Origin of the sequence: Deinococcus aquatilis DSM 23025, assembly GCF_000378445.1 — a bacterium.
GTDB classification, from domain to species: Bacteria; Deinococcota; Deinococci; order Deinococcales; family Deinococcaceae; genus Deinococcus; species Deinococcus aquatilis.
This window is the reverse complement of sequence record NZ_KB899715.1, coordinates 20,001-76,117: the sequence shown is the minus strand read 5'-3', so window position 1 is coordinate 76,117 and position 56,117 is coordinate 20,001. Positions and strand designations below refer to the sequence as shown.

53 protein-coding genes, 1 tRNA gene, 1 pseudogene and 1 riboswitch (2 of these 56 cut by a window edge) are annotated in these 56,117 nt (G+C 63.0%); of the genes and pseudogenes, 30 read left to right on the top strand and 25 right to left on the bottom strand.

The genetic code is table 11. The features are described 5' to 3' along the window. Positions 1–289, top strand: the final stretch of a protein-coding gene (gene folE / locus F561_RS0112995) for a GTP cyclohydrolase I FolE (protein ID WP_040380689.1). It extends 293 nt beyond the left edge of the window; 289 of the gene's 582 nt are visible here — the last part of the coding sequence; its start codon lies off the left edge, out of view; the stop codon is at positions 287–289. Positions 290–468: 179 nt separating this feature from the next. After that, the gene (locus F561_RS27235; RefSeq protein WP_019010401.1) at positions 469–3,450 is read left to right on the top strand and encodes an HD domain-containing phosphohydrolase; all 2,982 of its coding nucleotides are present in this window, start codon (positions 469–471) and stop codon (positions 3,448–3,450) included. A gap of 81 nt (positions 3,451–3,531) precedes the next feature. On the opposite strand, the gene F561_RS0112985 is transcribed toward F561_RS27235, so the two are convergent. Both F561_RS0112985 and F561_RS0112980 read right to left on the bottom strand, forming a co-directional pair. Continuing rightward, positions 3,532–4,710: a M20 family metallopeptidase gene (locus tag F561_RS0112985; protein WP_019010400.1), complete on the bottom strand. Its 1,179-nt coding sequence runs from the start codon at positions 4,708–4,710 to the stop codon at positions 3,532–3,534. Positions 4,711–4,802: 92 nt separating this feature from the next. Beyond that, positions 4,803–5,420, bottom strand: a complete 618-nt coding sequence (locus tag F561_RS0112980) for a general stress protein (RefSeq protein ID WP_245556514.1) — start codon at positions 5,418–5,420, stop codon at positions 4,803–4,805. A gap of 139 nt (positions 5,421–5,559) precedes the next feature. Here F561_RS0112980 and F561_RS0112975 point away from each other — a divergent pair, with 139 nt between their 5' ends. The 5 genes from F561_RS0112975 to F561_RS0112955 all read left to right on the top strand — a co-directional run bounded on the left by F561_RS0112975 (position 5,560) and on the right by F561_RS0112955 (position 11,178). Next, positions 5,560–6,534 (top strand): polyprenyl synthetase family protein, encoded by a 975-nt coding sequence (locus tag F561_RS0112975; RefSeq protein WP_019010398.1) that lies wholly within the window; start codon positions 5,560–5,562, stop codon positions 6,532–6,534. A 415-nt stretch (positions 6,535–6,949) separates the two neighbouring features. After that, positions 6,950–8,194: a Glu/Leu/Phe/Val family dehydrogenase gene (locus F561_RS0112970; protein WP_026298872.1), complete on the top strand. Its 1,245-nt coding sequence runs from the start codon at positions 6,950–6,952 to the stop codon at positions 8,192–8,194. A gap of 129 nt (positions 8,195–8,323) precedes the next feature. Beyond that, positions 8,324–9,655: a Glu/Leu/Phe/Val family dehydrogenase gene (locus F561_RS0112965; protein WP_019010396.1), complete on the top strand. Its 1,332-nt coding sequence runs from the start codon at positions 8,324–8,326 to the stop codon at positions 9,653–9,655. A gap of 127 nt (positions 9,656–9,782) precedes the next feature. Further along, the gene (locus tag F561_RS0112960) at positions 9,783–10,472 is read left to right on the top strand and encodes a hypothetical protein (RefSeq protein WP_019010395.1); all 690 of its coding nucleotides are present in this window, start codon (positions 9,783–9,785) and stop codon (positions 10,470–10,472) included. Positions 10,473–10,632: 160 nt separating this feature from the next. Beyond that, a complete protein-coding gene (locus F561_RS0112955; RefSeq protein ID WP_019010394.1) occupies positions 10,633–11,178 on the top strand; it encodes a CAP domain-containing protein in 546 nt (181 codons plus the stop codon). A 143-nt stretch (positions 11,179–11,321) separates the two neighbouring features. Here F561_RS0112955 and F561_RS0112950 read toward each other — a convergent pair whose 3' ends face one another. After that, entirely contained in the window at positions 11,322–12,884 is a 1,563-nt protein-coding gene (locus F561_RS0112950; protein WP_019010393.1) for an acyl-CoA carboxylase subunit beta, read from the bottom strand. Positions 12,885–13,011: 127 nt separating this feature from the next. On the opposite strand from F561_RS0112950, the gene F561_RS0112945 reads away from it, so the two are divergent. Both F561_RS0112945 and F561_RS0112940 read left to right on the top strand, forming a co-directional pair. Further along, positions 13,012–13,596: a helix-turn-helix domain-containing protein gene (locus F561_RS0112945; RefSeq protein WP_051096912.1), complete on the top strand. Its 585-nt coding sequence runs from the start codon at positions 13,012–13,014 to the stop codon at positions 13,594–13,596. A gap of 1 nt (position 13,597) precedes the next feature. Further along, entirely contained in the window at positions 13,598–14,140 is a 543-nt protein-coding gene (locus F561_RS0112940; protein ID WP_019010391.1) for a GNAT family N-acetyltransferase, read from the top strand. A gap of 42 nt (positions 14,141–14,182) precedes the next feature. Here F561_RS0112940 and xpt read toward each other — a convergent pair whose 3' ends face one another. Next, positions 14,183–14,764, bottom strand: coding sequence for a xanthine phosphoribosyltransferase (gene xpt / locus F561_RS0112935; RefSeq protein ID WP_019010390.1), 582 nt, complete (start codon positions 14,762–14,764; stop codon positions 14,183–14,185). A 94-nt stretch (positions 14,765–14,858) separates the two neighbouring features. Further along, on the bottom strand, positions 14,859–15,791 hold the full coding sequence (locus F561_RS0112930) for a hypothetical protein (RefSeq protein WP_019010389.1): 933 nt from the start codon (positions 15,789–15,791) through the stop codon (positions 14,859–14,861). 59 nt (positions 15,792–15,850) lie between these two features. Here F561_RS0112930 and F561_RS0112920 point away from each other — a divergent pair, with 59 nt between their 5' ends. Next, positions 15,851–16,408, top strand: coding sequence for a VCBS domain-containing protein (locus tag F561_RS0112920; RefSeq protein WP_211214814.1), 558 nt, complete (start codon positions 15,851–15,853; stop codon positions 16,406–16,408). Positions 16,409–16,472: 64 nt separating this feature from the next. Here F561_RS0112920 and rplS read toward each other — a convergent pair whose 3' ends face one another. From rplS to F561_RS0112895, 5 genes are all read right to left on the bottom strand, one after another. After that, a complete protein-coding gene (gene rplS, locus F561_RS0112915) occupies positions 16,473–16,943 on the bottom strand; it encodes a 50S ribosomal protein L19 (RefSeq protein WP_026298869.1) in 471 nt (156 codons plus the stop codon). A 253-nt stretch (positions 16,944–17,196) separates the two neighbouring features. Further along, positions 17,197–17,604: a hypothetical protein gene (locus F561_RS0112910; RefSeq protein WP_245556513.1), complete on the bottom strand. Its 408-nt coding sequence runs from the start codon at positions 17,602–17,604 to the stop codon at positions 17,197–17,199. Positions 17,605–17,675: 71 nt separating this feature from the next. Beyond that, positions 17,676–18,230 carry a hypothetical protein gene (locus tag F561_RS0112905; RefSeq protein WP_019010384.1) on the bottom strand — a complete coding sequence of 185 codons (555 nt, stop codon included), beginning with the start codon at positions 18,228–18,230 and terminating at the stop codon, positions 17,676–17,678. An 80-nt stretch (positions 18,231–18,310) separates the two neighbouring features. Further along, positions 18,311–18,538: a hypothetical protein gene (locus F561_RS0112900; RefSeq protein WP_019010383.1), complete on the bottom strand. Its 228-nt coding sequence runs from the start codon at positions 18,536–18,538 to the stop codon at positions 18,311–18,313. Positions 18,539–18,549: 11 nt separating this feature from the next. Beyond that, entirely contained in the window at positions 18,550–18,969 is a 420-nt protein-coding gene (locus F561_RS0112895) for a winged helix-turn-helix transcriptional regulator (RefSeq protein ID WP_019010382.1), read from the bottom strand. Positions 18,970–19,056: 87 nt separating this feature from the next. Between F561_RS0112895 and F561_RS0112890 the strand changes: the two genes are divergently transcribed. Further along, positions 19,057–19,677, top strand: coding sequence for a nitroreductase family protein (locus F561_RS0112890; RefSeq protein WP_019010381.1), 621 nt, complete (start codon positions 19,057–19,059; stop codon positions 19,675–19,677). Between the two features lie 284 nt (positions 19,678–19,961). Continuing rightward, positions 19,962–20,945 (top strand): quinone oxidoreductase family protein, encoded by a 984-nt coding sequence (locus tag F561_RS0112885; protein ID WP_026298868.1) that lies wholly within the window; start codon positions 19,962–19,964, stop codon positions 20,943–20,945. A 120-nt stretch (positions 20,946–21,065) separates the two neighbouring features. Here the strand turns inward: F561_RS0112885 and mntB are convergent, their stop codons facing one another. From mntB to mntC, 3 genes are all read right to left on the bottom strand, one after another. After that, positions 21,066–21,875, bottom strand: a complete 810-nt coding sequence (gene mntB / locus F561_RS0112880; RefSeq protein WP_019010379.1) for a manganese ABC transporter permease MntB — start codon at positions 21,873–21,875, stop codon at positions 21,066–21,068. A 148-nt stretch (positions 21,876–22,023) separates the two neighbouring features. Then, entirely contained in the window at positions 22,024–22,746 is a 723-nt protein-coding gene (mntA, locus tag F561_RS0112875; RefSeq protein WP_019010378.1) for a manganese ABC transporter ATP-binding protein MntA, read from the bottom strand. 43 nt (positions 22,747–22,789) lie between these two features. Continuing rightward, complete coding sequence (gene mntC / locus F561_RS0112870; RefSeq protein ID WP_019010377.1) at positions 22,790–23,689, bottom strand: manganese ABC transporter substrate-binding protein MntC; 900 nt, start codon at positions 23,687–23,689, stop codon at positions 22,790–22,792. Between the two features lie 135 nt (positions 23,690–23,824). On the opposite strand from mntC, the gene treS reads away from it, so the two are divergent. Continuing rightward, complete coding sequence (treS, locus tag F561_RS0112865; protein ID WP_019010376.1) at positions 23,825–25,495, top strand: maltose alpha-D-glucosyltransferase; 1,671 nt, start codon at positions 23,825–23,827, stop codon at positions 25,493–25,495. 113 nt (positions 25,496–25,608) lie between these two features. Here the strand turns inward: treS and glpX are convergent, their stop codons facing one another. Next, positions 25,609–26,631, bottom strand: a complete 1,023-nt coding sequence (gene glpX / locus F561_RS0112860; RefSeq protein ID WP_019010375.1) for a class II fructose-bisphosphatase — start codon at positions 26,629–26,631, stop codon at positions 25,609–25,611. 102 nt (positions 26,632–26,733) lie between these two features. On the opposite strand from glpX, the gene F561_RS0112855 reads away from it, so the two are divergent. Continuing rightward, positions 26,734–27,387, top strand: coding sequence for a rhomboid family intramembrane serine protease (locus tag F561_RS0112855; protein ID WP_019010374.1), 654 nt, complete (start codon positions 26,734–26,736; stop codon positions 27,385–27,387). 204 nt (positions 27,388–27,591) lie between these two features. Here the strand turns inward: F561_RS0112855 and F561_RS25450 are convergent, their stop codons facing one another. After that, a complete protein-coding gene (locus F561_RS25450) occupies positions 27,592–29,064 on the bottom strand; it encodes a hypothetical protein (RefSeq protein ID WP_019010373.1) in 1,473 nt (490 codons plus the stop codon). A gap of 323 nt (positions 29,065–29,387) precedes the next feature. On the opposite strand from F561_RS25450, the gene F561_RS0112840 reads away from it, so the two are divergent. Further along, positions 29,388–29,774 carry a hypothetical protein gene (locus F561_RS0112840; protein WP_019010371.1) on the top strand — a complete coding sequence of 129 codons (387 nt, stop codon included), beginning with the start codon at positions 29,388–29,390 and terminating at the stop codon, positions 29,772–29,774. Then, the gene (locus F561_RS0112835) at positions 29,771–30,616 is read left to right on the top strand and encodes a VOC family protein (RefSeq protein ID WP_019010370.1); all 846 of its coding nucleotides are present in this window, start codon (positions 29,771–29,773) and stop codon (positions 30,614–30,616) included. The genes F561_RS0112840 and F561_RS0112835 overlap by 4 nt, the downstream gene beginning before the upstream one ends. Positions 30,617–30,697: 81 nt before the next feature. Here F561_RS0112835 and F561_RS0112830 read toward each other — a convergent pair whose 3' ends face one another. Further along, a complete protein-coding gene (locus F561_RS0112830; protein WP_019010369.1) occupies positions 30,698–31,648 on the bottom strand; it encodes an ABC transporter substrate-binding protein in 951 nt (316 codons plus the stop codon). A 126-nt stretch (positions 31,649–31,774) separates the two neighbouring features. Between F561_RS0112830 and F561_RS0112820 the strand changes: the two genes are divergently transcribed. Both F561_RS0112820 and F561_RS0112815 read left to right on the top strand, forming a co-directional pair. Continuing rightward, a complete protein-coding gene (locus tag F561_RS0112820) occupies positions 31,775–32,770 on the top strand; it encodes a hypothetical protein (RefSeq protein ID WP_019010367.1) in 996 nt (331 codons plus the stop codon). Continuing rightward, positions 32,767–33,096: a Rieske 2Fe-2S domain-containing protein gene (locus F561_RS0112815; protein ID WP_019010366.1), complete on the top strand. Its 330-nt coding sequence runs from the start codon at positions 32,767–32,769 to the stop codon at positions 33,094–33,096. Before F561_RS0112820 ends, F561_RS0112815 begins: the two co-directional genes overlap by 4 nt. A gap of 183 nt (positions 33,097–33,279) precedes the next feature. Here the strand turns inward: F561_RS0112815 and F561_RS30000 are convergent, their stop codons facing one another. Continuing rightward, the gene (locus tag F561_RS30000) at positions 33,280–34,572 is read right to left on the bottom strand and encodes an ankyrin repeat domain-containing protein (protein ID WP_245556512.1); all 1,293 of its coding nucleotides are present in this window, start codon (positions 34,570–34,572) and stop codon (positions 33,280–33,282) included. A 94-nt stretch (positions 34,573–34,666) separates the two neighbouring features. Between F561_RS30000 and F561_RS0112800 the strand changes: the two genes are divergently transcribed. From F561_RS0112800 to F561_RS29995, 3 genes and pseudogenes are all read left to right on the top strand, one after another. After that, on the top strand, positions 34,667–35,104 hold the full coding sequence (locus F561_RS0112800) for an acyl-CoA thioesterase (RefSeq protein WP_019010364.1): 438 nt from the start codon (positions 34,667–34,669) through the stop codon (positions 35,102–35,104). A 71-nt stretch (positions 35,105–35,175) separates the two neighbouring features. Continuing rightward, positions 35,176–36,003 carry a DUF72 domain-containing protein gene (locus F561_RS0112795; protein ID WP_019010363.1) on the top strand — a complete coding sequence of 276 codons (828 nt, stop codon included), beginning with the start codon at positions 35,176–35,178 and terminating at the stop codon, positions 36,001–36,003. A gap of 32 nt (positions 36,004–36,035) precedes the next feature. Next, positions 36,036–36,935, top strand: a pseudogene (locus tag F561_RS29995) (ATP-grasp domain-containing protein). Here F561_RS29995 and F561_RS0112785 read toward each other — a convergent pair. Together F561_RS0112785 and F561_RS0112780 are read right to left on the bottom strand one after the other, a co-directional pair. Beyond that, positions 36,932–37,750: a DUF817 domain-containing protein gene (locus tag F561_RS0112785; RefSeq protein WP_019010361.1), complete on the bottom strand. Its 819-nt coding sequence runs from the start codon at positions 37,748–37,750 to the stop codon at positions 36,932–36,934. The pseudogene F561_RS29995 and the gene F561_RS0112785 overlap by 4 nt on opposite strands. 58 nt (positions 37,751–37,808) lie before the next feature. Next, positions 37,809–38,426 (bottom strand): hypothetical protein, encoded by a 618-nt coding sequence (locus F561_RS0112780; RefSeq protein ID WP_019010360.1) that lies wholly within the window; start codon positions 38,424–38,426, stop codon positions 37,809–37,811. Positions 38,427–38,662: 236 nt separating this feature from the next. Between F561_RS0112780 and F561_RS0112775 the strand changes: the two genes are divergently transcribed. Beyond that, complete coding sequence (locus F561_RS0112775; protein WP_019010359.1) at positions 38,663–41,152, top strand: transglycosylase domain-containing protein; 2,490 nt, start codon at positions 38,663–38,665, stop codon at positions 41,150–41,152. Between the two features lie 39 nt (positions 41,153–41,191). Here F561_RS0112775 and F561_RS0112770 read toward each other — a convergent pair whose 3' ends face one another. The 4 genes from F561_RS0112770 to F561_RS0112755 form a co-directional block, all read right to left on the bottom strand. Continuing rightward, complete coding sequence (locus tag F561_RS0112770; RefSeq protein WP_019010358.1) at positions 41,192–41,530, bottom strand: YraN family protein; 339 nt, start codon at positions 41,528–41,530, stop codon at positions 41,192–41,194. A gap of 12 nt (positions 41,531–41,542) precedes the next feature. Further along, positions 41,543–42,211 carry an HAD family hydrolase gene (locus F561_RS0112765; protein WP_019010357.1) on the bottom strand — a complete coding sequence of 223 codons (669 nt, stop codon included), beginning with the start codon at positions 42,209–42,211 and terminating at the stop codon, positions 41,543–41,545. After that, the gene (locus F561_RS0112760) at positions 42,208–42,714 is read right to left on the bottom strand and encodes a putative dsRNA-binding protein (RefSeq protein WP_019010356.1); all 507 of its coding nucleotides are present in this window, start codon (positions 42,712–42,714) and stop codon (positions 42,208–42,210) included. Before F561_RS0112760 ends, F561_RS0112765 begins: the two co-directional genes overlap by 4 nt. 68 nt (positions 42,715–42,782) lie before the next feature. Next, entirely contained in the window at positions 42,783–43,532 is a 750-nt protein-coding gene (locus tag F561_RS0112755; protein WP_245556511.1) for a phosphodiester glycosidase family protein, read from the bottom strand. Between the two features lie 78 nt (positions 43,533–43,610). Here F561_RS0112755 and F561_RS25435 point away from each other — a divergent pair, with 78 nt between their 5' ends. The 8 genes from F561_RS25435 (at position 43,611) to F561_RS0112715 (ending at position 53,891) form a co-directional block, all read left to right on the top strand. Then, complete coding sequence (locus F561_RS25435) at positions 43,611–44,210, top strand: GNAT family N-acetyltransferase (RefSeq protein WP_019010354.1); 600 nt, start codon at positions 43,611–43,613, stop codon at positions 44,208–44,210. Positions 44,211–44,247: 37 nt separating this feature from the next. Further along, positions 44,248–44,323: transfer RNA gene (locus tag F561_RS0112745), tRNA-Asp, on the top strand. Positions 44,324–44,604: 281 nt separating this feature from the next. Further along, entirely contained in the window at positions 44,605–46,533 is a 1,929-nt protein-coding gene (speA, locus tag F561_RS0112740; protein ID WP_019010353.1) for a biosynthetic arginine decarboxylase, read from the top strand. Positions 46,534–46,920: 387 nt separating this feature from the next. After that, positions 46,921–48,654: an alpha/beta hydrolase family protein gene (locus F561_RS0112735; protein WP_019010352.1), complete on the top strand. Its 1,734-nt coding sequence runs from the start codon at positions 46,921–46,923 to the stop codon at positions 48,652–48,654. Beyond that, a complete protein-coding gene (locus F561_RS28870; RefSeq protein ID WP_026298867.1) occupies positions 48,651–49,118 on the top strand; it encodes a hypothetical protein in 468 nt (155 codons plus the stop codon). Before F561_RS0112735 ends, F561_RS28870 begins: the two co-directional genes overlap by 4 nt. Before the next feature lie 482 nt (positions 49,119–49,600). Further along, on the top strand, positions 49,601–50,866 hold the full coding sequence (locus F561_RS0112725) for a class I SAM-dependent RNA methyltransferase (RefSeq protein ID WP_019010350.1): 1,266 nt from the start codon (positions 49,601–49,603) through the stop codon (positions 50,864–50,866). Positions 50,867–50,931: 65 nt separating this feature from the next. Beyond that, a riboswitch (ZMP/ZTP riboswitch) is annotated at positions 50,932–51,018 on the top strand. A gap of 102 nt (positions 51,019–51,120) precedes the next feature. After that, the gene (purH, locus tag F561_RS0112720; RefSeq protein ID WP_019010349.1) at positions 51,121–52,680 is read left to right on the top strand and encodes a bifunctional phosphoribosylaminoimidazolecarboxamide formyltransferase/IMP cyclohydrolase; all 1,560 of its coding nucleotides are present in this window, start codon (positions 51,121–51,123) and stop codon (positions 52,678–52,680) included. A 335-nt stretch (positions 52,681–53,015) separates the two neighbouring features. Beyond that, complete coding sequence (locus F561_RS0112715) at positions 53,016–53,891, top strand: bifunctional 5,10-methylenetetrahydrofolate dehydrogenase/5,10-methenyltetrahydrofolate cyclohydrolase (RefSeq protein WP_019010348.1); 876 nt, start codon at positions 53,016–53,018, stop codon at positions 53,889–53,891. A gap of 7 nt (positions 53,892–53,898) precedes the next feature. On the opposite strand, the gene F561_RS0112710 is transcribed toward F561_RS0112715, so the two are convergent. Together F561_RS0112710 and F561_RS0112705 are read right to left on the bottom strand one after the other, a co-directional pair. Then, entirely contained in the window at positions 53,899–54,933 is a 1,035-nt protein-coding gene (locus tag F561_RS0112710; protein WP_019010347.1) for an alpha/beta fold hydrolase, read from the bottom strand. A gap of 130 nt (positions 54,934–55,063) precedes the next feature. Next, positions 55,064–56,117 carry the 3' portion of an O-acetylhomoserine aminocarboxypropyltransferase/cysteine synthase family protein gene (locus tag F561_RS0112705; RefSeq protein ID WP_019010346.1) on the bottom strand. Its footprint extends 284 nt past the window's final position, so only the last 1,054 of its 1,338 coding nucleotides appear in the window; the start codon falls outside the window, past its right edge — the gene reads right to left on this strand; the stop codon is at positions 55,064–55,066.

The following is a 56,117-nucleotide window of genomic DNA, read 5'->3' as shown; positions in this document are numbered from 1 at the left end:
CAAAATTCTGGGCCTCAGCAAATTTGCCCGGATCGTGGACCTGTACGCCCGCCGCCTTCAAGTGCAGGAACGCATCACCACCCAGATTGCCGACGCCGTGCTGGAACTTCTGGCTCCCAAGGGTGTGGCTGTACTGATGGAAGGCGTTCACCTGTGCATGGCGATGCGCGGCGTGCAAAAGCAGAATTCCAGCACCACCACCTCGGCCATGCGCGGCCTCTTCAAAGATGATGCCCGGACCCGCGCAGAGTTTATGAGCGCCGTGCAGGGCACGCTCCGCAGCCGCTGAACGGGAAGAACTGCCCCAGTCCCTCTCCTGCCTGAGCCTGATCCCGGTCTTGAGGGAATAGCTGCCCCCCATCAGCACGGCGAAAAACTCACAGCATCTCCCCCCCTCGGCGGAGTATTCAGAGTGCAGAGTGGGAACAGATATCGCTGGAACCAGAACAGGACAGTGGGCTGGCGATCATGGGCTTTGCTGAAGTCCTGTTTAATTTTTGCCTGCTGGTCACCTGCATTTTCGGCCTGAGCCTGACCTACCGGGAATGGCCGGTGCGCCGCAGGATTCGTGAGCATGCCCTGCGGGTGGGTCTGGCCTCCGCTTTCTCGCTCTTGCTGATGGTGTTTTCTCTTCAGGACAACGGCTTCCGGTTCGATCTGCGCCTGGTGCCGCTGGCCCTGATCGCAGTGCGCTACGGTATGGGCGTGGGGGCACTGGCCGCCCTGCCGCTGATCCTGTGGCGCTGGCTGGAAGGCTGGCAGGGTGGAGTCGCCGCCACCATCAATATTGCATCCATGCTGCTGATAGTGGGCCTGCTGCGTTCCAGACTACAGATTCTGGTCCTGACCCCTCAGAACATCTGGCTGCTGCCCTTGCCCTTCATGGCTGTCAATCTGGTCATACTGGCCTTTCCGGAAGGCCGGGCCATGTTCTGGCAGGTGTACCCTCTGGGGCTGCTGCTCAACACCACGGGGCTGGGCATGGCCGCCGTCATTTTGCTGTCCCGCTTCGAACTGCTGCGGGTCACGCATGCCTTCCGCACGCAGGCCCTCACCGACCCACTCACGGGGCTGGGGAACCGCCGACAGTTCGACACCGACCTTGCGGCATTGGATGTAGGGGCGCAACTCGTGCTGCTGGACCTGGATCATTTCAAGGTCGTGAATGATCGGTACGGGCATCATGTGGGCGATCAGGCGTTGCAGGGCGTAGCGCAGGTGCTGGGGCACGATGAGCGGCAACAGGTCCGGGCCTACCGTGTAGGCGGCGAGGAGTTTGCCCTGCTGACCGATCTGGGCAGCGAAAGCCGCGCCTGTGCACTGGCAGAAAGCGTGCTGACCAACGTGGCTGGGCAGGGGATGGCACTGGCCGGAGTCTCAGCTTCCAGCGACCTACCGCTCGCCACGTTGACCCTTTCGGCGGGCCTCGCCACACGCCGCCCCCATGAACTGCCCCATGACCTGTTTCGGCGGGCCGATGAAGCCCTGTACCTGGCCAAAACCCAGGGCCGTAACCGCCTGGTGTGCAGCACCGACCTCAGCCATCCGCCAGCCACGGCTGCTTCCAGGCAGGTCAGCAGCGCTGCGGTACAGGCCAACGTGCCCCTTGTGGGCAAACTTCCCCTGGTGCCTGTGCACGCCGGAACAGATTGGGAAGCCTCCGAACTCAGGTCCATCAAAGCTGCGTCAGCCGGAGCAGGTCTGGCCAGGCAGGCCGTTGCAGAGGCGATCAGCAGTTCGGCAGAGACAATGACCTGGGTAGAGGCCGACCCGCAGGAAGTCGCCCCGCTCAAGGCTCTGCCCCGGTTTACGCTCTGGCAGTCTCTCAGGACCACGGTAGATCTGCTCTCTCAGCACCGCAGCATCACCGACGCAGACTGGGCCGAGTTGCTGCGGCTGGCCATCGCCTGTGTGGGCGGCGCAGAGGCAGGGTCGCTGAATGTGCGTGAAGGGCGGGAGTTCCGTCTGTGTGCTGTAGAAGGGTACGATTCGGCGCTGGTGGGGCTGCGTCTGAGCGAACAATCTGAACTGAGCTGGTACGGCATGGGCCGGGAAAACTGGCAAAAGGGCACGGCCCGGGTACTGAATGCACAGGAATTACCCCAGGCCTGGGCACAATCCGACCCGCTGTATACCGAGGGGCAGGACGTGGCCTTTCAGACCGCAGGACGCCGCAGCGCCTTGAAAGCCAGCCTGTGCCTCCCTGTCGTTCTGGGCGGCGAAGTGGTGGCCCATCTGAATGTAGAGTCGTTCACCTCTGAGCATGCCTTCACGGCAGCCAGCATCGAGGTGGCCGGTACCTTTACCCAGCAGTTGGCTGCCCTGCTTCAGTTTCAGCAACGCTGGCGCGAACTCGACCTGCTGGCCGGATTGCATCTCCAGCTTCAGACCGATGGCGGACTGGCCGCCACGACTTCTGGGCCACTGGACTTTTCCTCATTGCAGGACGAGACCCGCCTGGAATCTCATCTCACCGAAACAGCGCTGGACCTGCTGCATGCCCATCAGGCAACCCTGCTGCGCTACGATCCAGCGCTGGATCAACTGAATTCCCGCACCATCGAGGGACACTACCGCGACCTTGGCCCGGTACGGCTGCCGCGTGGGCAGGGCCTTTCGTGGGCAGCGCTGGAAACTGGCAAGATCATGCGGAGCGCAGACATACGGGCCGATCAGAGAATCTACAGGCGCGAACAGTTGGGCCAGGATTCCATGATGACCGTACCGCTGTTTGGGCAAAAGCATGATCCGCTGGGCGTGCTGGTCGTGACCCGTGATGCTCACCGACCCTTTCAGCCTGCCGACGAGAATCTGGGCCTGATGCTCGCCAGCGTCGGTTCCCGCATGCTGGAACGCTACGCCCACGTGAACGACCTGCGCGAGGCCCTGGAAGCCGCACTGAACACGCTGGGCGTGGCCCTGGAAGTGCGAGATTTTGAAACGCAGGGCCATACCCAGCGCGTCCGGCACCACGCGCATGTGATGGGGCAGGCACTGAACCTTCCTGAAAACCGGCTGGTGGCCCTGCGGCACGGCGCGGCCCTGCATGACATCGGCAAACTGGGGATCTCGGACGCGGTCCTGCTCAAGCCCGGACGCCTGACCCCCGATGAGCGCCTGATCATGGAAACCCACGCGCCACTCGGAGCGGTGTTGGCAGCCCGCATTCCCTACCTGCATCCCGAAGCGCACGCCGTGATCCGGCATCACCACGAGCGCTGGGACGGCGCAGGCTACCCAGATCGGTTGGGCGGCGAACAGATTCCGCTGCTGGCCCGCCTGTTCAGTCTGTGTGACGTGTACGACGCGTTGGTGAGTACCCGTCCCTACAAACAGGCGATGCCCCCCGCACAGGCGCTGGAGATTATCCGGGCAGGGCGCGGCACCCAGTTCGACCCAGAGCTGACCGATTTGTTCGTGAAACTGTGGGAGGCCGGGGAGATCCAGTAGGCCGAAAAACGGGCAGCATCAAAGATAAGAACTGGAACAGGCAGGATTCAAACCTGTTCCAGTCGGTCTGTTCCGGTGAGCCTATTCCAGTTGACCCAGATTCAGGGCGGCGGCGTGGAGCATTTTTACGCCCGTTTCCAGACTGGCTTCGTCGATGGTGAAGCGGGGGTGGTGGTGCGGCCAGTGGCTGTCAGCGGCGTCGCTGGCACTGCCGACATTGAAGTAGGCTCCGGGCGCTTTTTGCAGGTAGGCGCTGAAATCTTCGCCGCCCATCGTGGGTTTGGCATCCTGATACAACTCGGGGCCAACCGTTTCCAGGGCGATTTCGCGCAGGCGGGCCGCCACCCAATCGGTATTGATCAGGGGCCGGTAGCCCAACTCGTAATTCAGCTCGTAGGTTGCGCCGTGTGCGTCACACACGCCCTTGATCACGCGCTCGATCAGTTGGGGGGCGCGTGCCCGCAGCTCGGCATCAAAGGTACGCACTGTGCCTTGCAGCAGGGCCGTATCTGGAATGACGTTGTGGGTGCTGCCGCTCTGGAACAGCGTAATAGACACGACCAGCGCGTCGAGGGCCGCCACATTCCGGCTGACCACATGTTGCAGATTGGTGACGACCTGTGCGCCCACCGCAATCGGGTCCACGGTCTGTTCGGGGTGTGCGCCGTGCCCGCCCTTGCCACGAATGGTCAGGGTCAGCATGTCGGGCGCGGCCATAAACGCCCCCGGTTTCACCGCCACCACTCCGGCGGGCAGCGAGGAATTCAGGTGCAGGCCAGTGACCACATCCACACCCTCCATCAGAGGCGTGTCCATCACCAGTTCTTCGGCTCCGCCCGGCCCGACTTCCTCGGCGTGCTGAAAAATCATGCGGATTTCTCCGGCCACCTCTTCGGGGCGCTCGCTCAGCAGTTTGGCAACGCCCAGCAAAATGGCCGTGTGCCCGTCATGGCCGCAGGCGTGCATCACTCCGGCATTCTGCGAGGCAAATTCAAAGGTGTTTTCCTCATGAATGGGCAGCGCGTCTATATCGGCCCGCAGGAGCACCGTGCGGCCTGCCTGTTGACCCTTGAGCACGGCCAGCACACTGGTCTGTGTGGGGCGCGACACGACCAGCCCAGGCATCTGCCGCAGCTCGGATTCGATGTACGCCGCCGTCTGATGCTCGGCAAAGCCCACTTCTGGATTCATGTGCAGGTGCCGCCGCCACGCCACGAGTTGCTCGGTCAGGGTGCTGGCCCGGTCAATGGATTGTGTCATGCCTGTAGGGTAGACCATTTGAGGGCCGTAGAACAGCAAAAACCCCAACTTTCGTTGGGGCGCGTGGGCTTGGGCCGGACCTGCGGTCAGGGTCAGTGTCCGTCCTGTCCGTCTCGCTCGCTGCTCAGGCGGCCTCCGCCTTTCACATCGTCGAGTTGGGTGGCCCCATTTTTCCGCATGATGCTCAGCGCTTCATCGGCCCGCTTGCTGTCAGGGTGGCGGGCAATGACCAGGGTGTGCCCGCTCTTGATGGCGTCGTAAAAGCGTTCGGCCTGCACTGGGGGAACACCCATCCGGCGCAGCAACTTCACGTAGTCGCCATGATCGGATCCGGCCAGCGCACCGAAGACCCCGCCGAGGCCCGCCCCGCCCAGCGCACCGAAGAGCATGCCGTAGATGCCGCCCAGTTGGTAGATGCGCGTTTCGGGAATGATCAGCAGGAGCAGCCAGATGGGAAGCGTGAGGGCCACACCCGCCACCAGACCGCCCAGTGTGCCGCGAATGACCGAGGCGCTGCCGCCGGGCGCACCCGCTTCAGGGCCGACGCCGGTGGCCTGCGCGATGTCGTCTTCCATGACCACGTCGGTCAGGGCAAAGCCGAGGTGGTCACGGTCAAAGCCACGCGCCTTGAGGGCTTCGAGGGCGCTCTTGGCCTGTGTAGGCTCGCGGAAGACTGCAATGACACTTTCCATACCCTGCCGTTTTAGCATGAGAAGAGTGTCAGATGTGAGGGACAAACTTCCGGGGGCATTGAGCCGCCCTTTGGCAAGCCGGACAGACTGGGGGGGATGGGGGCAGGGGGGTACTTTCGGCCCTTCCCTGCTGCGGCGCACTGCCTATACTGACAAGATGACTGGCGTGGTAGAAGTGGCTGTGCCGAACGTGGCCTTCGAGGGACGGCTGCGTGAAGTGTTGCGCTCCCGCGTGGAATTTATCGAACTGATCGGAGACGATCTGGTGGCAGCGGGCGGCAAACGGACCCGCCCCCTGATTGCCTTCTTGGCCGCTCAGGTGTTGGGCGCACATCCGGGGCGCGGCAACTGGAATGAAGTGGTGGATGTGGGCGTGTGCATAGAACTGCTGCATTCGGCCAGCCTGCTGCACGACGACCTGATCGACGACGCCGATACCCGGCGCGGCAAGCCTTCCGCCTTCCGGCGATTCGGCAACGTGGTCAGCGTGATGAGCGGCGATTTTATGCTGGCGCGGCTGCTGATGCTGCTGTCCAGCCTGCCCGGTGGCGCGGCCCTGATCCGTGCTTTCGGTCATACGGCCAGCGTGATCTGTGAGGGCGAGGTGCTGCAATTTCAGGTCGCCGCCTACGGCGAATACGCAATGGAGCATTATCTGGAAGTCATTCACGGCAAGACGGCAGCTCTGGTGGAGCTGGCCGCCAGTGCGCCCGCACTGCTGCTCTCGGCTCCCGCTGCCCAGCATGAAGCCCTTGCCACTTTTGGCCGCGAATACGGCATGGCCTTTCAGATGCAAGACGACCTGCTGGATCTGGCCGGAGAAGAAAGCAGCATCGGTAAACCGGTCGGCGGCGATCTGCGCGAGGGCAAAGCCACCCTGCCCGTGCTGTACCTGCTGGACGGCCCCCACGCCGACGAAGTGCGCGAGATTCTGGAACGCCGCGCTGCTGGTGAGGGTGACGTGGCCCGCGTGCAGGCACTGGCCGCTGCCGAAGGCGCACTGGAACGTACCCGCGACGAAATCCGTCGCCGGGCCGGGCTGGCGGTGCGGGCGCTGGAAACGTTGCCCGCCAACGAAGCCCGCAGCGCACTGGCAGCGTTGGCCCAGAAAGAGATCGAACGCAGTCATTAAACGCAGCTACCGAGGGCGTGGGCCAAACTCTCAGAAGTTGGCGACAGAACGCTTCCAGAGCGGGAACAGTGAGCGAAGCGGCTGACTCTGTCCTCATACCCTCAAATCCAAGACGATCTCCAGACCGTCCCAATTGACCGGACAGCCTTTTTGGTTCAGACTGACCCGCCTTCCTTCTCGTTTGGAAGGCGGCGGCAAGGGCTGACCTCGCACTCAGACGCTCTGGAAACGCTTCAACATTTTGGCGTGGCTGTGGAGCTTTTTGGGTGATGCTGGGCTGGATGAGGTCGCAGGGCCGGGCATTATGGTGACGCTCCGGTCTTCACGCTTATGCATTTGTCTATGCGTGTATGCTCTGGTTGCCTCAAAATTGCACCGCCTCTTTTAACTCACTACCTCCAAGGAGAACTCTGGAATGAGGGCATCAGGACTCAATTGGCAAGGCCTCATGGAGCAGCTCCAGGATGCATTGCCCTACTGCGCGGTCAGCGACCAGTCGTTGGCCTACTTCAAGTATCCCAAACGCACCCTCAGCGTCAATTTGCCCGTGCGGATGGACGACGGACAGATTCGCGTGTTCCGGGGCTACCGCACGGTTCACAGTACGGCGCGTGGCCCCAGCATGGGCGGCGTGCGCTTCAAGGCGGGCCTCAATGCCCATGAATGCGAAGTCTTGGCGGCCATCATGACCCTCAAGGCCGCAGTGGCTGACCTGCCTCTGGGCGGGGCAAAAGGGGGCGTGGACGTCGATCCGGCCACCCTCTCGCCCGGAGAGCTGGAAGGGCTGACCCGGCGCTATACCAGCGAACTCGTTGACCTGATCGGCAAAAACGAGGACATCCTGGCCCCCGACGTGGGCAGTGACGCGCAGGTGATGGCCTGGATTCTGGACACCTACGGCGAGAACACGGGCGAGACCGTGAGCGGCGTGGTGGTGGGCAAACCTATTCCGCTGGGCGGCAGCTACGCCAGCAAGGATGCACGGGGCCGCAGCGCCGCACTGGTGGCAGGCCGCGTGCTACAGGAACAGGGAGAGAGCCTGAACCGTGCCCGCGCCGCCGTGTACGGCTTTGGCGACGTGGGCCGCAAGGCCGCCCGCACCCTGGCCGCCGAGGGTGCGCTGGTCATTGCGGTCAGTGATCAGGACGGCGGCACCTTTGCCAGTGGGGGCCTGGACCTGGAAGCGCTGGCTGCCTACCGCGAGCAGCACGGCAGCGTGCAGGGCTTTGCCACCGACATCACCGCCGACGAGGTGATCGAACTGGACGTGGACGTGCTGATGCTGGCCTACGACTACGGGGCCGTGAACGCCGGAAACGCCCATGCTGTGCGTGCCCGCTACGTGGTGGAAGCCACCAACCGCGCCGTGCTGCCCGAAGCCGAACGCTTCCTGAAGGCTCAGGGCGTGACCGTGCTGCCTGATCTGGTGGCCTCGATTGGCGGATTGATCGTCAATTATCTGGAATGGGTGCAGGACGCCAGCAACTTCTTCTGGACCGAAACCGAGATTGAAGAAGCCATTGACCTGCGCGTAGACCGGGCCGTAGACGGCGTGCTGGAATTCATGCGAACCCGCCAGACCGATATGCGGACGGCAGCCTACGCCATCGCCCTGAACAGGCTGCACGAAGCCAGCGTGATGCGCGGCGTATACCCCTGAGAAAAGGTAGGAAGTGGGATGTGGATTGTAGGTGTATCAACCCAATCGAACCTACCGCCCGCTAACCCTTCCCGACCTCCTCCAACCTCCATCTAGCCTATATCCCCCTCCAAAGGAGGCTTTCCCGCAATGACCACCACCGAACCCAATCCCAACGCCGCCGCGCAGGACACGTCCAAGCTCGGCCACCACGCCATTCCCAGCTACCTCGACCCCAACGATCTGGGGCCATACGCCATCTATCTGGAGCAGGTGGAGCGGGTCACGCCGTACCTGGGCAAGCTGGCCTACTGGGTGGAAACCCTCAAGCGGCCCAAACGCATTCTGGTCGTGGATGTGCCGATCCATCTGGACGACGGCACCGTGGCGCATTTCGAGGGCTACCGCGTGCAGCACAACACCTCACGCGGCCCGGCCAAAGGCGGCGTGCGCTACCACCAGGACGTGACCCTCAGCGAAGTGATGGCCCTGAGCGCGTGGATGACCGTGAAGAATGCCGCCGTGAACCTGCCCTACGGCGGCGGCAAAGGCGGCATCCGCATCGATCCGCGCAAGTACAGCACGGGCGAACTTGAGCGCCTGACACGGCGCTACACCACCGAAATCGGCCTCGTCATCGGACCAGAAAAAGACATCCCCGCCCCCGACGTGAACACCAACCCGCAGACGATGGCGTGGATGATGGACACCTATTCGATGAACGTGGGCCGCACCGCGACGGGCGTGGTCACGGGTAAACCAGTGGCGCTGGGCGGATCGCTGGGCCGCGCCGATGCCACCGGACGCGGCGTCTTCGTGACGGGCGCAGAAGCCCTCAAGAAGCTGGGCATCCGTCTGGAGGGCGCACGCATCGCCATTCAGGGCTTCGGCAACGTGGGCGAGGCCGCCGCCCGCATCTTCCACGATCACGGCGCGAAGATCGTGGCGATTCAGGACGTGACCGGAACCATCCACAGTGACGGCGGAATCGACCCACGTACGGCTCTGGCCCACCTGCGGCAGAGCGGCAAGATCACGGGTCTGGCCGACACCGAAGAACTGGCCCGCGACGCCTTCTGGGACGTGGAATGTGACGTGCTGATTCCCGCCGCGCTGGAAAAACAGATCACCGAAGCCAACGCCGGACGGATTCAGGCCAAACTGATCGTGGAGGGCGCAAACGGCCCCACCACACCCGCCGCCGACGACCTGTTGAGTGAGCGCGGCATCACGGTGGTGCCCGACGTACTCGCCAACGCGGGCGGCGTCACGGTGTCCTACTTCGAGTGGGTGCAGGATTTCTCGTCGTTCTTCTGGACCGAAGATGAAATCAACAAGCGCCTTGACCGGATCATGGGCGAAGCCTTCCTGAGCCTCTGGGACGTGAAGGAAAAACACGGCGTGACCCTCCGGACAGCGGCGTATATCGTGGCCTGTACGCGGGTGCTGGAAGCTCGGGCGTTGCGCGGTCTGTATCCGTAAAACCGTGAGTGGGTAGTAGTCAGTGGTCAGTGGGAACAGATAAAACATGATAAAAGCAACCGCTGGGGCAGCTCGGCGGTTGTTTTTATAGTTGTTTTTTGTGGCCCCCAGCCCCTAGCCTGCCGCTATGCCCTCCCCTGCCCCAGCTTCCTCCACGCTGCCGCCCGTGCTGGCCGAACTCGTGGCCTATTTCGAGCCGTTTTCTACCGTCAGGCGCGATGTTTCTGATCAGCACGGCAGGGGCACAGTCACGCTGCACACGCCGGGAATCAATGTGCTGGCACTGAACGCCTCCTATCTGCCGGAAAATGCGGAGGATGTGTTGCCGCTGGTGCGGGCATGGCATCTGGGACAGGACGCGCCGCCGCTGGTGGCTTCGGTGAACGCGGTGGCGGGCGAGGATGTGGGCGGCCTGCGCGTGGGCACCTTTGCGCCCGTGCCCGACCCCGGCGTGATCGTGGTGGAACAGGTGTCGCGGCTACATCTGGCAGCTTGGGCAGGCGTGCTGGCCGAGGCTTACGGCGCGGCGGAATGGGCGCCAGCTCTGGCCCGCCACTTTGCGGGGCCACTGGAAGGCGACCCCGGCAGCGTGCTCCTGATGGCCTACGCGGGCGGAGAAGCCATCGGAGCGCTGCTGTGGCGTGATCTGGAGGGCGGCGCGGCGCATCTGTGGGGCACACTCGACCCCGCAGCCGATGCGCCCCTGCTGAATGCGGCGGCCCACTTGTCCGGCGGTACGGTGCGCGTGAGCCTGCCCGATACCTCACCCCTTCATGTGGAAGATGCAAAAATCGTCGGTTTCACCTTGTTGCCGTGAACTATCGTGCTCGAAACATGAGAAAGGTATCGTTTTCTTAAGATCAGATTTTCTACATCTGCCGGGTTCTTCTGCTTGCCAGCAGCTTTGGGCAACAGATGAGAGATGAGAGTGAGAAGCTCACGCCAGCAACAGGAGTCAGGCACTGTAATAGCGGCACATGCACAAGCCCCTGTCTTTCCGCTCGACTGCTGCTCCAGCGGCCCTTCTTCTGACACTCACACTGGCTGCCTGCGGTTCTACACCAACACCGGGTGGATCGTCTGCGCCCACTCAGAGGCCCGCCGCCACCACTGGAACCTTTGCCCAGCGCGTACTGAGCCTGACCAACACCGCCCGCGCTCAGGCCCGTACCTGCGGCAGCACCCGCTTTTCTGCCGCCGCACCGCTGGCCGCCAACGCCCAACTGACCCAGGCCGCGCAGGGCCACGCCGCCGACATGGCCGCCCGCAACTACTTCAGCCACACCAGTCAGGATGGCCGCACAATGGCCCAGCGCGTCACGGCCACCGGGTACGCCTGGCGCTCCATCGGGGAAAATATCGCGGCGGGCCAGAGTACGCCGGAAACTGTCGTGGCAGGCTGGCTCAAGAGCGAAGGGCACTGCCGCAACATCATGAACGCCAACTTCAAGGAACTCGGCGTGGGTTACGCGGCGGGCGGAAGCTACGGCCATTACTGGGTGCAGGATTTCGGGCGGCGGTAAGGGAGGGTGTAGGCAACGTTGGCGTGTAAGCCCCCCCGCTGCTGACGCAATGCCCCCCCTTAGAGGGGAGGACAACAGCTGTTGCGCTCCCCTTTAAGGGGGGCTGGCTGCGCCGCAGACTGGGGGGTTTCTTTTCAAGCCCCCTACAGCGGCATATTTCCATGCTTTTTGTACGGCCTCTCTTCCCGCTTTTCGCGCAGCATGGCAAAGGTCTGGATCAACCGGGCGCGGGTATCTTCCATCGGGATCACGTCGTCTATGTAGCCCTTGCTGGCGGCCACATAGGGATTGTCGAAGGCGTCTTTGTAATCGCGGATCTTCTCGGCCCGCATCGCTTCGGGGTTCTCAGCGTTCTGGATGTCGCGGCGGTACACGATGTTGGCGGCTCCCTCCGCGCCCATCACGGCCACGGCAGCGGTGGGCCACGCGTACACCACGTCTGCGCCCATATCGCGGCTGTTCATGGCGAGGTACGCGCCGCCGTAGCTTTTGCGCGTGATCAGCGTGATTTTGGGCACGGTGGCTTCGGCGTAGGCATACAGCATCTTCGCGCCGTGCCGGATGATGCCCGCATGTTCCTGCGCCACGCCGGGCAGAAATCCGGTCACGTCCACCAGCGTCAGAATGGGGATGTTGTAGCAGTCGCAGGTGCGAATGAAGCGGGCCGCCTTGTCCGAGGCGTCGATGTTCAGGGTTCCGGCCATCACACGCGGATTGTTGGCGACGATGCCCACGCTCTGGCCGTTCAGGCGGGCAAACCCGACCAGAATATTCTTGGCCCAGTTCGGCTGGATTTCCAGAAACGTGCCGTCGTCCACGAGTTCATGAATCACCTCGTGCATGGCATAAGGCTTGCGCTGGTCGGGCGTGACGATCTTCAGAAGGGCGTCGTTGCGGCGGTTCGCCGGGTCGGAGGTGGGATGCACCGGCGCTTTCTCACGGGCATTCTGGGGCAGATACCCCAGCAGATCGCGGATGCCGCGCAGAACCGCCTCGTCGCCGTCGTATTCCAGATGCGCCACGCCCGATTTGCGGGTGTGTACGTCTGCGCCGCCCAACTGGTCGAAGGTCACGTCCTCGCGGGTCACGCTTTTGATGACTTCGGGGCCAGTGATAAACATATAACTGCTACCGCCGCTCATCAGAATAAAGTCGGTGAGGGCCGGAGAATACACCGCGCCGCCCGCACAGGGGCCGAGAATGGCGCTGATCTGCGGCACCGCGCCGGAATAGACGGCATTGCGGTAAAAGATTTCGCCGTAGCCGCTGAGGGAATCCACGCCTTCCTGAATGCGGGCGCCCGCCGAATCGTTCAGGCCGATGACCGGGCACCCTGTACGGGCCGCCAGATCCATGACCTTGGTAATCTTGGCGGCGTTCATTTTGCCGAGACTGCCGCCCAGCACGGTGAAATCCTGGCTAAACACGAAGACCTGCCGCCCGTCTATGGTGCCGCTGCCCGTGACCACGCCCTCTCCGGGGGCCTCCACGCCCTGCATCAGCCGCCCGCCCCGGTGCTCGACGAAGGTGCCGAGTTCCAGAAAGCTGCCCGCGTCCAGCAACGTGTCTATGCGTTCTCTGGCCGTGAGTTTGCCGCCCGCCCGCTGCTTTTGCTGCCGCTCCACGCCGCCGCCGAGTTCCACTTTGGCGCGGCGCTGCTCCATCGTGGCGATCAGTTCCTGAAGCTCTAGGGCCTGTTGAGTCATGCCCCAATCTATCCAAACGCCCGTTAGGATGTGGGGAACAGTTCAAGGCAAGTCTTTGACCTGCTCCGGGGAGTCCGACTTTTCGTGGCCCATAGCCCACGGCTCCAAAATCTCTTATAGTAGCCATATGAGTCTTATTCAAGGCGAGCCACCGACAGAGAAGGATACAGCGGCGCAACTGGCCCACTGTATCCGGCTGGAGCGGGAGGCGCGGAGTTGGTCACAGGCTGATCTGGCGCAGCATTCCGGGGTGTCCAAGGCGGCGGTCAGCAAAATCGAGCGCGGCGAGATGAGTCCGACGGCGGGAACGCTGGTTCGGCTGGCCGGGGCCTTTGATCTGACGCTGGCGGGGCTGCTGCTGCGGGCCGAGGGCCACACCGGGCGGTTGGTGCGGGCCGCCGATCAACCCCGCTGGCGCGACCCCGAAACAGGTTACGAGCGTCAGCAACTTGTTATGCGCCCCGATCATCCGGTGGAAGTGGTCAGGGTCACGCTACCGCAGCATCAACACGTCAACTTGCCCGCATCTTCTTATGCCCGGATTCGTCAGGTGGTGCTGGTGGAGGCCGGAACCCTGACAGTTCAGGAAGGGCCGGAGCGTCATGAGCTGGCCGCCGGAGACAGCCTCGCGTTCGGCCCGCCGCATGACGTGACCTTCAGCAATCCTGCCGCTCAGCCCTGCACCTACCTCGTCATGTTGTCCCGGAGTTGAGATGACACACCCTGCACCTGTACCGCCCTTCCAGATTCGCGCCCTGAATGCCGATCCAGACACCCTGAATCAACTCTGCACCCTGATCATTCAGACGGTTGCCAACGGAGAATCAGTGAGCTTTATGCATCCGCTGGCCCCCGCCGACGCCGAGGCATTCTGGGCCGGGTCGCTGGCCGCCGCCCACCGGGGCGAACGCGTGGTTCTGGGCGCTTGGCAGGCCGAACAGCTCATCGGCACCGTGACCCTGCTGCTGGATTTTCCGCCCAATCAGCCCCACCGCGCCGAAATTGCCAAAATGATGACCCGGCTGGGCCACCGGGGAAAGGGCATTGCCACAGCCCTCCTCCGCGAAGCCGAAGGATTGGCCGGACAGCGGGGCCGAACCCTGCTGGTGCTGGACACCGCCACAGACGGCGGCGCGGCGGGCCTGTACGAAAAACTGGGCTACACGCTGGCTGGAGAAATCCCCGACTTTGCCCTCAAACCCCACGGCGGCCTGACGGGAACGCTGCTGTATTGGAAGCGGCTGGAGCAGGTCTAGGCGCTCTTGCACGCTGGTCTGCTCTAGCCCCCCCAATCCGCCTTACTGCCCCAACTCCACCACAATCCCCTCTGCCTCGCTCATGCGGATGATGTTCGCCAGCGTATGAATCGGAATATTCAGGTCGGCCAGCTTCAGGCGGCCTTCCTCGAAGCCTTTCTCGATGACGCAGCCGAGGCCCAGCAACTCTGCGCCGCTGGCCTGAATGATGGTATTCAGAGAACGCAGCGTACCGCCCGACGCCAGAAAATCATCAATGACGATCACGCGGTCATCCGGCCCCAAGAACTCGCTGGACACGAACAGGTCTACGACGCCGCCTTTGGTGCGGCTGATGGACTGGGCCGTATACGCAGGCTCTTTCATGGTGATGGGCTTTTTCTTGCGGGCGTACACCATCGGAATGCCCAGCACCAGAGAGGTTGCCAGCGCGGGCGCGATGCCGCTGACCTCGATGGTCAGGATTTTATTGGGCTTCAAGGGCGCGAAGTATTCAGCGAAATGCTCGCCCATTTCACGGGTCAGGGCGGGCAGAAGTTGGTGGTTGACCAACCCGTCTACCTTCAGAAATCCACCCGGCAGAATGACACCTTGGGCACGAATTGCGTCCACGAGAGCTTGCATAGGGGCAATCCTACAGGTGCGCGGCGGGGCAAGCGGCACAGAAGATAGACCGTGCCTCTTGCCCTCGCCCCTGACGGCTTAGAGATCGTTTTGCTTAGAGGTCGTTGATTTCCGGCTTGAAGCCCACTTCGCGCACGTAGCGCAGGTATTCGGCCTCGCTGAGCGCTTCTTTTGTGCCACTGAGGGCCACAAAAAACGCTTCCAGCACGTTGGTGGCAAAGTTGCGGCTTCCCATGCGCGGCGTGGTGGTGATCAGGCGAGACACGCCGCGATCTTTCATCCACACGCGGTCTGCTTCGGTGACGGTCTGGGTCAGGATGGTTTTGCCCCGGAGGTCGTGGGGGGCGTAGCGTTTGGCGTAGTGGGTGTCTCCGGCGATCACGTCCGCCCACGCGTAATAGCGGGTTCCCTTGCCTGCCACGCTGGTTTCCTGCTTGGCCCCGGTGGGATAGAACCAGTCCTGCGGCAGCTTGGTAATGGCGGGCAACACCAGCCGCGCCACCCGCCGCAAAGAGTTGATGGAGCGCAGCGGGCGGTCTATGTTCAGGCCAAACACGATGTCGCCGTATACGACATCTGCGCCCGCCTGCGCCAGCGCCTCGGCCATCCCGAAGCGGTCCACGGCACTGACCATCAGCACTTTTTTGGTGCGCCAATTTAGCAGCGGATCAAGCTGGGCAATGGCGTCCCGCTCCAGCGTATTTTTCAGGCCACTGCCATCAAGTACCGGCGTGATTTTGGCATTGGCGACCAGCTTTCGCACGTTGCCGAAGGTGTAGCGTTTGCCGTCTGCGATCACGTACAGGTCGGCCCCGCCCAGCCCGAAGGCGTCCACCCGGCCATCAAGTTCCCGGAACAGTTCGGCTGCTTTGTTCATGTCGCCGTCGGTGCCGATGCGCTCCAGCACAAAAGGCTGACCCAGCACCGAGATTTCTTCGCGGGCATTGCGCTTGCTGCTGCCGATAGACACACTGACCACATGTTTGTAGCCTGAAGGCGCGGGTTTCCAGCCGGTGGGAAGGGTCATGTGAGGGATATTGTAATCTCAAGCTCAAGGGAGTCGAGGTCGGCGATCAAGGAGTCGGGATGAAGAGAGCCACTATTCACGCAAGTTCTTTCCAGAAGCTTGGCCTCCATATGCCCCGGTTGATCATCACGGGCCTGTCTGTTGGTCTGCTGAGCGCCCAGGCTGCCGCGCCCCTCGCCTTTGACCGTTTTGCCGGACGCTGGGCCGGAACTCTGGAATATCAGGATTACGGCGCAGATCGGCGGGTCAAGATTCCAGTCAGCCTGAATATCCGGCCCAATGGTGCAGTCAGCGCCGCCTGGAACTTCCAGTACGACGATTTCGGCACCACCGTCAGCAGCCTGGAAACCCACCGCTGGAAGGCAGGCACCTACACAGTGACGACCCTGGGTCAGCCAGAGGTGCAGCGATATACCAGCCGAGATTTTTCTGCCCTGATCAGTGGAAGGGGTGACAAGGCCGTACTGATGGGTACCCAGGTGGAAAACGCCCAACGGGTAGAAATTCGGCGCACAATCACTCTAGGCCGCACCACCCTGATCACCCTGACCGAAACCCGCGCCCCCGGGAGCACATTCGCTTTTCGCAACCGCAGTAGCTATATCCGCATTCCCTGAACCCAATAAAAAACCGCCCACCCCGAAAGGTAGACGGCTCTGTGCAAGAAGCTGAGCTTGAAGCTTACTCTTGCTCGGTGCTGGGAACTTCGGCAGCGGGCGCAGCGGCGGCGGCAGCAGCGTCGGCTTTCTGCTGCTGGGCGCGGGCGGCGTCCTTCATCACGCGGCTGCGGTCGTTCTTGATACGTGCAGCCTTGCCGCGCAGTTCGCGCAGGTAGTACAGCTTGGCGCGGCGGACCTTGCCGCGTTCCAGGATGGTGACTTTGGCGATCAGGGGCGTGCTGTAGGGGAACACGCGCTCCACGCCTTCACCGAAGCTGATCTTGCGAACCGTGAAGCTCTTGCGGCTGCCCGATCCGTTGATGGCGATAACGACGCCTTCAAAAGCCTGGTTGCGGGTACGGGTACCTTCCACCACTTTGGTTTCCACGCGGATGGTGTCACCGGGGCGGAAATCAGGCAGGTTTTCTTTGATGTGGGGCTGCTCGACGGCACGCAAGATCGCGCCACGGTTCACTTTTACGATGGTTGTCATGAAAACTCCTTCGGTCAGCGGACTGCCCCACAGTCCCGGTGTGCGGGCAGAGGCATTCATGAACCTACGCTGGCGGCCAATTCTGGCAGACCAAACTTTGAGAGTATAGACGGTCTGAAAGGCGGGGGCAAGAGCGGCTCTTCAGAAAATCGTCCAGTCTCTCTGGGGCAAACACGACCACAGCCTGTTTGAGTGATGCTCTGGAACCGGTGAATCAGATTGAAGTTGATGGCCCGGAACCGTCGGCCAAACTCTAAGGCCCGCTTCCCTGCGTCAGTTCCGCGCCGCTCTCATCAACCAGCGCAAAAGCGTAGGCCTTTTCGGTCAGGCGCACCCACTGTATTTTCTGGCCCACGCAGGAATCGGGCAAATTCAGCCGGGCCGGGGTGGGATATACACCGTCGATGCTGTCCTGACGGAAGGTTTCCAGTGTACGGGAGAGGTCGTTGGCACAGTTCTGGGCGGCAGCCCGCTCCATGAACCCGTCGGGAGCACCCACAGCAGAGGCCTCCGTTTGGGCCTGACGCAATTGAGTCACCTGCTGTTCCAGCATCAAGACCCGCGCCGCCAACCGCGCGTTGTCGCTGCGGGCCTGCCTGTCCTGACAACCCATCAGCAGCAGCGACAGCACCAGAACTCCACTCATCCGAACCCAAATCACAGGCGGCAGGCTAGCGCGGGCACAGGGATCAGGCGTGAGACAAATGTATTTTTCGGGACTTGATCAGACCTTCACGGACTGTTCCCCGAACCGTCAGGATTGATGGACGCAACCGGTGTAGAGGTGGCTTCAACCTCATCCAGCCGCAGCAGTTCCCGCAGTTCGGCCAGTGCAGCGCGTTCCTTGTCGTTGACCAACTCGCCGCCGATGCCCAGAAATCCGCCTTCCTTGGCCGCTTCGGCAGTGCGCTGGGCCACCACCATCAGGAGGTTACGGTAGGCCGCAGAATCTTCGGGGCTGGCCTTGGCACTGACCAACCAGACGGCCTGCCGCACAGCTTCTAGCCCCTGCTGGCGGGCCTCGTCCATGTTGCGGGCGCGGTCCGGCTGGGGCAGGGTCTTGGGATCGGGGGGCGTGCCGATCAGGTCGGCGGCCATCGCTTCTAACAGCGGCGTGCGCCCCGGCCCGCTGACCTGCTCGCGGATGGCGTCGCCAATGGCGCGTGCTTCGGCCACAATACCCGTAATGCCGCTGGGACTGGCCGCCACGATCACGGCCCCCGCACGACCTGGCCCACTCATGACCTTGAACCATTCTTCCGGCGTAAAGCTGTCTTTGAGACTCATGCGGTCAGCGTAAGGGCCATGCCGTGCGTTCTGGATGGTCCAAGATGACGCCTGCCTAAAGGTGCATTTATATTGCTGACCTACCGTTGTTTCTCGGAATCACCGAAGTCAAACTTTACTTGCCCAGTTTCTTCGGCCACCACACGCTCATCAGGTGACAGGCCGTGCCCACCGAAGATTCCCCGTGCTGCCAATCCCTCGCCCAGAGGATCGCCGTACCGCTTGTCGTGCCGCACCAGCGGTTTGATAAAAAAAGCTGCCACGATCAGAAGAACGGGCAGCAGAATGAAGATCAGGAAGGCGGTCATGGTTCAGGTGATCAGACGGCGGAAGCGCAGCCCGAGGTGTGGTCAGCCTTGGTGTCGTCTTCTTGCAGGTGTTCGCGTGCCCACATATCGATGGCCTGAATCACGCCCTGCAATTCACGGCCTGCGGGCGTCAGTGAATACACGCTGCGGGCCAGTTTGCCGTGCGTGTCTTCGGTGCGCTTGCCGATGAGAGACAGGGTTTCCAGGTGCTCTAGACGCTGCGTGAGGGTGGCACTGTTGCAGCCGCCCACGGCGCGGGCCAGTTCATTGAAGCCCTTTTCGCCGTCAAGGAGTGCGCGGACGATATGCAGGACCCATTTTTCCTGAAGGACCCCGATGGCACGGTATACAGGGCAGAATCCGGGCTGGTGGGCGGTGGTGGCAGCCGCGCCACTGAGGGCAGCGACCTGCGTAGGCGCGGCAAGAGTCATGACAGTACTTTACACCTAAACCCCGAACACACTGCGGCGCAGATTACACCGCTTGACAATATAAAGCACTTGCAATATTGTTCTCTCATGACTGCTACAAGCACCCGCCCCCTGACCGCCGCCGAAGCCATCGAGACCCGCCGCAGCATCCGCAAGTTCGTGCAGGAACCCATTCCCGCCGCCGACCTGCACGAAGTCCTGCGCCTCGCCAGCCTCGCCCCCAGCGCCTGGAATGCCCAGACGTGGCGCTTTGCCGTGATCCAGAACCCCGAGCTTCAGACCAAGCTGCAAGCTGCCGCCTACGGCCAGGGTCAGATCACCAACGCGCCCGCTGTGATCGTGGTCTACAGCGACATGGAAGACACCCTCGATACGGTTGAAGAAACCGCCCACCCCGGCATGGGCGAAGCAGGACGCACCGGCCAGCGCAACACCTTCAACGGCGCGTTCGGCGCTCAGGACGTGGCCCAGCGCGGCGCGTGGGGTCTGTCGCAGGCCAACATCGCCTTCGGCTTCCTGATGGTCGCCGCCCGCAGCCTCGGCTACGACACCGTGCCCATGCTCGGCTTCAACCCCGAACAGGTCAAGGAACTGCTGGGCCTGCCCGCTCACGTCCAGTTTGCTGGCCTGCTGCCCATCGGCAAGCGTGCGGAAGAAGGCTTCCCCCACCACCGCCACAGCGTCGAGCGCATCACCAAGTTCTACTGAATCCAGAATTTCCACGTTAGCCGCCTCCTTTGTGGGGCGGTTTTTTGTGGCTGTGCCAGAGCCGCAGACAGTGCAGAAGCGGGGTTTATAGATTCTTGCGGAGGTGGGCCACACGTTGAAGGCTGGGTGACATAACCCCCCCGTTGCTGACGCAACGCCCCCTTAGAGGTGGTGACAAGAGCTTGCTGTTCCTTTTTAAGGGGGGCTGGCGGCGAAGCTGACTGGGGGTTGGAGTTGTACACCGAAACGTTGCTGAGCCACACAGGGATCAATACACTGCGGGAATGAGTCATGCCATCGTGGTTGCCGCACATGGAGCTTCTGAGCAGTTGAGGTGGCAGCCTCGGCCACTTCCTGTACCGGCCCCCGGACAGGTACGCGTGAAAGTGACCTGTACCGGGGTAAATTTTGCCGATATTCAGGCGAGGCGGGGCGGCTACGACGCCGGGGGCGAGCTGCCCTTCGTACCCGGACTGGACGCCGTGGGAGTGATAGACCGCGTGGGTGAAGGGGTTATTGGGTTAAGAACCGGACAACGTGTGGCCTGTTTTCCGGTGGGCGGCAGTTACGCCACCCATGTGACGGCCCCGGCGCACCTGACCTATCCGCTTCCCGAGAGCGTTCCCGACGAAAGCGCCGCTGCCCTGACCATGCTCGTGACGGCCCAGAACACCCTGCACCAAGCTGCGCGGTTGGAACCCGGAGAAACGGTGCTGATTCACGCAGCAGCAGGAGGTGTGGGCCATCTGGCGGTGCAATTGGCCCGCCAAGCCGGGGCCGCCCGCATCATGGCGGTGGTGGGATCGGCAGAGCGGGCCGACTTTGTTCGTTCTCTGGGAGCCGATGAGGTGATCGAGCGGCAGCAGCAAGACTTTGCCGCGACGGTCAAGGCACTCACGAAGGGTGTGGGGGTCGATGTCATTCTGGATTCTGTCGGGGGCGAGGTAAGCGAGCGTGGACTGACCTGCCTGGCCCCGCTGGGAAGATTGGTGATCTTTGGGCATGCCAGCGGGCAACCCGCCCACTTCACCACGCCCACGCTGCATCGGCAAGGGCGGGCCGTCATCGGCTACAGCACGGGCAACCTCCGAAAAGTGCGCCCAGAACGCCTGCGGCCCAGCGTGGTAGCCGTCTGGGCGGCTCTGCAAACCAACCAGATCAAGGTTCATATTGGAGCAGAGTTTGCTTTGGCAGACGCGGCCCCGGCACACCTCTTGGTCGAAAGTGGGCAGGTCAACGGCAAAGTGCTGCTGCGGCCCGTGCTGTAGCTCAAACTGACCGAATCTTCCTCTGCCCGTGATCCTGAATGATCGATGGTACAGACTCCGCTGAATAACCCAGACGGCAACAGCATGGATGTGTTTGTAGGGGTGAAGCCAAGAGCCGGATCAGTCCCGCTTTCGCAGCGCCAGCGCCAGCCCAAACAGCGCCGTATTGACCAGTACGATGGTCGCGCCGGGGGCCGTGTTCAGGTAATAGCTGAGATACAGCCCGGTCACGCCGCCCACAGTGCCCAGCAACGCCGCCAGCCCGATCATGGTGCGGAGGCTGCGCGACAGCAGGCGGGCCGAGGCGCTGGAGGTGATCAGCAGACTGACGCTGAGGGTGGTCCCCACGAGCTGCACGGTCAGGACGACCACCAGCCCGATCAGAATGAGCAGCAGACTCTCCAGGCGGCGCACCGGAAGGCCGATGGCGCGGGCCTCGGTGGGATCGAAGGAGGCCAGCAGGAGTTCCTTTTGCATGGCGGTTAGGATGGCGCCCACCACCAGCGTGACCGCCCCTGCCCCCCATAGATCGGCAGGAGTGACGCCCAACGGATTGCCGATCAGAAAGTTACTGAGGTCGGTGGTAAAGGTGGGCGCACGCGACAGCATGACCACGCCCAGCGCGAACATGCCCACGAACACGATGCCGATGGCGCTGTCCTGCTTCAGGCCGCTCTGCCGACCCACTGCCCCAATGCCCAAAGCCGTCAGCACGGCGGCCACCAGTGCCCCCACCAGCAGGTTTCCGCCTGCCAAAAATGCCCCCACAATGCCGGGGAACACGGCGTGGCTCATGGCGTCGCCTATGTAGCTCAGGCCGCGCAGCACCACCCACGCGCCCACCAAAGCACACAGCACACTGACCAGCACCACAGCCAGCAGCGCCCGCACAAAAAAGCCGAATTGCAGGGGATCAGTCAGCCAGTCCATCGGGTGCCTCTGGTGGGTGCGCGGCTGGGAGCCGGGTCTAAGGGTCTAGAGTCTGAAGGTCTAAGGGCAAAAGCACCGGGCATCTGGGGGTGAGCTGTTCTCAGATCCTCAGACCCTTTGACCCTTGGACGATCCTTTCTCGCCCTCATCAGGCTTCCGCGTGGGTATGACCCAGATGACTGCTGCTGAAGGTGGCTTCGATGTTGCGCGGCGTGTAGACCTCGTCGGGCGTGCCGTCGGCAATGATTCGGCGGTTGACCAAGACCAGATGATCGCACCAGCGCCGCGCCTGCTCCAGATCGTGCGTGACCATCACCACGGCGCGGCCCCGGTTGGCCTGTGCCCGTAACAGGGCCATCAGTTGTTCCTGTGTGGCGGCGTCCACTCCGGTCAGGGGTTCATCCAGCAGCAGCAGATGGCCGTCGCGGGCCAGCATCCGGGCCAGCAACACCCGCTGGCGTTGCCCTCCACTCAGTGCACCGATATGCCGCCTCCGCAGGTCATAGACCCCGGTTTCCTTGAGGGCCGCCACCACCCGCTCACGGTCAGATTTCCCCGGCCAGCGCAGCCAGCCCAGGCGTCCGGTGCGGCCCATCATCGCCACATCCCACACGGTGACGGGGAATCCCCAGTCCAGCGTCTGCTGCTGCGGCACATAAGACACGCAACTCTGGGCGGTGTGGCCCGCATCGAAGCGCACGCTGCCGCCGGGGTCGGGCAAGAGGCCCACCATCGTTTTGAGCAGGGTGCTTTTGCCCGCACCGTTCGGGCCGATCACGGCGCTGAACTGGCCCGATTCAAAGCGCACCGTGGCGTCTTCCAGCGCCGTGTGGGAACCGTATTGCACGGTCAGGTGATCTACGCCAAGCATCCGGCCAGCATAGCGTGCACAGGGTGATAGTGATAGTGCAGAATCATTTCAACGCCCTGACCATCGTATCGACGTTGAAGCGCAGGGCTTTGAGATAGGTCTCGCCCGCGCTGCCCTTTGGCCCCAGCGCATCGGTATAGAGGGCCGGGGCGATGGTCGCGCCCGTTTCGCGGGCCAGCGTCTGGGCGAGGCGAGCATTCACGGTATTTTCGATAAAAATCACGCGTGCGCCGCTCTTTTTGACGGTCTGGGCCAGCCCCGCCAGTTCCCGCGCACTCGGTTCGCGCTCGGTGCTGAGGCCCGGAATCACGGCCCCCACGATCTTCAGGCCGTAGCGGGCGGCCAGATACCCCAGCGCGTCGTGATTGGTGACGATGGTGCGGCGGGCGGCAGGAATCTGGGCAAATTGCGCTCTGGCATAGGCGTCGGCGGCTTTCAGTTGCTTGAGGTACGCGGCGGCATTGTTGGCATACACCGCCTTTCCGGCAGGATCGAGGGCGGTCAGGGTCGCCTGCACATTCCGCACGTATCCGGCCACCAACCCCGCATCCCACCACGCATGGGGATCGGACGCGCCGTGTTCTCCGGCATGGTCAGCATGATCTTCTTCTACGCCCTCACGCAGTTTCAGGCCCTTGGTCAGCGTAACCACCCGCACCCCCGGCGCAGAGGCCGTCAGCTTGGGCAGCCACGGCTCCAGATTGGCCCCATTCACAAACAGGGCGCGGCTGCCCGCCAACCCACGAATCACGGCGGTAGACGGCTGGAAGGTGTGGGTATCGCTGCCCGCAGGCACGATCACATTGACGGTCACGCGGGTTTTGCCCACGGCGCGAACAAAGTCGGAGAGGATGGTCGTGGTGGCGCTGACGTTGAGGGGTGCAGCCTGAGCACTGCCCAGCAGCAACGCAGTCAGAACAGCCAGGGGAAGGGAGAGCTTCATATTGATATTTGTTTATCATATTCGGCAGGTGCGGTGTCGGGTACGGCAGGCGGCCACCCCCTGCCCCCACACCCTTCTACACAGCCCCCGCCCACGGCCCTAGCACCCCATTCTGAATCGGTTAAACTCGCGTTCATGACGCAGCCCGCCTCCACCCCAGCAGCATCCGAATGGTACAAAAGCGCCGTCTTCTACGAACTGTCTGTGCGTACCTTTGCAGACGGCAACGGCGACGGCAAGGGCGATTTTCCGGGCCTGACCGGGAAACTGGACTACCTGAAGAATCTGGGCGTGGACTGCCTGTGGCTGCTGCCCTTCTACCCCAGCCCGCTGCGCGACGACGGCTACGATGTAGCCGATTATGTGGGCATTCACCCCGATCTGGGCACGATGGACGACTTCAAGGTGTTTTTGCGGGAGGCCCATGCACGCGGCCTGAAAGTGGTGGGCGACCTCGTGACCAACCACACCAGCTCCGACCACGCCTGGTTTCAGGCGGCGCGGCGCGGCCCGGTGCTGCCCGACGGCACGCCCAACGAGTACCACGACTACTACGTCTGGAGCGACACCGGCACCGAATACAGCGGCGCACGCATCATCTTTACTGATACCGAAACCAGCAACTGGACCAAAGACGAGCAGTGTGGGCGCTATTACTGGCACCGCTTTTTTGGCAACCAGCCCGACCTGAACTACGACAATCCCAAGGTGCAAGAAGAACTGCTGATCGCCGCCCGTTTCTGGCTGGATCTGGGGCTGGACGGGTTCCGGGTGGACGCCGTGCCCTACCTGATCGAGCGTGAAGGCACCAACTGCGAAAACCTGCCCGAAACGCACGACATCCTGAAGGGGATGCGCCGCATGGTGGACAACGAATACCCCGGACGCCTGCTGCTGGCCGAGGCGAACCAGTGGCCCGAAGAAGTCGTGGAGTACTTCGGCACCGACGCCGACCCCGAATTCCACATGTGCTTCAACTTTCCGGTGATGCCGCGCCTGTACATGAGCCTGAAAAGGGAAGACACGACCAGCATCCGCGAGATCATGGACCGCCTGCCCGCCATTCCCAAATTCGGACAGTGGGCTACCTTCCTGCGCAACCACGACGAATTGACGCTGGAAATGGTCACGGACGACGAGCGCTCCTTCATGTACGCCGCCTACGCGCCCGATACGCGCATGAAGATCAACGTGGGCATTCGCCGCCGCCTTGCGCCGCTGCTGGACAATGACCGCCGCCGCATCGAACTGCTGAACACCGTGCTGCTGGCCCTGCCCGGTAGCCCGATTCTGTACTACGGCGACGAAATCGGCATGGGCGACGACCTGACTCTGGCTGACCGCAACGGCGTTCGCACGCCCATGCAGTGGAATGCAGGCATGAGCGGCGGCTTTTCGACGGCCACGCCCGACCAGTGCTTTTTCCCTCCCATCGGCGACCCGGTGTACGGCTACCAGCGCGTGAACGTGAACAGTCAGGAGCGCGACCCCAGCAGCCTGCTGAAATGGACCGCCCGCCAGCTCGAACTGCGCCGCGCCCACCCCGCTTTTGCCCACGGCGACCTGACCTTTGTCGAGTCTGGAAACCCAGCCGTGTTGGCCTTCATTCGCCAGTACGACAATGAAACCCTGCTGATCGTCAGCAACTTTGCAGGTAACGCGCAGGCCGCCACCCTCGATCTGACCGATTATGTGGGCCGCACGCCCGTGACCCTGGCCGGAGCCAGCCCCTTCCCGCCCATCACCGAGGGAGCGTATCCGATGACGCTGGGCAAATATGATTACTACTGGATGCGCCTGAACTGAGAAAAACAGGAAGTGGTGAGTGGTCAGCAGGAAGTGGGAAAACCCAAAAACAACGGCATAAATTCATGTCTTGTCTTTTCCCACTCACCACGACCCACTTACCACTTACGTTGCTATATCCGGATCGTTACCCGCGCTCCGTCATCCTCCAGATGCACCGAGTCGATGAAGCGCACCACCCGCGTGGCATAGCCCATCACGAGGGTGTGGGTGCGTGCCCCGCCGCCGAATCGCCGCACGCCGTTCAGCAGTTCGCCGTAGGTGATTCCGGTGGCACTGAACACCATCTGGTTGCCGGGGGCAAGGTCGTTGGTCTTGTACACGCGGCCTTCTTCCACGCCCATCGTCTTGAAGCGTTCGCGCATGGCGTCGTCTTCGGCTATGAATTTGCCCTGAATTTCTGCGCCGAGGCACTTGAGGGCCGCCGCACTCAGCACGCCCTCGGGTGCGCCGCCCGATCCCATCAGGGCATGTACACCCGTGCCGCGCACGCCTACCGCGAGGCTGGCGACCACATCGCCGTCCCCGATCAGCTTGACCCGTGCGCCTGCGCTGCGTACCCGCGCAATCAGGTCGGTGTGGCGCTCCCGGTCAAGAATCGTGATCAGCAGGTCTTCTACGTCCCGCTCCAGGCTCTGGGCAATCACACTGAGGTTGGCTTCTACGGGCCAGTCGATGTTCACGCGGCCCGCTGCCGGGGGCGGCACGACCAGTTTGTCCATGTAGCAGTCGGGCGCGTGCATCAGGCCGCCGCGCTCGCTGAGGGCAATGACCGCCAGGCCGTTGGGCAGGCCCTTGGCCGTCACCACCGTACCTTCCACCGGGTCCACGGCGATATCCACCTCATATTTGCCCTGCCCCACCTGCTCCCCGATGTACAGCATGGGGGCTTCGTCCATCTCGCCTTCCCCGATGACCACCGTACCGCGAATGTCGAGGCTGTTGAGCAGGGTCCTCATGGCTTCGGTGCCTGCCCCGTCCACGGCGTTTTTGTCGCCCATGCCCACCCAACGGCTGGCCGCCAACGCCGCGCCCTCGGTCACGCGGGCAGTTTCCAGCACCAGCGCATGTTCAAAGTGAGCTTCTGGCGCCGCACCCTGACCTGATCCACGTTGCCCCGGCTTGTGTGTCGTCATACCCTGACCGTAACATGCCAAACCCGAAAAGCCGCGCTGGGAGCGGTTCCATTGAGTGTATATGTGTGGGTAACGCCCCAGCCTTCCCTTTAGACTGACCCCATGCGTTCCCGCCCGCCCACAGCCACACTGCCTTCCGACATCCCGGCTGTTCGCACCCGCCGCCCGCCTGTCGTGCCCGCCGCCGTGGTCACGCTGGTGCTGGTGGCCGGACTGTGGCTGCAAGAAATTACCGACCAATTCGCGTTTGGCGGCGCACTGGACGTCTACGGCATAGAACCCCGCGACCCGCAGACCTTCTGGCATGTCCTGACCGCACCTTTTTTGCACGGCGGCTTCAGTCATCTGCTGGCAAATACCGTGCCGGTGGCTGTGCTGGCCTTTATGTCAGCCCTGCGCGGGCTGTGGCGCTTTTTGCTGGCAACGCTGATCATCGTGGTGCTGGGCGGCGGGTTGGTCTGGCTGTTCGGACGCGGCGGCAGCGTGCATCTGGGAGCCAGCGAACTGGTCTTCGGCTACCTCGCCTATCTGCTGGGCGCGGGCTGGTGGGAACGCTCGGCCTCGGCCATCATCGCTGCCGCCGTGGCTCTGCTGCTGTACGGCGGGGCGCTGTGGGGCGTGCTGCCCAGCAATCCCGAAATTTCGTGGGAGTCACACCTGTTCGGCTTTGTGGCGGGGGTGGTGGCGGCGGCAGTGTTGCACCGAAAACGGCGGGTGAGGGTAGATCGTGGATCGTGGGAAAAGCGGGGGCGGTGAGGGGCGTTCTTGCCAAGGACAGACCCAACGACAGACTCCCCGACAGACCCCCCGTTGCTGACGCAACGCCCCCCCTTAGAGGGGAGGACAAGGGCTTTTGCGCTCCCCTCTCCTGCGGACTCGTAGAGCTGCGGAGCAGAGCTTTGCAAGTCTGAGGGGGGCTGGCGGCGAAGCAGACTGGGGAGTTAGACGGACTCCGCTTACTCACCGCACACCCGGAACTGCCCTGCCCACTTCCCGGTTTCGCAGGAACAGCACTAGGGTGACCCCCGCCAGCAGCACCAGCAGCAGCGAGGCATGGCCCCCACTCAGAAATACCAATGGAATGACGGCGGCCAATGCCAGCGGCACGAGGTAGCGTCGGCCCAGAGCGGTGATTGCCAGCGCGAGACCCGCCAGCACACCCAGCAGTTGGGCCAGCAGCACGGGCAGATAGAAGGTCAGGACGCCGCCCAGCACGAGGCCGAGGCTGAGGCCCAGCACCGCACCTGCCAGCGGCAACGGCAGCAGCTTCAGGCGGCGCGATCCGGCCCACGCTCCGCACAGCAGCGCGGCCAGCAGCACCGCCAGCGGCCCCACGAGGCCCAGTTTGTCCAACGTTTCGCGCAGGCTGCCCTGTGTAAAGACCACGGCCACATCCTGCGCGGTAATCACGTCTTGCAGTTGCCAGCGCAACACCTGAGCCGTCCCCAGCGCCGAGCGCGTCTGGCTGGTCGGAAAGAGGGTATAGCGCTGGAATTTGGCGGGCCGATCCGCGTTGATGGTCAGGTCAAAATTCTTGACGCTCTCGCGGCGTTGGCCCAGCAGGTAGCTCCAGCCTTTGGCCCCCTGATGACGGTAGGTCACGTTGACGCGCACGGTCTGGCCTGCCGCCACCTCGCCCGTCCAGATGCTGCCGCCCGCTAAATCGGAGGCCCGGAACGCCTGCCCATTCACGGTCAGCTTGAAGCCGCTGAGAGTTCCGCTTCCATCGGGCAGCGGGAAGGCAAAGCGCAGGGTGGCGGCCTCTGCCTGCGGGTTGGTAAAGGTGTAATCGGCGTTGAAGACCGCGTTGTAATACGTGCCGCGCCCGCCCGCCGGGTCCACGAATTTCAGGTCGGCGGTGACTTTGCTGGTGTCCAGATTCACGGGCTGCTCGGTTTGCAGGGTCACGTCGCGGGTGTAGGTCAGGGTGTCACCTCTGCGAGTAAAACCTTCTTGCAGATCCTGTACGGTCACTCCTGTTGGATTACCGAAATAAGGAAGAAGTTTTTCCCACCCACCATTGATCTGCAACACGGTGTAGATCTCGTCAGGCAACTCGATAGAGCGCGTGTAGGTCGTGGTGGTCAGCAGGCTGGCGCGGGGGGCCTGCTGGGTGGTCTGGCCTCCGTCCGGGTCTGCGGCGTTGGCGTATCGGGCCGATTGTTGCGCTCCCAACCGGGCATCCACGGCCCGCCGGGTCACGTTCAGGGCCAGGGCACCCGCGCCCACTGCCAGCGCCACCAGTGCCCAGCGCCCCAGCAGTGGCAGCCGCGCCCCCACCCAATTCAGGCCCGCGCGAAAGCGTTCGCGGTCCAGCAGGCCCACCAGAATCAGGGCCAACAGCAGGCCAGCGGCGACCAACGCCAACGGCCTTGCCAGGGCCAGCACAGAAGAAAGAGCGTCTAGCAGGGCATTCAGGGCCGTGTGAACCATAGGGGAAACCTCCAGGCAAGCGGTGGAGCAGTAAGGCTATGAGGAAGTAAAGAGCTTCCCTGAGTTCATACCTCAAGATAGGGATGACACTCATCCTCCTTTGGGTGGAGGCGGCGCGGGAGGTCTTCCCCGATTGCTCTGCGATGCTCCGTCTGGGGCTTGAACAGTTCCGCAGGAGCGAGGGCTGAGATGTCGGAAGCTTATTGATCCCTGTGTGGCTGAGCCACGCCCAACCCCCCAGTCGGCTTCGCCGCCAGCCCCCCTCAAAGGGGAGGACACCCACTTTTTTGACTGCGCCCGCACGCCATCTGTCAGCATGGACCATGTCCCCTTCTTCCCGCGCCCCGACGCTGCCCGGAACCCTCAAGCCACTGCTGGAAATGCAGATGGGCACGGGCATTGTGTCGGCGCATTACCAGGGGCAAGAACGCGAGTGCGAAATCTTTGCGCTGGAGACGGCGCGGGGGCCACATATGGTCAAGGTGTGCAGGCAGAGCATTCCCAACCTGTTTTTTGCCGAGGTGCAGGACTTGGCCCAGCAGAGACAGGCAGGCCGCGACAACGTGCCGGAGGTCATCGCCTTTGCCGACGCGCCCTATGCAGGTTTGGGCGCAGCGGGACAGGCGGGGCCAGCCTTCCTACTGCTCAGGTCAGTCTTAGATAATAAATCAGTTGACTTTTTAAAGCATAAAGAGGATGATGAGGCATGACTGCCTCTCCCCTCTTGCCACCCCAAACCCACACCGGAGCCGTGACGCTGCGGGTGCGGGATCTGCCGCGCCTGAGCGAGTTTTACCGGACGCTACTGGGCCTCACTACTATCTCTGAAGGGCCGAATCACATCACGTTGGGCGCACACGGCACGCCGCTGCTGCATCTGGAGGGCGACCCCAACTTGCCGTCCGCACCCGTTTCGCGCCCCGGCCTATATCACACCGCTTTTTTGCTGCCCACCCGCGCCGATCTGGGGCGTTGGCTGCGGCACGCAGTGGGCCTGGGCCTGCGCCTGGGCACGGGCGATCATCTGGTCAGCGAGGCCATTTACCTGAACGACCCCGAAGGGAACGGCATCGAGGTTTACCGTGACCGCAACCGCGACGCCTGGACCTGGCAGGACGGACAGGTGCAGATGGACACCAAAGCCGTGGACGTGGAAGGCGTGCTGGCCGCCGCAGGAGACACGGTCTTTGAGGGCGCACCCGCCGGAACCGCTGTGGGGCATGTTCATCTGAAGGTGGGTGACGCGGCGCAGGCGGCCCAGTTTTATGCCCAGACGCTGGGGCTGGACGTGGTGGCTGATATGGGCAGCGCCGCCTTCCTGTCCTGGGGCGGGTATCACCACCACATCGGCCTGAACGAGTGGCACTCACGCGGGCAGGGTGCGCCCAGCACGCCCGCTGCCGGACTGAGCGGCGTGGAGATTCTGACGCCTGACCTGAGCAGCCTGCGTACCCACCTGAATGGGCGGGATGACGTGCAGGACGGCAGCGACTCGCTGACCCTGCATGATCCCTGGGGCAACCGGGTCACGGTACGGGAAGCGGCGCAGTAATTTAGAGCATCCACCAAGAGCAGTCGCCTCCACCCATGCCCAGATCAACGGGCTAGGGTGGAGGCGACTGCTACGCCCGGATTACTGCTTGAGCTTTTCCAGAATGAGGCGGGTCACTTCATTGCTGTTGCGCACGCTGACCAGTGGGCCGCTGTAGGGGCTGAAGGCTTCGGGCAGATACACCACGCTCTGATCTTTGAGGCGCTGGCCCACCGCCGTCTTTAAAAAATCGTCTGCGCCGTTGTACTTGCCGCCGGGAGGAAACAGCACCACCAAGGTATCTTTGGAGAGGCCCAGCAGCGCTTCGTCACTGATGGCTGCGCCCACACCCAGCGAGCTTTCCTTGAGTTTCAGGCCGTCCTTGAAGCCCAGTGCCCGCAGGTCGGGAATCAGGCGCACGGTGGTATAGAGCCAGTTGCTGCCGCCCGCGAAGGGGGCCACCACCACGACCTTGCTGTACTTCTTGAAAGCCCCAGCCGCCAGCAGTTTGCGGGCGTTGGTGCGGTTCACATCGGCCACCTGCTTGATGACCTGTTCGGCCTGAGTCTGCCGCCCGAACACGCGGGCCAGGTCGCGCAGGCCCTTTTGCCAGAAACCGGAGCCGCCTTCCTGATAACCCAGCGTGGGCGCAATCTTGCTGAGTTTGTCGTAATTCTGGTTGCCCTGCCAAGTCAGACGCACGATCAGGTCGGGGCGCAGCGCCAGAATCGTTTCCAGATTCGGCGTCTGCCAGTCTCCGATATAGGCCGGATTGTTCAGCTTGGTCTGCCCATAAAAGCCGCGCTTCAGCACTTCCGGCTTCAGTTTGCCCGCCGTGATGTCGGTGGGAGCAAGGTAGGTGCTGCCCAGCCCAACCACCCGCTCGGAGAGGCCCAACGCCGTCAGCCAGCCCAGGGCTTCCTCGTCCATGACCACGATCCGCTGCGGGTCTTTTTTCAGGGTCGTCGTGCCTTCATCGTGCTTGAGCGTGAGGGTTTGGGCCGCAGCCACGGAGAGCGACAAAAGCAGAGACAGGGCAAGAGGACGTTTCACCCTCCTAACATAAGTATTCCGACTAAATTAGTCAAGAATAATCTGCCCTCCCTGGTAACTCCGCCCATGCGCCTGATAGGCCAAAGCAGGCATCTTCTCTGGCTGCCGGATCTCTACACTGCTCCTATGGGCGGCCATCTTTTTCATTTCCCACGTCTGGCGCGTGCCGATTACCTGAACCGTGAAGGGCAGGTGCGGGCCGTGCTGGACGATCTGTTGCCTGCCACGCCTGCTGGCCCGCAATGGTTTATTCCGCACTTCCATGCCGACAAGCCCGATTTTGGAGATCTGGATGTGCTGATCGGCCAGGACGCCCTGACCGTGCCATTTCTGACCGAATTTCGGGCACGCCTCGGCATCACGCAAACGCGCCGCGTGAAGGGCATCGAATCACACGATTTCGGGGGCTTTCAGGTCGATTTGATGGCGACGCCGCCCGCCGAACTCCGCACCCGCTTCGAATTTATGAGCTGGGGCGATCTGGGCAATATTCTGGGCCGAATGATGCGCCCGCTGGGGATGAAATGGGGCGAAAGCGGCCTGCTGTACGTGTACCGCCGCCCGGATGAGGCGCACTACCTCCGCACCTACACCGTGAGCCTCACCATAGACGACGTGCTGCGGGCCGCTGGACTGGACGCTGCCCACTGGCACGCCGGATTTACGGATGAGGCCGACATGTTCGGCTGGGCGGCGGGCGCATCCCGTTTCAGCCCGCGCCCTTACCTCGCGCCGGAGGGGGACTTTGGGCGGCGCATTCTGGAGCGCCCCGGTCTGCACCGCTTTGCCGAATATCTGGAGCGGGCCGGATGGGTGGCCCCCACCGAACGCGAGCCGAATCAGCCGCCTGAAGTGTTGCTGGAACTCTTTCCAGACTCGGGCCTGAGGGCGTTTCTGGATGCCGAGGCCACCGCCGCCGAGCGTGACCGGGTGCGGCGCAGCAAATTCAGTGGCCGTCTGGTGATGGCCCTGCGGCCCGAGTTGAGCGGGAAAACGTTGGGGGCTTTCATGCAGGCGTTCACGGCTCGCCCGGATTTCTGGGAGTGGGTGGATGCAGCGACGCCCGCCGAGATAGAAACTCGCATTCAGGCACAAGTCGCCCCGCTAGACTCGCCCGTATGACTGTTTTTGCTGAGCATTCCGGGCGCGTGCATGTGGGCGCAGCCGACGCCCTCCCCGACGGTAGCCAGACCGAGGTGCTGGTGGACGGCGTTCATGTGGTCGTGGTGCGTTATGAAGGCGAATTTTACGCCCTGCGGAACAACTGCACGCACAAGGATTTCCCGCTGCTGGGCGGCGATGTCAGCATGGGCCGGATCACCTGTGCCAAGCACGGAGCCAAGTTTGAACTGGCAACAGGCAAGGCCAAAACCCTGCCTGCCGTGAAGGCCGTGAAGATTTACAAGACGCTGGTGGAAGACGGAGAAGTGTACGTGCTGGAGCTATAAAGCCGGGAATTCAAAAAGCCTACGCCCCGAAGTAGAGGCGCAGGCTTTTGCTGAGATCAAGCTTAGTTCGGTGGTCTGTCAGTGGTGAGCGGGAAAAGCGTGGAGGCCAAGAAATCTAGGTCGTTGTGGGGAGAGAAAGTTCGTACCAGGCCTTTCCCACCACCCACTTCCCACACCCCTCTTCTACTTCCGGTCGTCCCCCGACACTTCGTTCTGAAGTTCGGTTCTCGTGCCCTGCGGCAGATCGCCGGGGCGTTCGCTGGGGTGGGGCGGTCCCTTCTCGCTGGGGGGCGTGTAGCCGGGGTTGGGGTCGTTGCTGCGGCGCTGAGACTGGCTCGCCAACATCGCCGTGTTGTTGAGGCCCAGACCTGCCGAGGGAACCACCGTATCCAGCAGCTCTCCGCCCAGGCCGTCTACAGTCTGTGCTCCAGCAAACTCGGGGTCTTGCAGGCTGTGTTCCATCTGCGCCGGGTCGCGGGTGGCGAGGTGATCAAACTGCGCGGTGATTTCGTGCGGGTCCTGCATGACCACCGGCTCGTATTTGCCCTCATCGGCGCTGCTCACGCGGCTGTCGGCGGGCGTGGTGGTGTAAAAGGGCTGATGGTCGTCTTTGGGATCAGGGGTCTGAAATCCCGTGCGGTGGTCGGCGGGGCGGCCATCCTCGTGGGCCACTTCTTGGTGCAGCAGATCATCCTGATCATTATTGGGATTGGTCATACCTGTAGTGTTGCGCGGGGCGGCGGGCGCTGCATTCGGGGTTTCTTGTGGCTTGTCGTGCAGACTGCTTAGAAAGAACAGGGACGCCAGCGCCGGGTGCCCCTCCTCCTGCGCGATGCTGGCGGCGCTGCGGCCATCTGCGGTGCGGGCTGCCGGGTCTGCCCCCGCTGCCAACAACAGTTCCACCAACGCCGTGTTGCCGTGCTGGGCCGCCGCCATCAGGGGGGTGAATCCATCCTGCTGACTGGCCTTCGCGTCGGCTCCGTGGGCCAGAAGAAGCCGCGTCAGGCCCAGATGGTTGCCCGCCACCGCAGAATGCAGCGGCTGAACCTGCATGGCGTTGGCGCTGAAGGCATGAACATCGGCCCCCCGCGCCAGCAGTTCGGCGGCCACTTCCTCATGCCCAAAAAAGGCCGCCAGCCCCAGCGGGGTAAATCCATCGGCGCTGAGGGCGTGAACATCTGAACCGCCCATGTCGAGCGCAGCTTTCAAAGGCTCCAACTCTCCTGCGGCGGCGGCCTCAAATACGGTCAGGGGTGGCCCGCCCACTTCTGCATGCAGCCCGACCAAAGCCCGCGCCACTTCCGATCTGCGGTAATAGGCGGCAAACAGCAGCGGCGATACCCCCATCGGACTGGTCGCAGAGAGCAGGGCCGGAGTTGCCTGCACCAGCGCCCGCACGGTTTCTAGGTCGCCTGCCTGAATCGCCACAAACAGGGCGTGGGTGGCCTCAGGAGGCAAGGCTTGAACATCGCTCATGCGGTCAGGGTAACGCCGGGGAAGGCTCAAGGCTTAATGCTGATGGCCCAGCACCCCTAGCACAGAGCTTCTGGCTCCGCGTTAGATTGCCCCCATGACCCGCCCCCAGCCGTGGCCGCGCCAGAGCTTTCCCTACCTGCACCCCACGCCCACCCGCTGGGCCGACAACGACGTGTACGGGCACGTCAACAACGTGACCTATTACGCCTATTTCGATACGGCGGTAAATGCGCTGCTGCTGGCGCGGGGCGTGCTGGACATCCAAACGGGGGCAACCATCGGGCTGGTGGTGGAAACGGGCTGCACCTTTTTTGCCCCCGCCGCCTTCCCAGAACTGCTGCATGTGGGCGTGCGCGTGGCGAATCTGGGCCGCAGCAGCGTGCGCTACGAATTGGCGGTGTTCCGGACAGAGGAGGAGGCGGCCTGCGCTCAGGGCCATTTCGTGCATGTGTATGTAGATCGGGACACGCGGCGGCCCACCTCCCTGCCCGCCGAGTTGCGGGCCGTGCTGGAAGGCTTGCAAGTCTCCTGAACTCCTTCTCTGCCCAGTGATCTAAACCCAATCCAAAGACCCTCAGCGGCCCGGTGCGCTAGCTTGGCCCCATGCGCGTGTGGATCGGATGTGGAGGCTACAGCAACGACGATTGGACCGCGCCCGGCCTGATCTATGACGGCGTGAAGAAGGACGCCTACCTTGACGCCTATGCCCGTCACTTCGACGCTGTGGAACTCAACAGTTCCTTTTACGGCATTCCCGGCCTGAAGGCGTTCGAGGGAATGGCCCGCAAATCGGGCGGGCGCACACGCTTTGCCGTGAAAGTGAACAAGGTCTTTACCCATGACCGCGCCCCCACCGACACCGATTTTGACCGGATGCTGCAAAGTCCCGCGCCGCTGGTGGAAGCTGGGCTGATGGGACCTTATCTGGCCCAGTTTCCATACTCGTTTCACCGCACCGCCGACAACCGCAAATACCTGCTGCACCTGGCCGAACGCTTTGCGGGGCACGAACTGGCTGTAGAACTGCGTCACGCCAGTTGGGACAAACCCGAGGTGCGGGCTGCGATGGGCGAATACGGCCTGATCTGGGTCAGCCCCGATTACCCGCCAGTGGGCGGAATGCCCGAACCGCAGGTTCACGTGACCACCGATGTGGGCTACCTGCGCCTCCACGGACGCAACAGCGGCAACTGGTGGAACGGCGAGAGCGCCGCCGAACGCCACGACTACCTGTACAACCGCGCCGAGATGGACGAATGGGCCGAGAAAATCGCGGTGGTGGCCGAGGATTTATCGGAATTGTGGATCTTTTTTGAAAATACGACGAAAGGCCACGCCCTGAAAAACATCCCGATGCTGCGCGACGCCCTGAACGCACGCGGCATCGAGGTCAAGACGCCCGATCCGGCAGAGGATGGAGCGTTGTTCTGACCGTCTGATTTGCTCCGCCCTATACTCGCCCCATGTTGCTTTTTCCCGCCCAGCCCTTTGCCGAGCGCGTGCCAGACGACGCCTACGCCGATGAGGTGGCGGCGGCGCGGCAACTGAATCTGCCCACCGCGCTGCTGGATGTGGAAGCCCTGCTGGAAGGCAACTCGCGCCGCGCCCTGCGTGGGGTGAAAGCAGCAGCTACGGAGCAAACAGCCATCTACCGGGGCTGGATGCTGCGGCCAGAGGTGTACGCGGCGCTGTATGAAGCCCTGCTGGAAAAGAACTGGCGGCTGATCAATACGCCCGCGCAGTACCGTCATACCCACTATTTGCCCGAATCTTACGCGCTGATCGCCCCACATTCGCCGCTGACGCGCTGGCTTCCGGCACAGACGCCAGAAGATGCCCACCCCGCCGAGCTGACGGGCCTGCTGGCCTCGTTCGGAGCGCGGGCCGTGATCGTCAAGGATTACGTGAAATCGCGCAAGCACGAGTGGCACGAGGCCTGCTTTATTCCAGATGCTTCAGATACGGGGGCCGCCCTGAGGGTCATCCAGACCTTTCTGAGCAGGCAGGGCAGTGAATTTCAGGGCGGCGTGGTACTGCGCGAGTTTGAATCCTTCGTGCCACTGGCGCAGCATTCCAAAAGCGCAATGCCCCTGACCCGTGAATACCGCCTGTTTTTTGCCGATGGGCAGATCATCAGCGCCGACGAATACTAGGAGGAAGGCAACTACCCGGGCGAGGCCGTACCGCTGGAACTCTTCGAAGAGGTGGGCCAGCAAATTCAGAGTCGATTTTTTACGGTGGACATAGCTCAACGCACAGATGGTCAGTGGCGAATCATAGAATTGGGAGATGGACAGGTGGCGGGCTTGCCTGAACGTGCCGACAGAAACAGGTTTTATGCAGCGCTGGGACAATTTTTTTAGAGCTCAGCCTCATCTCTGCGCCCTTCCCAGGTCTTCAGGCCCGATACGATCAGGAAGGCCACCACCACCATCAGGATCCAGGCCAGCGCTTTGTCCAGGTGAACGGGCTGCCACCCCTGCGCCTGATGCGGATACACCCACGCGCCCAGCGCGGTGGCAGCGTTTTCGGCCAGGTAGACGAATAGCCCGATCAGGGCGAAGGCCAGCGGCAGGGGCAGGGTAAAGCGCTCCTTGTGAATCAGGAACTGGACACGGGTGCGGCGGTAGGCCAGCAAGAGCAGCGCCGTGAGAACGTAGCGCAGGTCGGGGCCGTAATGGTGCGTAAAGAAATTGAGATACGCGCCGCCCGCCAACCCCGCCTGAAGACGCAAGCTGGGAAGCCCGGTCAGTGTGAGGTGAAAGCGTCGCCAGGCCTGCGCCATATAGCTGCCCACGCTGGCATACATGAATCCGGCGTACAGCGGCACGCCCGCCACTTTGCTCAGCGCCTCTTCGGGATAGGCCCAGCTGCCGTGCGCGGTCTTGAAGACTTCCAGGCCAAAGCCCAGCAGATGAAACAAGACGATGACGCCTGCTTCCCGCCCAGTTTCGAAACGGGTCAGCAGGAGCAGCCCCTGCATCAGCAGGCAGCCCAGCAACACGAAGTCGTACCGGGCTATGCCCCAGGCCGCCAACGGCAACAGGTGCGAGAGGGCCAGCAACGCCACCACGCCCAGTGCGAACGTGCAGCACAGGAGTTCCTTCCAGACGAACAGCCGCAGCAGACGCCACAAGAAAAGCGGGGTCGGGGTGGGGCCGTGAGCAGTGAAAGCCACAGCCGCAGCATCCTCACCTCTGACCGATTCGGCGTCCGCCTAAAGGTTGGAGCCTGAACTACTTTCCGTCGAACACGGCTGGAAAGACCTGCCGCGCTCCGGCGATGGGCGTGCCCTGCACCCAGTACGGTAGCCCCGGCGTGGCATTGCGGATCATGAAGTTTCCCGGCTGGCTGACGGTCATGACAGCGTTCCAGCCCTTGCGGAGCGTGAGGTCGTAGCTGGTATTCAGGCCCGTGCAGCGCCCGCTGACGGTGGCGGCGCGGTCGCTGTACATCCACTGGCTGCGGCGGGTGGGTTCGGTGGGATGGTCGGCCTGGGTCAGCAGGGCCGCCAGATTGCGCCCGGCCTGATACACCATCAGACTTTCGGCGGTGTACGTGCGCGGTTCACTGGGCAGACTCCGCACGCCGGGGCAGAAGTCGGCGGGCTGCACGGGCGGCCTGAACGAATCGGGGATCTGGATTTCAAAGCCGTTGCCCGCCAGTGTCCCGAGGCCCACGATGCGTCCCTGAGCCAGACTGGTCAGCAGAACCCGCACATTTTCGGAGCCGAAGGCGCGGGCCAGGGCGGGCGCGTTGCTGACTTTTCCCTCGATCCCGACCGCCTGCACGGAACTACACACCACCAGACAACACCACAGGGCCAGGCCCCAGAAAGAACGAATGAACTTCATACCACCGATGCTGGGCGCGTCCCGTCAGCGCAGCATCTGCGGGCCTGTGCTTTTTTCGCGCTGGCAGGGGGGAAATCCACCCGAGACATCAGTTCTCCGGCCCTGTTCTTCTCATGCAAAGGATGGACGACCCCGCCCCGGCCTATCGCCTAAGCTGCCGTCATGTGCCTCCTGCCCATCCGTGACCGTGACCCGGCTTCCCGGCGCACTCACCAAATCCCGCTAGAGTTGGCCTGATGAGGTTTTTCACGGGTGTCGGGGTGTTGTTGCTGGTGGGTGCGGCGGGGGTGGGCGGCCTGTGGTATGCGTGGGGCCGCGACCTGCCCAGCGTCTCTGATCTGGACGTACTGGAATTCAGCGGCCAGACGCGGGTCTATGACCGCAACAATGCATTGATCGGTACCCTGACCCCCAGCCTCAGCAGTTCGGGCGGCGTGAACCGCGACCTGATCAAGCTGAATGAGATCAGTACCTGGCTGCAAGACGCAGTCGTGACCAGCGAAGATCGGCGCTTTTTCAAACACAACGGCGTGGATTTCATCGGCATTTCGCGGGGACTGATCAAGGGCATCCTCAAAAACGATCTGGAGGGCGGCAGTTCCATCACGCAGCAGGTGGTAAAAAACACGCTGCTGGCCGACCTGAACAGCGCCCGCACCGCCGAACGCAAATTCAAGGAAGCGGTGCTGGCCTACCAACTCGAACGCAGCTTCGACAAAAAACAGATCCTGAATGCCTACCTGAACGTGATCTACTGGGGCGACGGGGGCCGCAGCGACATCGTGGGCGCGGAGACGGCGGCGCGGGCCTATTTCCGCAAGGGGGCCAGCGAGCTGAATCTGGCCGAGAGCGTGTATCTGGCGACCATTATTCCGGCACCCAACCGCCGTTACAAAAGTTTTCAGGCGTTCCGGCCCCTGATGAAAGACCTGTTGGGGCGCATGGTCGAAGATGGCCGCGTGACGCAGGCGCAGGCCGACGCTGCGTGGCGCACGCCGATCTATCCGGCAGGCTGGCGCATCGGCTGGAACGCGGACGGCAGCCTCAGAAGCGCGGTGCTGGAAAATCCGGCCCGCCTCCAGTCCAACCTGAACGCCGCCGAAGCCGCTCGCGGGGGAAACCGCTATCAGTACCACGCCTACCTGCAGGCCGTGGAAAAGGAACTGACCCCGATCATTGGCCGCAAGGCGCTATACGGTGGCGGCAAAATTTATACCGGCATGGACCTGCAGGCGCAGCAATCGGCAGAGCGGGCCAGCCTGAATGCCGATCTGCCCGACGGCGCGACCCTGGGCATCGCGCTGGTCAGCCCCAAAAACGGCGAGGTGCTGGCACTGGTGGGCCAGAAACTGACCGCAGACCGCCCCAGCGACTGGAACAACGCGACGCAGGCGCGGCGGCAGGTGGGCAGCTCCATCAAACCGCTGCTATATACGCTGGCCCTCTCTAAGGGCTGGAAGCAGAGCGACACCGTGCTAGACGCCCCCATTAACGGCGACTATCAGCCCAAAAACTACGACGGGCGCTGGACGGGCCGCTACCTGACCATGCGCTATTCGCTGGATCACAGCCTGAACCTGACCACCGTGCGAACCGCGCAGGCGCTGGGCATCGGCACTTTTGAAGCCAAACTGCGCGAACTGGGCCTGACCCCGCCGCCCAATGCGGGCCTGAGCCTGAGCATCGGCACGCTGGAAGCCAGCCCGCTGCAACTGGCCGCCGCCTACGCCAGCTTCGCCAACGGCGGCCTGTATTACGCGCCCACGCTGGTACGCCGCGTGCAAGATACCCGTGACAAGGTGCTGTACACCCGCCCTGCCCCGGCAGCCAAGCGCGTCTGGGACGCCCAGACCGCGTGGCTGGGGCTGGATATGCTGCGCGGCGTGGTCAACGATCTGGAGGCCCCGCAGGGTGGGCTGGCCGTGCGTGCCCGTATTCCCGGCGTGCAGGTGGGCGGCAAAACCGGAACCACCAACGAGATCAAGGACCTGTGGTTTGCAGGCGTGACCCCCACGGTGGCCGGGGCCGTATGGGTGGGCAAGCAGGAGGGCGGGGCGCTGCCGTCGTGGGCCTACAGCGGCGAAATTCCTACCCCAGTCTGGCAGGCGGCGGTGTCGGGGGCGCTGGCAGGCAAACCCGCCGCCACCTTTGCCGAACCCGGCGGAATCAGTTACCGCGTGGTGCGTCAGGTCAGGATGGCTTTTCTGGACAGCAACGCCGATGGTGAACCGGTGGCCCGCGATGGCAGCAGCAGCACGGGCGGCGGCTTTTTCTCGCGGCGCACCCGCACGCCTGCCCCGCAACCCCAGCCGGTACAGCAACCCAGTGAGCCGGAGGTGATCCCTGAACCTGTGCAGGAAGTGGCCCCGACAGAACCAGCGCCCGTAGACCCTGCCCCTGTAGATGCTGTGCCCGCCGAACCCGTGCCCACGGAACCTGTGCAGGAAGAACCTGCCCCTGCAGAAGTCGTGCCGGAGCCTGCCACCGATCCGGTGCCCAGTCAGGTTGTCACTCCCGCCGAACCCGACCCCCTCCCTGCCGAGCCGCTGCTCACGCCCGAACCTGTGCAGCCCGACGAATCCGGCACCACCGGAACCATCACCGAAACGCCCATCCAGCCCGATCCGCTGCCCGCCGAAGACCCCGAAGCCCTGCCCGACGATTCCTTCAATGACCTGCCCACCGATGGCAGCGTGGTCAACGAATTGCCACCCAGCGATCAGTGAGGGTGGTGTGGGCTGTATGTGGCGAGAAGCCCTATAGCCCTATTCCACCGGAATCAGCGTGATGTGGCCCGTGTCGGCGGGGCCGTCGATGGTCAGCACTTCGAGGCGGCAGGGCAGGTCTTCGCGGCCATGTTCGCGCAGCAGGTAACTCTGGGCGGCGCGGAACATCAGGGCCAGTTTCTGCGGCGTGACGCTGGCAGCGGCCCCGCCGTAGCGCGTGCTGGAGCGGTGGCGCACCTCGGTAAACACCAGCACCGGGCCGTCCAGTGTAACCAGATCAATCTCGCCGCCCCGAATGCGGTAATTCTGGGCCACCACCCGCCGCCCCAGCGCCTGCAGATGCTGGGCGGCGCGGGCTTCGGCTTCGGCTCCCTTCACGAAATTGGAGCCTTATTCAAGCCACAGGCCAAAGGTGCTGAAATCGGGCACGGTCAGCGATGCTCCGGCCCGTATCAGGGCTTCGGCAGGAGCCGTGGTCGTGAGGGCCACCACCGTACAGCCCGCGCCCGCCGCGCTCAGCACACCGTTCACGGCGTCTTCGTGGGCCACACAGTCGGCGGCATCCAGCCCCAGCCGCGCCGCGCCCAGCAGGAAGGGTTCGGGGTGCGGCTTGCCCCGCGTCACGTCCTCGCCCAGCACACGCGGCCCAAAGCGGGGGCCGAAGCCCAGCGCCTCCATCCCGAACGCCACGTTCACGGCGTCGGCACTCGTGACCAGCGCAAACGGAATGCCGCGCCCCTCCAGCGCGTCGAGGTAGGCGCTCAGGCCCGCCACTTCAGTCAGAGCGCCCGCCGCCAGTTCGCGGTATCGGCCCTCCTTGGCGTCATGAAAGCGCAGGGCCAGCGCTTCATCGGGGTAGGTTCCGGTCAGCCGCTCGATGATTTCGGGGTTGCGGCCCCCGTCTACTTTGGTGTCCAGATCGTGTTCCGAGAGGTTCAGGCCCAACACTTCCCGCGCCACTTCCTGCCATGCCTGACGGTGAAAGAGATTGTTGGCGGTCAGCACGCCGTCCATATCGAACAGCACGCCCGCCGGACGGGTCGGCAACGAGAGGGTCATTCCGGGCCGTGTCCCAGATCGGCCAACAGGTCGCGGTACAGGCGGCCCGCTTCCCGGCGCACCTCGTCTATGGTGGCGTCTTCGGAGGCCAGATCCAGCGCCACATCCAGCGCCTCTGCCAGCACCGCCGCGTAGATCGGCCACTGGCCCTGCGGTTCCTCGTCTTGCGGCTCCGCTTCGGGTTCGGGCCGAGGTTCCACGGCTTTTTGTCCTCTCTGTCCGTCCAGCACCCTCAGGGCCGCCTCGGAGGCCAGCCGCTCGGCGTCCTTTTTGCTGCGGCCCTCGCCTCCCTCGCCCAGTTCTCGCCCGCCCACCAGCACCCGAACCCGGAAGGTGCGCTCGTGCGCGGGGCCGTCGGACGACACCTGAAACGTGGGCGCACCCGCTCCCAGCGTGATCAGGCGGGCGATCAGGTCGCCCTTGGGATTGGCCTGAACAGGGTTGGCCTGAGCAGGGCTGACCTGAAGAGAACCGGGCGGGGTCGGCGGCGTGCTGGAAGTCATGGCATTTAGAGTAGCGCGTGTACCGCCGTCGGGCAGGGCCGCTACGTGTAGACCCGTTGGCCCCTCCCCTAGCGCGAAACGGTCCAGATGCCGCCAAATTCGGCCAGTTGGGTATTGGTGTCCGGCGTGGCGTAGGCGCTGATGCTGCCGTCCAGATACAGGGCGTCGGGGCACTTCAGCACATCCCGGAAAAATATGGCAAAGCTGTAAAAGTTGACTGGGCCAGCGCTGACCACGAACCTGACCCGCCCATCTCGGCACACGCCAACGCCGCTGCGGGTCTTGAAACTGGTGCCCTGCCGATTAAATTCCGGGTGCAATTTTCCGCCCGAGACCAGCAGAGGCCCCGACTGGGTGGCGTAGGTGGGGGCCAGATTCAGGCGGCGATACGCCTGCGTTTCGGTCACGCCCGCGCGTGTTCCCTTGATCCAGAAGACGCCGTTGGGCAGCAGCGCGAAATTACCCCCAGAGCGGGCATTGTTGAGGCCCACCAGGGTTTTTCCTGCCTGAATGTGCAGCCCCAGCGGGCGCGGGCCGGGGGCGTAAATCCCACTGTTGGTGGCAAACAACATCTGCCGACCCTGTCCGGCCAGACGCTGCTTCACGGCGTCGAAGGTCTGGTACGGCTCGCCAGTCGCGGGGTTTTTCCAGTGCAACTCCAGTCGGTCCTGGGCCAGATCGACCACCGCCACCGTATACAGCATCCCGCCCGAAGTCACGCGCTGCACTGCCAAGCCATCTGCCCGCGAACACGACGGCAACCCCAACAGCAGTCCTGCAACCATGCCCACCCGCACCTTTGTTCCCGGCCTGTTCATCACCCAGCATGATGAGGGCTATGCATGAGCGCGGGCCATCGCGGCTGAGAATAAAGCCTGGGCTTTACACTCTTTGCCATGTCCGCCCCACCCGATATCAATCCACCCCTCAGTACGCCGAGGCTGCGGCTGGAACCGCAGGTGGCCGCCCACGCGCCCGTGATGGTGGCGGCGCTGGCCGACCCACGAAGTTACCTCTACATTCCCGGAAAGCCGCCCACCGACACAGAGGCGCTGCGGCGACGCTTTGCCCACCAGGAATCCCGCCGCTCGCCCGATGGAGCGAACCTATGGCTGAACTGGATCGTGTACAGCGGGCAAACAGCGCTGGGAACTGTGCAGGCCACTGTTGAGCTGGCCGAGCGCACGGCAGCCGTAGCCTACGTGTTTGGGCCGGGAGCCTGGGGCCAGGGCTACGCCAGTGAGTCGATGCGGGCCATGCTGAGCTTTTTGCACGCTGGACTGGGGGTAGAAACTTTCGTGGCGCACCTGGATACGCGCAACGCGGCTTCACGGCGGCTGGTAGAACGGCTGGGCTTTGTTCAGACAGACCTGATTCTGGGGGCCGACAGGTTCAAGGGCAGCTTCAGCGATGAATACGTGTACAGCCTGTCTGCGGCGGCGTTTTCGGCCTCATCGCCCACACTGCCGCTTGACTTCCCGCCCGCTGGCCTTTAATCTCTTCTCCGCTGGCATGCCAGTGTCGATCAAGGTTGGTCCGGTAGTGTAGCGGTTAGCATATCTGCCTGTCACGCAGAAGGTCGCGGGTTCAAATCCCGTCCGGACCGCCAGAAGAAAAGAGAGTGAGGCCCAGTGCTTCGCTCTTTTTTTTGTGTGAATCTCGGCCATGAACCCTGGCCCGCAGCCTCGGCTGGGTCGCTGCCGATGGTCTGTCAGCGGTCAGGCCGGACAAATGCCATTCTTCACCCCACTTGCGCCCGCGCTGTGCCGTATTATGCCCCCCGGTTTCGCACGGCGTCCGTTGAGTGCCTGATCTGCCCCGGCGGGTCTGATGCTCCGAACCCCGCGCACGGCGAGCCTACCCCACTGCATCTATTGGAGGAGGACGCCCTTGACTACGACGCCCCTGAACCCCGGACAACCCTTTACCACCGTTGACGCTGCCGAACTCTATCAAGTGCCCAATTGGAGCGGCGGCTGGTTCCGCGTCTCCGACAAAGGCCAGATGGAAGTCACGCCGTCACCCGGTCTACACGCGCCCCTGCGGGCCATCATCGACGAAATCGTGGAGCGCGGCGAGAGCCTGCCCGTGATCCTGCGCTTTCCGCAAGTGCTGGCCGGACGGGTCAAGCACCTGAACGAAGCCTTTGGCGCGGCCATCACCGAATACGGCTACGGCGGCCATTATCAGGGCGTCTTTCCGATCAAGGTGAACCAGCGCCGCGCCGTGGTGGAAACGGTGGCCGCCGCTGGCTACGACTACGCCCACGGCTTGGAGGCAGGCAGCAAGGCCGAGCTGGCGCTGTGTCTGGCCCAGCGCATGCACCCCGACGCCCTGCTGTGCTGCAACGGCTTTAAGGACGACGGCTTTATCAAACTGGCCCTGTGGGGCCGCACGCTGGGCAAAAACGTGGTCATCACGCTGGAAAAGTACTCCGAGCTTGACCGGGTGCTGAAACAGGCCAAAGCGCTGGGCGTCAAGCCTGCCATCGGCGTGAGGTTCAAGCTGCACGCACGCGGCTCGGGCCAGTGGGAGGAGTCGGGCGGCGATCAGGCCAAATTCGGACTGAATGCCTACGAACTGTTGCGCGTGGTGGAGCGCCTGCGGGCCGAAAACATGCTGGACAGCCTGGTCATGCTGCACACCCACATCGGTTCGCAGATCACCGATATTCGCCGCGTGAAGGTGGCCGTGCGTGAGGCGACCCAGACCTACGCGGGCCTGATCGCCGCTGGCGCACAACTGAAATACCTGAACGTGGGCGGCGGCCTCGGCGTGGATTACGACGGCTCCAAGACCACCTTCTACGCCTCCATGAATTACACCGTGCGCGAATACGCCGCCGACATCGTGTACACCGTGCAGGAAGTCTGCCGCGCCCGTCAGGTGCCCGAACCCGTGATCATCAGCGAATCGGGCCGCGCCCTGACCGCCCACCACGCCGTACTGGTGATGCCCGTGGTCGATGTGACCGGGCCGACCCGTGACCTCGAAGACCTCGCGCCGCCCGAAGGCGACAGCCACCAGATCGTGAAGGATCTGGAAGAAGGGCTGGCGAACATCAGCGCCCGCAACTACCGCGAGATGTACAACGACGCGGTGGGCGACAAGCAGACGCTGCACAACCTCTTTGACCTCGGCTACGTGACGCTGGCAGACCGGGCACGCGGCGAGGCGCTGTTTAACGCCATCCTCCGCAAGATCGCCAAGCTGATTCAGCACGAAAAGTATGTGCCCGACGAACTCGAAGACCTGCAAAAAGTGCTGGCCGACAAGTTCATCTGCAACTTTTCGCTGTTCCAGAGCCTGCCCGACAACTGGGCGATTCAGGCGCTGTTTCCGATTGTGCCAGTAGACCGCCTGAACGAGCGCCCCACCCGGCAAGGCACGATTGTGGACATCACCTGCGACAGCGACGGCAAAATCGAGAAGTTTATCGACCTGCGCGACGTGAAAGCCACGCTGCCTCTGCACGAACCGGGGGGCAAGCCGTACTACCTCGGCGTGTTCCTGATGGGCGCTTATCAGGACGTGTTGGGCAGCGCCCACAACCTCTTCGGCAAGGTCAGCGAGGCGCATATCACGGTGCGTCCGGGCGGGCGGTATCACATCGACCTGTTTGTGCGCGGCCAGAAAGCCCGCCGCATGATCGAATCGATGGGCTACGAAGAACCCATGCTGCGCGACGCCATCGAGGATCAGGCCGACGCCGCTATCAAGGCCAAAATGCTGACCCCCGAGCAGGAAACCGAGTTGCTGGAAGACTACGGCGAGGAACTGCTGGGGTATACGTATCTGGAATACGAAGAAGAGGGATAAGCAGAACAGCGCCAAGCAGAGGGCAGGAAAAGAGTGGGGCGGCCAGCGGGAAAGGGCCGCCCTGATTCGTTTTCTGACACGGACTCCGCTCGAACCGAATCCCAAAAAGAGCAGGATTCAGGTCGGTTTCCGTATGAACCTTCCATGAGAGGTCTGCCAAGGCCCAAATGGACTCATTTCTGACCCGGCGTCATGCAGGGGTGAGGTAGGCTTTCTGTAGTGCAAGTCACCCAAAGTTTTCCCAGGCTGACGATTCCATTCTGGCCCTAAAAGGGCTGATCAGGAGAACCTGTGACCCTCGTTCCTGCACAAAGTAGAGCCACATCTACAACCCAACAGACCACGCCTCAGCAATCTATGGTGCGGCCAGCCTAAGCTGATACGCGGATGCTGCCACCTGCGCTGGCTGGACAGATGCATGCCAACACCAACTTTATTGCGGCCCATTACAGGGAGCCGGAAGCGATCGGCAAGCATCTGGCGGGTGTCATGCATGTGGAAATCTCGAACATGCAGATGGCAGGTATCATGTCTGTCAATGATGCCAAAACAGACTTCGCCAGCATCCTACTAACCTCCTATTTCAAGCGCATTCCCAAATCTTCCTGGCCTCAAATACTCAAGACTTATGAACAGGCAAGTGGAACCAGTTTGAGAGCAGACCTGGCTCAGTTGATTCCAGATGCCACTGTTCGGGAACCCCTTGTGGCCCTCCTGCCGTCGCCCATCGCTGCTGCAACCCTGACCTTAGACGCCTTCCTGGAGTTCTGCGCGGTGGGCCTGAGCTACAGCAACCAAACGGCGGAAGAACTGAACGAGGACACGCAAGACGAGCGGCGGCACAGCAACCCGGCAGCCCTCTTACGGCATTTCGGTTTTCAGGCTGGCCCACTGATTCTGGGGCGCTGGGGGTTTCAAATGCGGGTATTCAACCCTGTGGCAGGCCAAGCCCGCTGGCCCCATCCCATCGCCGCTTTTCGAGGTACAGAGGGCGTGCAGTTTGATCCGAAAGGCGATAAGGCGGCCAAAGCAGCCAAAGCAAAAGGGGCAACGGTGAGCGAGGTAGCCCAAGCCCGCCGCGAAGGGGTTGAGGGCACACAAGACACCATTATTGGCGACTTGGCCCCACGCGCCATCGGTTATATGCAGTACCGCCCCAATGCCGATCTGATCGAACAAAACCTTAAAGCAGCGCAGAAATATGGGAAGGCCTATTCTGTAGGCCACAGCCTGGGCGGCGGCATTGCCCAAATTGTTACCGCCCACATGCCGGAACTCATTCACCAGACCGTAACGTTTCAGGCTCCCGCCATCGACTCGGCGATGGTGAATCGGCTGAAGCAGTACAACGTGGGCCAGGGAAAAGCTGACCCGATAGAATCCCGCCATTACCGTGTGAAGGGCGACATCGTGCCTTCCGGTGGACAGGAAATGCTGCCCGGACAGATCAACTATTTTGACCGGGTATCACGGCCCAAAGGGACACGAGAAAGCTTCGACAATTCAATTGTGGAGAATGTAGTTTACGGACACATTACTCCCTCATTGAACACCTACGTGAAGAGTCAGCGCCCTGCGGTAGGTGATTTAAAGGCACTGGCTCAATGGGGTCTAAATGATGAAGCGACGTTAGACAAACAGGCTCCCAAAGACGTCAAAATCATCCCCTCGGGCGAGTACACAACGGCAAAAGACCCCCGCATGAAAGCGGAGAAGGTCAGAAGTCTATTGGCAAAAGGCATAAATGCTCAAGCCATTGAAGCTTCAGAAGACAGCTACGAAGTGGTTTTCTATCAGCACATCGCCTACAACACGTTGCTCTCACATGTAGAGATTCTGGCGAAAAAAAGCCTAGGCTACGAACAATTTGTGGCCTCTGCAACATCACTCATTGAGGGTACAAATCGGCTACCCATGGGTCAAAAAGAGTTGGAAATGGCGAAAGTGCTGAAAATAGATCTTATAGAGGTTGATCGAGGCGCTTGGCCCAGCAGAGAAGTTAAGACAGTCCAATCTAAGCTTCAAGAATACTTGCAACAAGGCGTTCTTATTGACCCTAAAGCAAGAGACACTGTGTTGGGGCAGTTGAGAATCATCTGGGGTTCATGGAGTGGTAGATGAGACGGGTGGCGCTAGTTTTAATGCTAGTTTTACCTTCTTGCAAGGAGCAGGCCAGCAATAGAGGAGTTAATGTGGTTGCGCCAATCTTAAGTACCGACCAGTACAATAAAAAAATTATGGATGTTTTTTCGTCCTCAGATTTTAAAGTTTTTCCGTGCAGCGTTTATAAAGATGGGAGGTTTAAAAACTCAAGCGCAAAGTGTATTTTTTCTAAACTTACGCGCGAAGAAGTGGTGCAAATAATTGAAGAGGGAGTACGAGAGTTCGCTTCCGAAGGTCTATGGGTTGAGGACTACGGGCAATACCACACTGGGTATCTTCTTAATCACGACTCAACGTATGAATTTGGCTTCGGTGTCTCTCGAGTCGCATATAAAGATTTGGATTTCAAGTCCAATCCAGATATCTGGGGCAAGTTCGAATCCGACATCATCTTCACTCCAATATATAAACGCAAGGAATAGCGGTAGCAAAGGCAAACGCAGTTCACAAAGATGGACGCAGCAATATTCTTGCGGGCAAGCTGATGCAGATCCCTGTTGCCATCTATGCTTTTTGCTGGATTTTGGATGGCCTTGGTTTTATCGACTTTTCCTGGGAGAGCCTTTTCGCTTCAGCCGATCCAAGTTTTATGGCAGCCGTTTTTCTGATCGGCATTCGCGCAATCTTGGTCATCTTGGCCTTTATTTCTGCCTCTGGGGACTGGTCTTGTGGAGCATTGGCGTGCAGCAGCGTGAAGCGTTCGCAGCACATCAAAGAACCTCTAGCTCAACTAGAAAACAGAGGCCGCTCCCCCAGCAGGGCAAACAGGAAACGAACGCGGCGAAGGACTTGGCGAACGGGCCGCACCCCTAGAGAAATTGGGAGAGCAGTGAAATGGAGCAAGGCGAGGGCTTTCACCGCCCGCTCCCTTTTCGCCGCGCCGCCCTGCGCTACCCTGTCGGTTATGTCTGACGCCGCACACACTCCCGCCACCCCAGAACACACAGGGCTGGTCACACTCGAAATAGAAAAACTCGTTGCCGGGGGGTTAGGGCTGGCCCGCGACGCTGACGGTGTGGTGCTGGTACGCGGAGCGCTGCCGGGAGAGCAGGTGACCGCCAGCCTGCGCGATGGCCGGGGCGTGCGCCAGGGCGTGACCCGTGAAGTCCTGCGGGCCAGCCCTGACCGGGTAGACGCCACCGCGCTGCCCACCGCCGATCTGGCCCACGCCTCGTACGCCGCCCAACTGATCTTCAAGCGCGGCTTTGTAGAGGAGGCCCTGACCCGCATTGCCAAAGTGCGCCACACCGTGCAGGACACCGTGCCCAGCCCCCGCGAGTGGTTTTACCGCAACACCGCGCAGTATCTGGTGACGCCTGAAGGGTTTGCCTACCGCGAACGCCGGGGCAGCGGCCCGCTGGTGGTGGGAGCCGACCCACTGGTGATGCCCCAGATTCAGGCCATCATGGACAAGTTGGACACCGAGCGCCTCTCCCCCGCCACCGAAATTGCTTTCCGGGCCAGCCTCCTGACCGGAGAAGTGGTGGCCGCCGTGATCGGCGCGGGCGAGACGCGGGCCTTTCTGCGGGCCAGCGATCACCTGATGGAAGCGGGCGTGGTGGGCGTGTCTCTGGCCCAGCCTGCCGGAAAACGCTTTAGCGCAGGCGTGCGCCTGATCGCGGGAGAGTCCGAGATTCGGGAGCAATTTGGGCTGGTGCAGGTCAGCGTGAGCGCCACCGGATTTGCACAGGTGAATCCCGAAGCGGCGGGGCTGGCGTACATCCGGGCCGCAGAACTGGCCGGAAAAGGGGAACATGCCGTGGATTTGTACGGCGGCGCGGGGGCCATTGGCCGCCACCTCTCGCCCAGCTTCCGCAAGGTGACGGTGCTGGATTCCTCGCCCGAAGCCCTGTCGCGTGGACGGCAGGATGTGGCGCTCAGCGGAGAAAAGAACGTGACCTACCGCAGCGGCGACGCGGCCCGTTTCAGCGAACTGGGCACCGATGTGATCGTGGTCGATCCGCCCCGCGCCGGACTGGAACCCGATGCCCGCGAGCATATCCACGCCTCTACCGCTGACCGTCTGGTGTACGTGTCGTGCGACCCCGCAACGTGGGCACGCGACATAGGCGACCTGACCCGGCGCGGCTGGAAACTGGGCGCGGTCATTCCACACGACTTTTATCCGCAGACCAGTCACATCGAAATCGTGAGCGTGCTGGAAAGATAACCCCCGTCCGAGTGGTCTGGACGTGCCGCCCCTCCCCCACCGCAAGCACCCTGTATGCTGCGGCCACAGCGGGCGGCAACTGGCGCTGAACGTGGGGTTTACCACGGGGAAGCCGCTCAAGCAAGACTGGATCGCACGCCTGGGTCGGACGCATCACCGCTACACGGTTTTTTTTCCTGTGGAGGCGGCTGGAGCGTCCGACTTTTGCTGTCAGACTTTTGCTGGCAGACTTTGAAGGGCACAGGAGGCTGGACATGACGGCACAACCAAAGAAGCGGGCCTTGATTTCGGTGAGCGATAAGGCGGGCGTGGTGGACTTTGCGCGGGCGCTGGTGGAGCGCGGCTGGGAGGTGCTGAGCACGGGCGGCACGCTGTCGGCCCTCATGGGTGCGGGCGTGGCGGCCACCGCCGTCAGCGATGTCACGGGCTTCCCAGAAATTCTGGATGGACGCGTCAAAACCCTGCACCCCAACATTCACGGCGGCATCCTGGCGCGGCGCGATGCGGGCCACCTGGCCGAGCTGGACGCGCACGGCATCGGCACCATCGACCTCGTGTGCGTGAATCTCTATCCCTTCCGCGAAACGGTGGCACGCGGGGCCGAGTTTGCCGAAGCGATTGAGAACATCGACATCGGCGGCCCCGCCATGATCCGGGCCGCTGCCAAAAACCATGCGGGCGTGCTGATTCTGGTCGATCCGGCAGATTATGAACTGGCCCTGCAAGACGACGTGACGGAAGCAGACCGCCGCCGACTGGCCGCCAAAGCCTACCGCCACACCAGCGACTACGACGCGGCGATCACGGCCTATCTGGACGGCACATCGGACGAACTGCCGACAGAATTGCCGCAGACGATGACCCTGAACCTCTCGCGGGTGGCCGAGGTGCGCTACGGCGAAAACCCCCACCAACCCGGCGCGATCTACCGCTGGGGCGAGGCGCGGGGGCCGGTACTGGATGCCCGCGTGGTGGCCGGAAAACCCATGAGCTTCAACAATTATGCCGACGCCGACGCTGCCTATGCCCTGTGCAGCGAACTGGCCGCGCAGGAAACCGAGGCGGGCGACCCCCGACTGGTATGCGTGGCGGTCAAGCACGGCAACCCGTGTGGCGTGGCGGTGGCCGACAGCGTGCAGGCCGCATGGGAACAGGCCCGTGACGCCGATACACTCAGCGTGTTTGGCGGGGTCGTGGCCGTCAGCGGCCCGGTGGATCTGGCCGCAGCCCAGGCCATGCGCGGTACTTTTCTGGAAGTTCTGATTGCCCCCGAGGTCACGCCAGAAGCGGTGGAGTGGTTCGCCGCCAAAAAGCCTGACCTACGCGTGCTGGTTGCTGCCCCCGCCAGCGCGGTAAGTGTGCTGGACTTGCGCCCACTGGCAGGCGGATTCGCCGTGCAGGAGCGCGACGCCCGCCCGTGGGCCGACCTGTGCCCCGAGGTGGTCACGGCCCGCCAGCCCACCGATACCGAATGGGCCGACCTGCGCTTTGCGTGGGGAGTGGTCAAGCACGCCCGCAGCAACGCCGTGGTGTTGGCACGCGGCGGCGTGACCGTGGGACTGGGGGCCGGAGCCGTCAGCCGGATCTGGGCCGCCGAACGCGCCGTCGCCAATGCCGGAGAGCGGGCCGTGGGCGCGGTGCTGGCCTCCGAAGCCTTCTTTCCGTTTGATGACGTGGTGCGGCTGGCCGCAGGCGCGGGCGTGCTGAGCATCCTGCAACCCGGCGGCGCAAAACGGGACCCCGAAGTCATCGCGGCGGCTAACGAACTGGGCCTGAGCATGGTATTTACCGGATCGCGCCACTTTAAGCACTGAGGGCCGAAGGGCGGCAAGGGCGAACCCCCCCATTGCGGTGCAATGCCCCCCTTGAGGGGAGGAATAAAGACAACACCACACCGCCACCCCGAATCGTTCCCGCCCAAAAGCGTGTGAGGCCGTCGTGCGTGCAACGCGCGGGCCAATTCCAGCTCAGAATGAACGGGCAATTCCGGTTCAGATGAGCGAGAAAGCCTGGTCTGAATACGACAAGATCACTCCTCCTCAGCGGAGCGAAAACTCCCCTGACCCCTTTGGGGGCGGGGGCTGGGGGGTGGGGGAAACCGTGGCAGCGACCCCAACACCCCGTCTCAAACCCCCAAACAGGAGCCAACATGTCAACCCCAATTCTGGGCAAACCACTGGCCGACACCGTGACCAAGGATGTAAAAGCGGCGCTGGCGGTCTGGCAGCAGGAAGGCTTCCAGCCCCATCTGGTCAGTGTGCTGGCCTCCGACGACCCGGCCTCACGGGTTTATGTGCAGAGCAAGGCGCGGCGGGCAGGACAACTGGGCGTGCGTTTTACGGTGCGTGATCTGGGCGCAGAGCTGGGGCCAGAGCTGACGCAGGACGCCCTGAATGCCGAACTCCGGACGCTGTCGGAGCGGCAAGACGTGCAGGGCATCGTGCTGGAATTGCCCCTCGCGGGGGGCCTAGACCCCGACCTGAGCCTGCTGCATCTGGCCCACCGCAAAGACGTGGAGGGGCTGACGCCTGCCAACCTCGCGCTGGTCACGGCAGGGCGTGAACCTGAAGCAATCCTGCCGCCCACACCGCGCTCGGTGCGCTTTCTGCTGCGTTCGGTGCTGGGCGACGACCTGCGCGGGCTGCGGGTGGCCGTGATCGGGCCGGGGCGAACGGTGGGCCGCCCGCTGACGTGGATGCTGGGCAACCGGGGCATGACCGTGACCGTGTGCAACGAACATACCCGCGATCTGGCAGCGGTTCTATCCCCACAAGACGCTGTGGTGATCGCAGTAGGCAAACCCGGATTGCTGCGGCCCGAGCAGGTGCAGCCGCATCATGTGGTGATAGATGCCGGAATCAATGTGACCCCCAGCGGCGTGGTCGGAGACACTGCGCTGGAAGTGGCCGAGGTGGTGCGGGCCTTTACCCCTGTACCGGGCGGCGTGGGGCCACTGACCAGCGCCCTGATGTATCAGAATCTGGTGCGGGCCGTGAAGATGCAGCGGGGCGAAGCGGTGGAGTGAGGGGCACTCACGTCCGCAAAAACGCCCCGACCCGCTCTGGCAATTCGCCCGCATCCATCAGGAAAGCGTCGTGGCCGTGGATGGAGTCCAGTTGCCAGTAGGTGCCGCGCCGCAACTGGCCCGCGTGCGCCTGCACTTCGTCTGCCGGGTACAGCACGTCGCTGCTGATGCCCACCACCAGCACAGGCACGCCGATGCAATTCAGTTCGGCGTCGCTGGGCTGAAAGGCGTCCATGGCCGCCGTGAGGGTGACGTAGGTGCGCTCGCAAAAGCGTTCGGCCAGCTTCTCGCCCTGATAGTTGAGGTACGACGTGATGGCGGGCACGCCGGGCCGCCGCGTGCTGGGGCCGCTCTGGGTGGCGGCCAGACTGCCCGGACTGCGGTAGCTGAGCATGGCGATCTGGCGGGCGACCTTGAGGCCCTCGCCGCCGGGAGCTGCGGCAATGGCGCTGCGGGCGGCGCTGTTCAGGCCGATGGCCCACGGAGAATGGCGGGCCGGTGCGCCGATGATCACGGCGCGTTCGACCAGATCAGGGCATTCCAGCAGCCACGCGTAGGCCAGCATGCCGCCCATGCTCGCGCCGATCACGCGCACGCGGCCCACGCCCAGATGCCTCAGCAGTTCGCGGCCCACACGGGCCATATCGCGCAGGGTGAGGGCCACCGGCTCGCCGCCCACGGTAGGCAGTTCAGACGGGCCGCTGCTGCCCGCACAGCCGCCCAGCACGTTGGCGCACACCACGTACTCCCGGCTGGGATCCAGCGGCTTGCCCTCGCCCAAAAATTCAGGCCACCACTCATGCACCGCGCTGGTTCCGGTCAGGGCGTGCAGCACCAGCGTGGCGTCGGAGCGGGCCTCACCGTAGGTGTGGTAGGCCACGCGCACGTTGTTCATGGGCTGGCCGCAGTCCAGCAGCAGCGGCCCTGCGCGAAACAGCGTGACGGTATGGCGGCGCGGCAGACATCGCTCTGGAGTGGCCTCCTCCGGTGCGAACGGCTCTGGCGGCGGCAGAAGTTCGGGCACGTAGGTCACGGCGGTCATAAACCTTCCGATTGAATCCCGCTGTTTTGGGATTCAATTCGAGGGGAGCGAGTAGGAAAAAGGTGGATTCCGGGAGATGGACGGACAGTCGGCGGGGTTCCGCCTGTTCGGGAATTGGACGGAATCCGTCTCATACGCCTTCCGCGTCCACGAGGGCGGCGGCCAAGGCCTGTGCAAAGTCCTCGCGGATATCTTCTATGTGTTCTATGCCCACCGACACGCGCACCAGCCCCGGCGTGACTCCGGCAGCGGCCTGCCGGTCCTCATCCAGTTGCGAATGGGTGGTACTCGCCGGATGAATGACCAGCGTGCGGGTATCGCCCACGTTGGCAACGTGCTGGGCCAACCCCACCGCGCTGATAAACGCCTCTCCTGCCGCCCGCCCGCCGCGCAACTCGAAGGTCAGCACTGCGCCGCCACCACGCGGCAAATACGTCTGGGCGCGGTCATAGTGTGGATGGTTGCTGAGGCCGGGATAGGTCACGCGGGACACGTCCGGGTGGGCGGCCAGCCAGACGGCCAACGCCTGTGCGTTCTGTGCGTGGCGTTCGGCCCGCAGGCTCAGGGTTTCTATACCCTGCAAGAATTGCCACGCCTGCTGCGGGGCCAGAGTCGGCCCCAGATCACGCAGCCCCTCGGTGCGGGCGCGGGTAATGAAGGCCACATTGGGCAGCCCCAGTGCATTGCCCTCGCCAAAAGCTTCCCAGAAATTCAGGCCGTGATAGCTGGGACTCGGCTCGGTCATGAGGGGGTAGCGGCCATTGCCCCAGTCGAACGTGCCGCCGTCCACGATCAGGCCGCCGATGCCGTTGCCGTGGCCGCCGATCCACTTGCTGGCCGAATGCAGCACGATGTCTGCGCCGTGCTGGACGGGCTGGCAGTAATAGCCACCCGCCCCGAAGGTGTTGTCCACGAACAGGGCCACACCCTGCGCGTGGGCGGCAGCCGCAATCGCCTCAAAGTCTGGGATATTCAGTGCCGGATTGCCGATGGTTTCCAGATACACGGCGCGGGTGCGGTCATCGATCAGGGCGGCGAATTCTTCGGGGCGCTCGTCTTTGCTCGTAAAGCGCACCTCTATGCCCAATCGCCGCAGCGTGACCCGGAATTGGTTCACAGTGCCGCCGTACAGGTTGGGCGTGCTGACGATGTTGTCTCCGGCCTGCGCCACGTTGGTGATGGCA

Bases quoted from the DNA above. Each gene is read 5' to 3' on its own strand.
- purH (WP_019010349.1), top strand. From the start codon at position 51,121: ATGACGGCACAACCAAAGAAGCGGGCCTTGATTTCGGTGAGCGATAAG.
- F561_RS30000 (WP_245556512.1), bottom strand. From the start codon at position 34,572: ATGAGCGATGTTCAAGCCTTGCCTCCTGAGGCCACCCACGCCCTGTTT.
- rplS (WP_026298869.1), bottom strand. From the start codon at position 16,943: ATGACAACCATCGTAAAAGTGAACCGTGGCGCGATCTTGCGTGCCGTC.
- F561_RS0112820 (WP_019010367.1), top strand. From the start codon at position 31,775: ATGGGCGGCCATCTTTTTCATTTCCCACGTCTGGCGCGTGCCGATTAC.
- F561_RS0112735 (WP_019010352.1), top strand. From the start codon at position 46,921: ATGCTGCCACCTGCGCTGGCTGGACAGATGCATGCCAACACCAACTTT.
- F561_RS0112890 (WP_019010381.1), top strand. From the start codon at position 19,057: ATGACTGCTACAAGCACCCGCCCCCTGACCGCCGCCGAAGCCATCGAG.
- F561_RS0112970 (WP_026298872.1), top strand. From the start codon at position 6,950: ATGAGGGCATCAGGACTCAATTGGCAAGGCCTCATGGAGCAGCTCCAG.
- glpX (WP_019010375.1), bottom strand. From the start codon at position 26,631: ATGACGACACACAAGCCGGGGCAACGTGGATCAGGTCAGGGTGCGGCG.
- F561_RS0112815 (WP_019010366.1), top strand. From the start codon at position 32,767: ATGACTGTTTTTGCTGAGCATTCCGGGCGCGTGCATGTGGGCGCAGCC.
- F561_RS0112940 (WP_019010391.1), top strand. From the start codon at position 13,598: ATGACACACCCTGCACCTGTACCGCCCTTCCAGATTCGCGCCCTGAAT.
- F561_RS0112840 (WP_019010371.1), top strand. From the start codon at position 29,388: ATGTCCCCTTCTTCCCGCGCCCCGACGCTGCCCGGAACCCTCAAGCCA.
- F561_RS0112710 (WP_019010347.1), bottom strand. From the start codon at position 54,933: ATGACCGCCGTGACCTACGTGCCCGAACTTCTGCCGCCGCCAGAGCCG.
- F561_RS28870 (WP_026298867.1), top strand. From the start codon at position 48,651: ATGAGACGGGTGGCGCTAGTTTTAATGCTAGTTTTACCTTCTTGCAAG.
- F561_RS0112900 (WP_019010383.1), bottom strand. From the start codon at position 18,538: ATGACCGCCTTCCTGATCTTCATTCTGCTGCCCGTTCTTCTGATCGTG.
- F561_RS25450 (WP_019010373.1), bottom strand. From the start codon at position 29,064: ATGGTTCACACGGCCCTGAATGCCCTGCTAGACGCTCTTTCTTCTGTG.
- F561_RS0112985 (WP_019010400.1), bottom strand. From the start codon at position 4,710: ATGACACAATCCATTGACCGGGCCAGCACCCTGACCGAGCAACTCGTG.
- F561_RS0112905 (WP_019010384.1), bottom strand. From the start codon at position 18,230: ATGAGTCTCAAAGACAGCTTTACGCCGGAAGAATGGTTCAAGGTCATG.
- mntB (WP_019010379.1), bottom strand. From the start codon at position 21,875: ATGGACTGGCTGACTGATCCCCTGCAATTCGGCTTTTTTGTGCGGGCG.
- F561_RS0112895 (WP_019010382.1), bottom strand. From the start codon at position 18,969: ATGACTCTTGCCGCGCCTACGCAGGTCGCTGCCCTCAGTGGCGCGGCT.
- treS (WP_019010376.1), top strand. From the start codon at position 23,825: ATGACGCAGCCCGCCTCCACCCCAGCAGCATCCGAATGGTACAAAAGC.
- F561_RS0112800 (WP_019010364.1), top strand. From the start codon at position 34,667: ATGACCCGCCCCCAGCCGTGGCCGCGCCAGAGCTTTCCCTACCTGCAC.
- F561_RS0112945 (WP_051096912.1), top strand. From the start codon at position 13,012: ATGAGTCTTATTCAAGGCGAGCCACCGACAGAGAAGGATACAGCGGCG.
- F561_RS0112960 (WP_019010395.1), top strand. From the start codon at position 9,783: ATGCCCTCCCCTGCCCCAGCTTCCTCCACGCTGCCGCCCGTGCTGGCC.
- F561_RS0112955 (WP_019010394.1), top strand. From the start codon at position 10,633: ATGCACAAGCCCCTGTCTTTCCGCTCGACTGCTGCTCCAGCGGCCCTT.
- mntC (WP_019010377.1), bottom strand. From the start codon at position 23,689: ATGAAGCTCTCCCTTCCCCTGGCTGTTCTGACTGCGTTGCTGCTGGGC.
- F561_RS0112975 (WP_019010398.1), top strand. From the start codon at position 5,560: ATGACTGGCGTGGTAGAAGTGGCTGTGCCGAACGTGGCCTTCGAGGGA.
- F561_RS0112920 (WP_211214814.1), top strand. From the start codon at position 15,851: ATGAAGAGAGCCACTATTCACGCAAGTTCTTTCCAGAAGCTTGGCCTC.
- F561_RS0112885 (WP_026298868.1), top strand. From the start codon at position 19,962: ATGAGTCATGCCATCGTGGTTGCCGCACATGGAGCTTCTGAGCAGTTG.
- F561_RS0112980 (WP_245556514.1), bottom strand. From the start codon at position 5,420: ATGCTAAAACGGCAGGGTATGGAAAGTGTCATTGCAGTCTTCCGCGAG.
- F561_RS0112715 (WP_019010348.1), top strand. From the start codon at position 53,016: ATGTCAACCCCAATTCTGGGCAAACCACTGGCCGACACCGTGACCAAG.
- F561_RS0112855 (WP_019010374.1), top strand. From the start codon at position 26,734: ATGCGTTCCCGCCCGCCCACAGCCACACTGCCTTCCGACATCCCGGCT.
- F561_RS0112765 (WP_019010357.1), bottom strand. From the start codon at position 42,211: ATGACCCTCTCGTTGCCGACCCGTCCGGCGGGCGTGCTGTTCGATATG.
- F561_RS0112835 (WP_019010370.1), top strand. From the start codon at position 29,771: ATGACTGCCTCTCCCCTCTTGCCACCCCAAACCCACACCGGAGCCGTG.
- F561_RS27235 (WP_019010401.1), top strand. From the start codon at position 469: ATGGGCTTTGCTGAAGTCCTGTTTAATTTTTGCCTGCTGGTCACCTGC.
- F561_RS0112725 (WP_019010350.1), top strand. From the start codon at position 49,601: ATGTCTGACGCCGCACACACTCCCGCCACCCCAGAACACACAGGGCTG.
- F561_RS0112760 (WP_019010356.1), bottom strand. From the start codon at position 42,714: ATGACTTCCAGCACGCCGCCGACCCCGCCCGGTTCTCTTCAGGTCAGC.
- F561_RS25435 (WP_019010354.1), top strand. From the start codon at position 43,611: ATGTCCGCCCCACCCGATATCAATCCACCCCTCAGTACGCCGAGGCTG.
- xpt (WP_019010390.1), bottom strand. From the start codon at position 14,764: ATGCAAGCTCTCGTGGACGCAATTCGTGCCCAAGGTGTCATTCTGCCG.
- mntA (WP_019010378.1), bottom strand. From the start codon at position 22,746: ATGCTTGGCGTAGATCACCTGACCGTGCAATACGGTTCCCACACGGCG.
- F561_RS0112795 (WP_019010363.1), top strand. From the start codon at position 35,176: ATGCGCGTGTGGATCGGATGTGGAGGCTACAGCAACGACGATTGGACC.
- F561_RS0112965 (WP_019010396.1), top strand. From the start codon at position 8,324: ATGACCACCACCGAACCCAATCCCAACGCCGCCGCGCAGGACACGTCC.
- F561_RS0112950 (WP_019010393.1), bottom strand. From the start codon at position 12,884: ATGACTCAACAGGCCCTAGAGCTTCAGGAACTGATCGCCACGATGGAG.
- F561_RS0112755 (WP_245556511.1), bottom strand. From the start codon at position 43,532: ATGAACAGGCCGGGAACAAAGGTGCGGGTGGGCATGGTTGCAGGACTG.
- F561_RS0112775 (WP_019010359.1), top strand. From the start codon at position 38,663: ATGAGGTTTTTCACGGGTGTCGGGGTGTTGTTGCTGGTGGGTGCGGCG.
- F561_RS0112930 (WP_019010389.1), bottom strand. From the start codon at position 15,791: ATGACCCTTCCCACCGGCTGGAAACCCGCGCCTTCAGGCTACAAACAT.
- F561_RS0112780 (WP_019010360.1), bottom strand. From the start codon at position 38,426: ATGAAGTTCATTCGTTCTTTCTGGGGCCTGGCCCTGTGGTGTTGTCTG.